50 protein-coding genes, 1 tRNA gene, 2 pseudogenes and 1 riboswitch (2 of these 54 only partly in view) are annotated in these 57,671 nt (G+C 69.1%); of the genes and pseudogenes, 27 read left to right on the forward strand and 26 right to left on the reverse strand.

Going from position 1 to position 57,671, the window contains the following annotated elements; all coding sequences use genetic code 11:
• On the reverse strand, positions 1–78 hold the beginning of the coding sequence (gene pnuC, locus ABD747_RS00960; RefSeq protein ID WP_344801188.1) for a nicotinamide riboside transporter PnuC. The gene continues 633 nt to the left of window position 1, outside the view; only the first 78 of its 711 coding nucleotides appear in the window; its start codon is at positions 76–78; its stop codon lies beyond the left edge, outside the window.
• A 111-nt stretch (positions 79–189) separates the two neighbouring features.
• A riboswitch (FMN riboswitch) is annotated at positions 190–317 on the reverse strand.
• A 189-nt stretch (positions 318–506) separates the two neighbouring features.
• Between pnuC and ABD747_RS00965 the strand changes: the two genes are divergently transcribed.
• A complete protein-coding gene (locus ABD747_RS00965; protein WP_344801189.1) occupies positions 507–2,222 on the forward strand; it encodes a hypothetical protein in 1,716 nt (571 codons plus the stop codon).
• A 119-nt stretch (positions 2,223–2,341) separates the two neighbouring features.
• Here the strand turns inward: ABD747_RS00965 and ABD747_RS00970 are convergent, their stop codons facing one another.
• Both ABD747_RS00970 and mshC read right to left on the reverse strand, forming a co-directional pair.
• Complete coding sequence (locus ABD747_RS00970) at positions 2,342–4,255, reverse strand: glycogen debranching N-terminal domain-containing protein (protein ID WP_344801190.1); 1,914 nt, start codon at positions 4,253–4,255, stop codon at positions 2,342–2,344.
• Positions 4,256–4,265: 10 nt separating this feature from the next.
• Complete coding sequence (gene mshC / locus ABD747_RS00975; protein ID WP_344801191.1) at positions 4,266–5,528, reverse strand: cysteine--1-D-myo-inosityl 2-amino-2-deoxy-alpha-D-glucopyranoside ligase; 1,263 nt, start codon at positions 5,526–5,528, stop codon at positions 4,266–4,268.
• 86 nt (positions 5,529–5,614) lie between these two features.
• Between mshC and ABD747_RS00980 the strand changes: the two genes are divergently transcribed.
• Entirely contained in the window at positions 5,615–6,337 is a 723-nt protein-coding gene (locus ABD747_RS00980) for an ABC transporter permease (RefSeq protein WP_344801248.1), read from the forward strand.
• Positions 6,338–6,820: 483 nt separating this feature from the next.
• Here the strand turns inward: ABD747_RS00980 and ABD747_RS00985 are convergent, their stop codons facing one another.
• From ABD747_RS00985 to ABD747_RS00995, 3 genes are read right to left on the reverse strand one after another with little or no spacing between them, the layout of a single operon-like run.
• Positions 6,821–7,630: an SCO1664 family protein gene (locus tag ABD747_RS00985; protein WP_344801192.1), complete on the reverse strand. Its 810-nt coding sequence runs from the start codon at positions 7,628–7,630 to the stop codon at positions 6,821–6,823.
• Positions 7,631–7,648: 18 nt separating this feature from the next.
• Complete coding sequence (locus ABD747_RS00990; protein WP_344801193.1) at positions 7,649–8,239, reverse strand: DUF3090 domain-containing protein; 591 nt, start codon at positions 8,237–8,239, stop codon at positions 7,649–7,651.
• Positions 8,240–8,281: 42 nt separating this feature from the next.
• Positions 8,282–9,022, reverse strand: a complete 741-nt coding sequence (locus ABD747_RS00995; protein WP_344801194.1) for a histidine phosphatase family protein — start codon at positions 9,020–9,022, stop codon at positions 8,282–8,284.
• A gap of 112 nt (positions 9,023–9,134) precedes the next feature.
• Between ABD747_RS00995 and ABD747_RS01000 the strand changes: the two genes are divergently transcribed.
• Positions 9,135–9,668 (forward strand): GNAT family N-acetyltransferase, encoded by a 534-nt coding sequence (locus tag ABD747_RS01000; protein ID WP_344801195.1) that lies wholly within the window; start codon positions 9,135–9,137, stop codon positions 9,666–9,668.
• 10 nt (positions 9,669–9,678) lie between these two features.
• On the opposite strand, the gene ABD747_RS01005 is transcribed toward ABD747_RS01000, so the two are convergent.
• Entirely contained in the window at positions 9,679–10,203 is a 525-nt protein-coding gene (locus ABD747_RS01005; RefSeq protein WP_344801196.1) for a flavin reductase family protein, read from the reverse strand.
• 121 nt (positions 10,204–10,324) lie between these two features.
• Between ABD747_RS01005 and ABD747_RS01010 the strand changes: the two genes are divergently transcribed.
• Complete coding sequence (locus ABD747_RS01010) at positions 10,325–11,158, forward strand: undecaprenyl-diphosphate phosphatase (RefSeq protein ID WP_344801197.1); 834 nt, start codon at positions 10,325–10,327, stop codon at positions 11,156–11,158.
• Positions 11,159–11,230: 72 nt separating this feature from the next.
• Here ABD747_RS01010 and ABD747_RS01015 read toward each other — a convergent pair whose 3' ends face one another.
• On the reverse strand, positions 11,231–12,262 hold the full coding sequence (locus tag ABD747_RS01015) for an LLM class F420-dependent oxidoreductase (RefSeq protein ID WP_344801198.1): 1,032 nt from the start codon (positions 12,260–12,262) through the stop codon (positions 11,231–11,233).
• Between the two features lie 58 nt (positions 12,263–12,320).
• On the opposite strand from ABD747_RS01015, the gene ABD747_RS01020 reads away from it, so the two are divergent.
• Positions 12,321–13,289: an aldo/keto reductase gene (locus ABD747_RS01020; protein ID WP_344801199.1), complete on the forward strand. Its 969-nt coding sequence runs from the start codon at positions 12,321–12,323 to the stop codon at positions 13,287–13,289.
• A gap of 194 nt (positions 13,290–13,483) precedes the next feature.
• Here ABD747_RS01020 and ABD747_RS01025 read toward each other — a convergent pair whose 3' ends face one another.
• Together ABD747_RS01025 and ABD747_RS01030 are read right to left on the reverse strand one after the other, a co-directional pair.
• Entirely contained in the window at positions 13,484–13,675 is a 192-nt protein-coding gene (locus ABD747_RS01025; protein WP_344801200.1) for a DUF5703 family protein, read from the reverse strand.
• Positions 13,676–13,700: 25 nt separating this feature from the next.
• Positions 13,701–15,026, reverse strand: coding sequence for a M20/M25/M40 family metallo-hydrolase (locus ABD747_RS01030; RefSeq protein ID WP_344801201.1), 1,326 nt, complete (start codon positions 15,024–15,026; stop codon positions 13,701–13,703).
• Between the two features lie 85 nt (positions 15,027–15,111).
• Between ABD747_RS01030 and ABD747_RS01035 the strand changes: the two genes are divergently transcribed.
• Complete coding sequence (locus ABD747_RS01035; protein WP_344801202.1) at positions 15,112–16,416, forward strand: MFS transporter; 1,305 nt, start codon at positions 15,112–15,114, stop codon at positions 16,414–16,416.
• Between the two features lie 88 nt (positions 16,417–16,504).
• Positions 16,505–16,590 (forward strand) — tRNA-Leu (locus tag ABD747_RS01040).
• Here ABD747_RS01040 and ABD747_RS01045 read toward each other — a convergent pair.
• The gene (locus ABD747_RS01045) at positions 16,572–18,395 is read right to left on the reverse strand and encodes a recombinase family protein (RefSeq protein ID WP_344801203.1); all 1,824 of its coding nucleotides are present in this window, start codon (positions 18,393–18,395) and stop codon (positions 16,572–16,574) included. The two genes, ABD747_RS01040 and ABD747_RS01045, sit on opposite strands and share 19 nt — an antisense overlap.
• 662 nt (positions 18,396–19,057) lie before the next feature.
• Between ABD747_RS01045 and ABD747_RS01050 the strand changes: the two genes are divergently transcribed.
• From ABD747_RS01050 to ABD747_RS01060, 3 genes are all read left to right on the forward strand, one after another.
• Entirely contained in the window at positions 19,058–19,384 is a 327-nt protein-coding gene (locus ABD747_RS01050) for a histone-like nucleoid-structuring protein Lsr2 (protein ID WP_344801204.1), read from the forward strand.
• A 133-nt stretch (positions 19,385–19,517) separates the two neighbouring features.
• Entirely contained in the window at positions 19,518–20,573 is a 1,056-nt protein-coding gene (locus ABD747_RS01055; protein ID WP_344801205.1) for a hypothetical protein, read from the forward strand.
• 228 nt (positions 20,574–20,801) lie between these two features.
• The gene (locus ABD747_RS01060) at positions 20,802–22,313 is read left to right on the forward strand and encodes a helix-turn-helix domain-containing protein (RefSeq protein WP_344801206.1); all 1,512 of its coding nucleotides are present in this window, start codon (positions 20,802–20,804) and stop codon (positions 22,311–22,313) included.
• A 39-nt stretch (positions 22,314–22,352) separates the two neighbouring features.
• Here the strand turns inward: ABD747_RS01060 and ABD747_RS01065 are convergent, their stop codons facing one another.
• Together ABD747_RS01065 and ABD747_RS01070 are read right to left on the reverse strand one after the other, a co-directional pair.
• Positions 22,353–23,696 carry an AAA family ATPase gene (locus ABD747_RS01065; RefSeq protein ID WP_344801207.1) on the reverse strand — a complete coding sequence of 448 codons (1,344 nt, stop codon included), beginning with the start codon at positions 23,694–23,696 and terminating at the stop codon, positions 22,353–22,355.
• Positions 23,697–23,749: 53 nt separating this feature from the next.
• Positions 23,750–25,144: a vWA domain-containing protein gene (locus ABD747_RS01070; RefSeq protein ID WP_344801208.1), complete on the reverse strand. Its 1,395-nt coding sequence runs from the start codon at positions 25,142–25,144 to the stop codon at positions 23,750–23,752.
• A gap of 123 nt (positions 25,145–25,267) precedes the next feature.
• On the opposite strand from ABD747_RS01070, the gene ABD747_RS01075 reads away from it, so the two are divergent.
• Positions 25,268–26,533, forward strand: coding sequence for a hypothetical protein (locus ABD747_RS01075; protein ID WP_344801209.1), 1,266 nt, complete (start codon positions 25,268–25,270; stop codon positions 26,531–26,533).
• A 492-nt stretch (positions 26,534–27,025) separates the two neighbouring features.
• Here the strand turns inward: ABD747_RS01075 and ABD747_RS01080 are convergent, their stop codons facing one another.
• Positions 27,026–27,541 carry a hypothetical protein gene (locus ABD747_RS01080; protein ID WP_344801210.1) on the reverse strand — a complete coding sequence of 172 codons (516 nt, stop codon included), beginning with the start codon at positions 27,539–27,541 and terminating at the stop codon, positions 27,026–27,028.
• 263 nt (positions 27,542–27,804) lie between these two features.
• On the opposite strand from ABD747_RS01080, the gene ABD747_RS01085 reads away from it, so the two are divergent.
• Positions 27,805–28,320, forward strand: coding sequence for a hypothetical protein (locus ABD747_RS01085; RefSeq protein ID WP_344801211.1), 516 nt, complete (start codon positions 27,805–27,807; stop codon positions 28,318–28,320).
• 15 nt (positions 28,321–28,335) lie between these two features.
• Positions 28,336–28,762: pseudogene (locus ABD747_RS01090) on the forward strand (IS630 family transposase); the annotation flags it as partial.
• Here the strand turns inward: ABD747_RS01090 and ABD747_RS01095 are convergent.
• Both ABD747_RS01095 and ABD747_RS01100 read right to left on the reverse strand, forming a co-directional pair.
• Positions 28,759–29,256 carry a DUF1269 domain-containing protein gene (locus ABD747_RS01095; RefSeq protein ID WP_344801212.1) on the reverse strand — a complete coding sequence of 166 codons (498 nt, stop codon included), beginning with the start codon at positions 29,254–29,256 and terminating at the stop codon, positions 28,759–28,761. The pseudogene ABD747_RS01090 and the gene ABD747_RS01095 overlap by 4 nt on opposite strands.
• Before the next feature lie 245 nt (positions 29,257–29,501).
• Entirely contained in the window at positions 29,502–29,879 is a 378-nt protein-coding gene (locus ABD747_RS01100) for an SHOCT domain-containing protein (RefSeq protein WP_344801213.1), read from the reverse strand.
• A 497-nt stretch (positions 29,880–30,376) separates the two neighbouring features.
• Between ABD747_RS01100 and ABD747_RS01105 the strand changes: the two genes are divergently transcribed.
• Complete coding sequence (locus ABD747_RS01105) at positions 30,377–30,997, forward strand: hypothetical protein (protein WP_344801214.1); 621 nt, start codon at positions 30,377–30,379, stop codon at positions 30,995–30,997.
• Between the two features lie 788 nt (positions 30,998–31,785).
• On the opposite strand, the gene ABD747_RS01110 is transcribed toward ABD747_RS01105, so the two are convergent.
• Entirely contained in the window at positions 31,786–32,451 is a 666-nt protein-coding gene (locus tag ABD747_RS01110) for a TetR/AcrR family transcriptional regulator (RefSeq protein ID WP_344801215.1), read from the reverse strand.
• A gap of 89 nt (positions 32,452–32,540) precedes the next feature.
• Between ABD747_RS01110 and ABD747_RS01115 the strand changes: the two are divergent.
• A pseudogene (locus tag ABD747_RS01115) lies at positions 32,541–33,306 on the forward strand (SDR family NAD(P)-dependent oxidoreductase).
• 40 nt (positions 33,307–33,346) lie between these two features.
• Complete coding sequence (locus ABD747_RS01120) at positions 33,347–34,384, forward strand: aldo/keto reductase (RefSeq protein WP_344801216.1); 1,038 nt, start codon at positions 33,347–33,349, stop codon at positions 34,382–34,384.
• 291 nt (positions 34,385–34,675) lie between these two features.
• Here the strand turns inward: ABD747_RS01120 and ABD747_RS01125 are convergent, their stop codons facing one another.
• A complete protein-coding gene (locus tag ABD747_RS01125) occupies positions 34,676–34,972 on the reverse strand; it encodes a Dabb family protein (protein WP_344801217.1) in 297 nt (98 codons plus the stop codon).
• Positions 34,973–35,155: 183 nt separating this feature from the next.
• On the opposite strand from ABD747_RS01125, the gene ABD747_RS01130 reads away from it, so the two are divergent.
• Positions 35,156–35,659 carry a DUF309 domain-containing protein gene (locus ABD747_RS01130; protein WP_344801218.1) on the forward strand — a complete coding sequence of 168 codons (504 nt, stop codon included), beginning with the start codon at positions 35,156–35,158 and terminating at the stop codon, positions 35,657–35,659.
• Between the two features lie 107 nt (positions 35,660–35,766).
• On the opposite strand, the gene ABD747_RS01135 is transcribed toward ABD747_RS01130, so the two are convergent.
• Positions 35,767–36,189, reverse strand: a complete 423-nt coding sequence (locus tag ABD747_RS01135; RefSeq protein WP_344801219.1) for a hypothetical protein — start codon at positions 36,187–36,189, stop codon at positions 35,767–35,769.
• A gap of 157 nt (positions 36,190–36,346) precedes the next feature.
• Here ABD747_RS01135 and ABD747_RS01140 point away from each other — a divergent pair, with 157 nt between their 5' ends.
• Together ABD747_RS01140 and ABD747_RS01145 are read left to right on the forward strand one after the other, a co-directional pair.
• Positions 36,347–36,895 carry a hypothetical protein gene (locus ABD747_RS01140; protein ID WP_344801220.1) on the forward strand — a complete coding sequence of 183 codons (549 nt, stop codon included), beginning with the start codon at positions 36,347–36,349 and terminating at the stop codon, positions 36,893–36,895.
• A gap of 1,682 nt (positions 36,896–38,577) precedes the next feature.
• Complete coding sequence (locus ABD747_RS01145) at positions 38,578–39,852, forward strand: S8 family peptidase (RefSeq protein WP_344801221.1); 1,275 nt, start codon at positions 38,578–38,580, stop codon at positions 39,850–39,852.
• 90 nt (positions 39,853–39,942) lie between these two features.
• Here ABD747_RS01145 and ABD747_RS01150 read toward each other — a convergent pair whose 3' ends face one another.
• From ABD747_RS01150 to ABD747_RS26640, 3 genes are all read right to left on the reverse strand, one after another.
• Positions 39,943–41,082 (reverse strand): WD40 repeat domain-containing protein, encoded by a 1,140-nt coding sequence (locus ABD747_RS01150; protein WP_344801222.1) that lies wholly within the window; start codon positions 41,080–41,082, stop codon positions 39,943–39,945.
• 188 nt (positions 41,083–41,270) lie between these two features.
• The gene (locus ABD747_RS01155; RefSeq protein ID WP_344801223.1) at positions 41,271–42,170 is read right to left on the reverse strand and encodes a toprim domain-containing protein; all 900 of its coding nucleotides are present in this window, start codon (positions 42,168–42,170) and stop codon (positions 41,271–41,273) included.
• Entirely contained in the window at positions 42,056–42,739 is a 684-nt protein-coding gene (locus tag ABD747_RS26640) for a hypothetical protein (RefSeq protein ID WP_425562461.1), read from the reverse strand. The genes ABD747_RS01155 and ABD747_RS26640 overlap by 115 nt, the downstream gene beginning before the upstream one ends.
• An 8-nt stretch (positions 42,740–42,747) precedes the next feature.
• On the opposite strand from ABD747_RS26640, the gene ABD747_RS01160 reads away from it, so the two are divergent.
• Positions 42,748–43,137, forward strand: a complete 390-nt coding sequence (locus ABD747_RS01160; protein WP_344801224.1) for a hypothetical protein — start codon at positions 42,748–42,750, stop codon at positions 43,135–43,137.
• 351 nt (positions 43,138–43,488) lie between these two features.
• On the opposite strand, the gene galE is transcribed toward ABD747_RS01160, so the two are convergent.
• The 4 genes from galE to ABD747_RS01180 all read right to left on the reverse strand — a co-directional run bounded on the left by galE (position 43,489) and on the right by ABD747_RS01180 (position 49,047).
• The gene (gene galE / locus ABD747_RS01165) at positions 43,489–44,475 is read right to left on the reverse strand and encodes a UDP-glucose 4-epimerase GalE (RefSeq protein WP_344801225.1); all 987 of its coding nucleotides are present in this window, start codon (positions 44,473–44,475) and stop codon (positions 43,489–43,491) included.
• An 80-nt stretch (positions 44,476–44,555) separates the two neighbouring features.
• Positions 44,556–45,722 (reverse strand): galactokinase, encoded by a 1,167-nt coding sequence (gene galK, locus ABD747_RS01170; RefSeq protein ID WP_344801226.1) that lies wholly within the window; start codon positions 45,720–45,722, stop codon positions 44,556–44,558.
• Positions 45,722–47,980, reverse strand: a complete 2,259-nt coding sequence (locus ABD747_RS01175) for an alpha-galactosidase (RefSeq protein ID WP_344801227.1) — start codon at positions 47,978–47,980, stop codon at positions 45,722–45,724. The genes galK and ABD747_RS01175 overlap by 1 nt, the downstream gene beginning before the upstream one ends.
• Positions 47,977–49,047, reverse strand: a complete 1,071-nt coding sequence (locus ABD747_RS01180; protein WP_344801228.1) for a LacI family DNA-binding transcriptional regulator — start codon at positions 49,045–49,047, stop codon at positions 47,977–47,979. Before ABD747_RS01180 ends, ABD747_RS01175 begins: the two co-directional genes overlap by 4 nt.
• 461 nt (positions 49,048–49,508) lie before the next feature.
• Here ABD747_RS01180 and ABD747_RS01185 point away from each other — a divergent pair, with 461 nt between their 5' ends.
• The 7 genes from ABD747_RS01185 to ABD747_RS01215 form a co-directional block, all read left to right on the forward strand.
• A complete protein-coding gene (locus ABD747_RS01185) occupies positions 49,509–50,465 on the forward strand; it encodes a carbohydrate ABC transporter permease (protein ID WP_344801229.1) in 957 nt (318 codons plus the stop codon).
• Positions 50,466–50,476: 11 nt separating this feature from the next.
• The gene (locus ABD747_RS01190) at positions 50,477–51,427 is read left to right on the forward strand and encodes a carbohydrate ABC transporter permease (protein ID WP_344801230.1); all 951 of its coding nucleotides are present in this window, start codon (positions 50,477–50,479) and stop codon (positions 51,425–51,427) included.
• A gap of 84 nt (positions 51,428–51,511) precedes the next feature.
• Entirely contained in the window at positions 51,512–52,903 is a 1,392-nt protein-coding gene (locus ABD747_RS01195) for an ABC transporter substrate-binding protein (protein ID WP_344801231.1), read from the forward strand.
• 359 nt (positions 52,904–53,262) lie between these two features.
• Positions 53,263–54,462: a Gfo/Idh/MocA family protein gene (locus tag ABD747_RS01200; protein ID WP_344801232.1), complete on the forward strand. Its 1,200-nt coding sequence runs from the start codon at positions 53,263–53,265 to the stop codon at positions 54,460–54,462.
• 370 nt (positions 54,463–54,832) lie between these two features.
• On the forward strand, positions 54,833–55,858 hold the full coding sequence (locus ABD747_RS01205) for a LacI family DNA-binding transcriptional regulator (RefSeq protein ID WP_344801233.1): 1,026 nt from the start codon (positions 54,833–54,835) through the stop codon (positions 55,856–55,858).
• 152 nt (positions 55,859–56,010) lie between these two features.
• Positions 56,011–56,853: a GNAT family N-acetyltransferase gene (locus ABD747_RS01210; protein WP_344801234.1), complete on the forward strand. Its 843-nt coding sequence runs from the start codon at positions 56,011–56,013 to the stop codon at positions 56,851–56,853.
• A gap of 101 nt (positions 56,854–56,954) precedes the next feature.
• Positions 56,955–57,671 carry the 5' portion of a hypothetical protein gene (locus tag ABD747_RS01215; protein ID WP_344801235.1) on the forward strand. 72 nt of this gene lie beyond the right edge of the window, so 717 of the gene's 789 nt are visible here — the first part of the coding sequence; the start codon lies at positions 56,955–56,957; its stop codon lies beyond the right edge, outside the window.

Consider the following 57,671-nt stretch of genomic DNA (forward strand, 5'->3'; position numbering starts at 1 on the left):
CACCTCGCGCCACAGGATGCCCGGGCCGATGTCGATCTTGGCGTTCAGCAACCCTTGGAGCATCTCCGAGAAACCCATGATGGTCTCCTCCACTCTTCCGGTCGCACGAATACCGGGGTGGAAGAGACTGCCCCGAGGACCCCGCCGAGCCCCGTCACAGCGGGCCTCGCGCCGTCTCGTCGCAGCACTCGCGTGATCCTCCCATCCGGACTTTCACCGTCGGTCCTGGAGTTCCACCAGGTCAACCTGCCGCTGGCTGCGGCAGGGTCGCGGACTGTCACCGCCGGTTCGGACTTGCACCGACCCCGGAACACGCGCGAGTTGTCAACTCGTCGGCGAACAGTATGCCACCGTCTCCTACCCCTCGTCGCCACGTCCAACCGGCGACCCTTGCGAGGCCGAAACCTGACTGCAACCCGAGCGATACCCATCCGAACCATCCGTTTTCCAGACTGACACCGGGTAGCAGCCCAGCCCCCACGCGCTGCGCCCAGAAAGGTGCGGTCATGAGCGACCAGCTGACCACCACCCAGGACCAGGGCGACTCGCCGGAGGACCACGAGCACCACGAGCACCACGTGCTCGTCGGCGCCGAGGCGACGAAGGAGACGCTGGAGGACTACACGCTCCGGTTCGCCCCACGGCACTACCGGCGCTGGTCGCCCGGCGTGGTCGCCATCTCCGCGCTCGGCGGTATCGCCTATCTCGCCGACTTCGCCATCGGCGCGAACATCGGGATCTCGTACGGCACCACGAACGCCCTGTGGGGCATCGCGGTGTTCGCCGTGGTGATCTTCCTGACCTCGTTCCCGCTGGCGTTCTACGCGGCTCGCTACAACCTCGACCTCGACCTGATCACCCGGGGCAGCGGCTTCGGCTACTACGGGTCGGTGGTCACCAACGTGATCTTCGCGACCTTCACCTTCATCTTCTTCGCCCTCGAGGGCTCGATCATGGCGCAGGGGCTGTATCTGGGCCTTGGCGTGCCGCTGTGGGCCGGCTATGCCGTCTCGACGATCATCATCTTCCCGCTGGTGATCTACGGCATGAAGGTGCTGTCCAAGCTGCAGCTGTGGACCACGCCGCTCTGGTTGATCTTGATGGTGCTCCCGTTCGGGTACCTCTTGATCAGCCACCCGGACTCCATCGACGCGTTCTTCTCCTACCAGGGCGAGAACGGAAACGGGGCGACCAGCCTCGGTTCGATCATGCTCGCGGCCGGCGTCTGTCTGTCCCTGATCGCGCAGATCGCCGAGCAGATCGACTACCTGCGGTTCATGCCGCCACGGACCGCCGACAACAAGCGCCGCTGGTGGACCGCGGTCGTGCTGGCCGGCCCGGGCTGGGTGATCTTCGGTGCGGCGAAGCAGGTGATCGGTCTGTTCCTCGCCGTGTACCTCATCGCCAACGTGGCCGGCGGCGCCGCGATCGCGAACCAGCCGGTGCACCAGTTCCTGGAGATCTATTCCGACATCCTGCCGGCACCGGTCGCCCTCGCGCTGGCCGTCATCCTGGTGGTGATCAGCCAGATCAAGATCAACGTCACCAACGCGTACTCTGGCTCGCTGGCCTGGACGAACTCGTTCACCCGGGTCACCAAGCGCTACCCCGGCCGGGTGGTCTTCCTCGGCGTGAACCTGCTGATCGCGTTGATCTTGATGGAAGCGAACATGTTCGACTTCCTCAACACGATCCTCGGCTTCTATGCCAACTGCGGCATGTCCTGGATCGTGGTCGTCGCCTCCGACATCGTGTTCAACAAGTACGTTCTCGGGCTGTCCCCGAAGAAGCCCGAGTTCCGCCGCGGCATGCTGTATGCGATCAACCCGGTCGGCTTCGGCTCGATGCTGATCTCGGCCGGCGTCTCGATCGCGGTGTTCTTCGGGGTCTTCGGACCCGCGATCCAGCCGTTCTCGCCGCTGGTCGCGATCGGCCTCGCCGTGGTGCTGCCGCCGGTCCTCGCCCTCGCCACCAAGGGGCGCTACTACCTGCGCCGGACCGACGACGGGATCGACATGCCGATGTACGACGAGGACGGCAACCCGTCCGACGAGATTCTGGTCTGCCACGTCTGTCGCCAGGAGTTCGAGCGTCCCGACATGGTCGCCTGCCAGACCCACGACTCCGTGGTCTGCTCGCTGTGCCTGAGCACCGACAAGCTGAAGGACCACGTGCTGCCGGCCCAGCCGAAGGCCGCCGAGCCCGTTCCGGCTGCGTCCTGATCGCTTCACACCCCCTGACTGCTGCTTCACCCCCCGGGTGGAGGGTGTGGAGCAGCAGCGCGGGGTGTGAAGCGCTCGTCCGGGTCCGGTCGGGTGCAGAGACGCCGAGCGGCCCGGAGTCAGCGAGTCGCCAGGAACTGGGCGACGACCACGGCCGCGGCGGCCGACCAGGCCTGCGGCCGGCAGGAGGGCGCGTACGGGACCGGACGACCCTCGCCGGACCAGAGCTCGGGCAGCCGGCCACCGAACAGGGCGGCCGCGTCGAGCAGGCCCTCGACCAGCCCGTCCGCGTACGTCCTCAGCCCCGCCCGCTGCAGCCCGGCGATCACGATGGCGGTGTCGTGCGGCCAGACCGACCCGCAGTGGTAGCTGAGCGGGTGGTAGCCGCCGTCGGTCGAGGCCATCGTCCGCAGTCCCAGCCCGGAGTCCAGGGCGTCGCCGGCGACCCGCCGGGCGACCAGCACCTCCTCGTCCGCGTCCAACAGCCCGGTGCCGAGCAGGTGCCCGATGTTGCTGGTCAGCGAGTCGACCCGGCGCTTCGACCCGTCCAGGGCGAGCGCCGGATAGCGGTCCTCGCCCTCGCCGCACCAGAACTGGTCCCGGAACCGCAGGGCGAGCGCGTCCGACCACTCCCGATAGCGCTCCGCGCCGGGCCGGCCGAACACCTCCAGCAGGTCGGCACCGGCGCGCGCCGCCTCGTACGCGTAGCCCTGCACCTCGCACAGCGCGACCGGCCCCTCGGCGATCGTCCCGTCGCTGAACCGGACCGAGTCGGTGGAGTCCTTCCAGCCCTGGTTGGCCAGGCCGTGCCCGCTGGTGTCGATGTATTCGCAGAAGCCATCGCCATCGGCATCGCCGTAGAGGAGGAGCCAGTCCAGCGCGGCGACCAGTGGGTCGAGCAGTTCGCGGACGACGTCGTCGGCGGCACCGGTGCGCCACAGGTCGTGCAGCAGGCAGATCCACAGCGGGGTGGCGTCGATCGTGCCGTAGTAGAGCGGCGGCAGGGATGTCTCGGCGAAGGTGAACTGGCCGCGGCGCAACTCGTGCATGATCTTGCCCGGCTGCTGCGCGCTGTCCGGGTCGACCCGCGTTCCGGCCAGCCGGGCCAGCGTGCGCAGCGTGCCGACGGCCGGCGCCCGGTCGATCGGCAGCACCATCCGCGCCGTCCAGAGGCTGTCCCGGCCGAACAGGGTGAGATACCACGGCGCACCGGCGGCGAAGAACGCGTCCTCGGGACGATCGGGAGTCGCCATTCGTAGGGAGTTCAGGTCGAGCAGCGACCGGCCCAGCCACGGCCGGAGCCGCCGGTCGCGCCCGGCGCCCGGGGCGAGCCTGTCCAGTGCCGCCGAGATGGGCAGGCCGGTGCCGCTCGGCGGGATCACGGCGCCGGAGCGGTCGGTGATCGCGATCGACCAGGTCAGAGCCGTCCGTGAGCGCGGTGCCAGGCTGAGCGGCCAGGTCAGCTCGGCGGTCAGGCCGTCGTCGGTGACCGCCATGGTCGCGCTATCCGCGGTCAGGCTCGCGACGACGTCGTCGTCGCCCCAGGTGAACGGGCTCGAGTGGGACGACGGAGTCGAGCGGGCGAATCGCCGGGCTTCGACGGTGCTCCCGGTCTTGAATTGCTCGACGGCGGCCAGGTCGTAGCCCAGCCTCAGGGTCAGCTCGAACGACACCTCGTGCGCGGTCAGCGAGGTGATCTCGATCCGCTCGCTCAGCCGCCCCGGCGTGACCTCACGGACCCGGTCGAACCGGACCAGCTCGTCGCCCGCGCGGGCGGTGCCGGCCGCCTGCCTCGACACCGCGACGAACCTGGTCGCAGCGCCCTCCGGCACGGTGGCGAGATGTTCCAGCGGCGAACCGGCCGCCCGGAGCGACGCCACGCTGAGCACCCGGACGTCGGCGTGCAGGACCCCCTGGGCGCCGACCGCACGGCCATCGGACCCGATCTCGCCGTCGGGGGCACTCCACACCTGGGTAGGGGCGGCCAGCACGCAGACGAGATCGTGCAGGAAGGGCTGACGTGGCTGCGGCATCGGAGCCCTCTCAGTCCAGGGCGACGCCGAGCAGAGCGTCCGTGGCCCGGGCCACCAGCGCCGGCGCGGTGCCGTCGTCCCCGTCGATCGCCAGCGAGGCGGCGGCCCAGGTGTCCACCGCAGCGAGTGCGGCCGGCGCGTCGAGGTCGTTCGCCAGGGCGGCCCGGACGTCGGCGATCACCGGACCCGCGTCCAGCGCCGCGTCGAGCGTCGTGGCCTGCCGCCACAGCGCCAGCCGGTTCGTTGCCGCGTCCAGATCGGCGTCGGTATAGGTCCAGTCCTCGCGGTAGTGATGGCCGAGCAGCAGCAGCCGAATGGCCATCGGGTCGACGCCGTCGGCCCGCAGCCGGGACACGAACACCAGGTTGCCCTTGGACTTCGACATCTTCTCGCCGTCCAGACCGACCATGCCGCTGTGGACGTACGCCCGGGCGAATTCCTGGCCGGTGGCGACCCGGCCGTGCGCCGCGGACATCTCGTGGTGCGGGAAGATCAGATCGCTCCCGCCACCCTGGACGTCGAAGGCGGTGCCGAGGGTGCGCAGCGCGATCGCCGTGCACTCGACGTGCCAGCCGGGGCGTCCGTTGCCGAACGGCGACGCCCAGGCCGGTTCGCCCGGCCGCTCCAGCCGCCACAGCAGGCTGTCCAGCGGCTGCTTCTTGCCGGGCCGGTCGGGGTCGCCCCCGCGTTCGGCGAACAGCGCGAGGGCCTCCGGCTCGGCCAGGTGGGACACCGAGCCGAACGCCGGATCGGCGGCCTGCGGGAAGTAGAGGTCCGGGTAGTCCGGGTCGTCCACCGCGTACGCCGCCGAGCCGGCCTGGAGCTCGGCGATCAGCTCGGTGATCATCGGGATGGACTCGACCGCGCCGAGATAGTCCTGCGGAGGCAGCACGTTGAGCGCCGTCATGTCCTCCCGGAACAGGTCGATCTGGCTGTGCGCCAACTCGGTCCAGTCCACCCCGGTGGCGGTGGCGCGCTCCAGCAGCGGGTCGTCGACGTCGGTGATGTTCTGCACGTAGTGCACGTCCAGCCCGGCGTCGCGCCAGACCCGGTTCAGCAGGTCGAACGCGACGTAGGTGTTCGCGTGCCCGATGTGGGTGGCGTCGTAGGGCGTGATGCCGCAGACGTACATCCGGGCGGTCCCCGACGCAGGTCCGGCCGGCACCAGTGCCTGCGCCGCGGTGTCGAAGATGCGGGCGGCCGGGATCTGCGGAGTCGGGCCGGGCGCCGCGTGCTCGAGTCGCGAGTACGGACGCGTCTGCCAGGCCTGCATGCGGCCCACCCTATCCGGCACCTCGCCGCCCCCCGCCGAGAATGAGACCCGTGCCCGAACAGCCCGGACCGGCCCTGGCCGTCGCCCTGATCGTGCTGCTGGCCATCGCGGTCACGGTGTCGTACGTCGGCCGGTTGCGGCTGGAGCGCCGGTTCGCCACGGCCGCGCTCCGCGCCGTCGTACAGCTCGCGCTGGTCTCGCTGGTGATCGCGGCCGTGCTCGTGCACATCGCCTGGTCGGCGGCATTCGCCCTGGTCATGATGGGAGTCGCGGTCGCAACCGCGGCGGGACGGATCGGTGCGCCCCGGGCCTGGCCGTGGGTCGCGGTCGCGATCGCCGCCGGCGTGCTGCCGGTGCTGACGGTCATCTTCGTCGCTGGTGCCGTGCCCTTCACCGGCGCCGGTCTGGTGCCGATGGCCGGGATCATCATCGGCGGGGCGATGACGGCGACCTCCCTGGCCGGACGTCGGGCGTTCGCGGCGCTGCGGGACGAGCACGGGACGTACGAGGCGGCGCTGTCCATCGGCCTGCCCCGCTCCGCGGCCGTCACCGAGGTGATCGAGCGCCACCTGCCCGAGGCGCTGGTGCCGGGCATGGACCAGACCCGCACGGTCGGGCTGGTCACCCTTCCCGGCGCCTTCGTCGGGGTGCTCCTCGGCGGCGGCAGCCCGGTGCAGGCCGGCGCTGCCCAGATCATCGTGCTGGTTGGCCTGCTCGCCACCCAGGCGATCACCGTCGTCGTGGTCGGCCGCCTGATCCGCTCCGCCCGGCTGCTCCCCGCCGACCTGAAGGACCGCCTGATCCCCTGATCCCGCATCCCCGTCCCCGGCTCCATTGACCCAGCCCGGTCCCGGATCCTCGGGGATCCACCCGCTCCCCCGCGTTCGCATAGGTTCTGCTTCCCCGCATGGGCTATATCCCATGCGAGGACGCGAAACCTATGCGAACTCCGGGGGTGGGCGGTCAGGCCTGGCACAACCCGTCGGCGAGCGTCGTTAGCGCGGCGCCCGGCTCTGTCTGGACGAACGAACGAGCGGCCGCCGCGGAAACGGCGTCAGCGGCACCCAACCCGCGCGGCCGCGAGTGAGAGAGGAAGACAGAGCCTTCAGGCGCCGCGCGTGCGCGAACCGACACAATCCGTCGGCGAGCGTCGTCAGCGGAGCGCCCGGCCTTCACTTCCGACCGAACGAGCAGCCCTGCCCAGACCGCGGCAGCGAAGCCGAAGCTTGGGGCTGCGAGAGAGGGAGAAAGTGAAGGTCTGTGGGTGCGCAGCGTGCGCGAGCCGACACAACTCAGAAGGGCGGCCAGGGGATGGAGGGCCACTCGCCGCGGGCTCGGGGCAGGGTGCCACGACGCAGCAGGACCTCGCACCGACGTACCAGCGCTTCGATCTCCTCCTCGGCGAGCAGTTCGGCCAGCGCCCGCGGCCCGTCGTCGCGGGCGCGGCCCACCAGCGCCCGCTCCCCGTCGGTCAGCTCGCTGCCGGCCCATCCCCACAGCAGCGTGCGCAGCTTCGGCTCGGTGTGGAAGCAGATGCCGTGGTCGACCCCGAACACCCGGCCGCCGCTGGACAGGATGTGGCCGCCCTTGCGGTCGGCGTTGTTGGCCAGGCAGTCGAAGACGGCTAGCCGGCGAAGGGCCGGGTCGTCGGCGTGGATCACCGACACTGACCGCTCGTCGGCGTCCAACCCGTCGACGCAGGCGAACCAGCCCTTGCGCGGCAGCGACCGGCTCGGCACCAGGTCGACCAGCGACTCGTTGTCCGCACCGGTGGTCTCGACCCAGACCTGCAGCGAACCGGTGCCGAACGGGCCGTCGGCCAGGACGGTGACCGGCACGACGTCGAAGCCGGCGGCACGCGACAACTCGAAGGCAGCCACCTCCCGCAGCCCGAGCGTGCCCCGCGGGAAGTCCCACAGCGGCCGCTCGCCCTGGATGGGCTTGTAGACGCAGTCGATCTCGCCGTCGGCGGTGGTCAGCCGGGTCAGGAACGTCGCGTTCGAGGCCTGCACCAGACGGCCGACGATCTCCAGCTCACCGTCACCGAGTACGGCGGTCAGCGCCGGGTGCTCCGGCGGCGGACTCGGATCGGGCTGGCTCACCGCTGCTCGGTCACGGGCTCAGAACAGCGGCCGGCGATAGCCGTTGGCCCGCGGGCAGATGTGCCCGTCCGGGTCCAGCGGCTGCAGGCAGAACGGGCAGGCCGGGCGGCCGGCCTGGACCAGGGCCTGGGCACGGGCGACGAACTCCCGTGCGTACGACGCGGTGATCTTGACCACGAACACCTCGTCGGCATCGATCTGGCTCTCCGCCTCCTCGGCGGTCGCGGGCGGGTCGACCTCCTCGGGTTCGTCCTCGCCCTCGACGTTGGAGAACAGCTCGATCACAATCCGGTCGATGGTCGGGTCCCAGGCAATGGTCATCGTGCCGACCCGGAACTCCTCGGTGATCGGCGCGTCAAGCGGCTGGGTGTCGGACGCCGAGCTGGAGGCCGGCGGCACCTCGCCCTGGCTGGCGCCGCGCCGCTGGACCTCGTCCAGCACCCGGTCCAGGTGCTCGGCGAGAACCGAGACCTGCTGCTTCTCCAGCCCGACGCTGGTGATCCGGTTGCCCTCCCGCGCCTGCAGGAAGAACGCCCGCTCGCCCGGCTGGCCGACCGTGCCGGCGACGAAGCGGTCCGGTGAGTCGTAGCGGTGAACGAGGATCGCCATGGCGCCAGACTAACCCGCGGTGGCGGCCGCTCCGACGGCCTTTCAGGACTGCTGGGCGGGGAGCTGGTCGGCTGCCCCCAGACCGCCGCCGACGGCGGCCTGGTCGTCGGTCGGCTTGCGGCGCCCGCGCGGCTTCTTGGGCGGCGGCGCCAGCAGCTTGCCGAGGTCGGCGTTGGTGGAGTTGGTGGTCACGACGTACGGCCGGGAGTCGGTGTAGCGCACGATCGAGACCGAGGCCGGGTCGACCAGGATCCGCTGGAACGCATCCAGGTGCATGCCGAGCGCGTCGGCCAGGATGGCCTTGATCACGTCCCCGTGCGAGACCGCGGCCCAGACGGCATGCGGGCCGTGCTCGGCGCTCAATCGGGCATCCCAGGCGCGGACGGCGGTGGTCGCGCGCGTGGCCATCTCGCTCATCGCCTCCCCGTTCGGGAAGCGCACGGCCGAGGGCTGGGTCTGCACCGTGCTCCAGAGCTTCTCCTTGCCCAGCTCGGCAAGTTTCCGCCCGGTCCAGTCGCCGTAGCCGCACTCGGTCAGGTTGCGCTCGGGGTGGACCTCGAGCGGCGTGCCGTGCGCCAGCACGACCGCGTTCGCGGTCTGCCGGCAGCGGCGCAACGGCGAACTGACCACCGCCACCAGCGGTACGTCGCTCAGCCGGAGCCCGAGATCGGCGACCTGCCGCCGCCCGACCTCGTCCAGCTCGACGCCCGGGGTTCGTCCGGCCAGCACGCCCGCGGTGTTCGCCCCGGTCCGTCCGTGCCGGATGAGCACGACGGTGGTCATCGGCCGGTCCCCCGGCGCGCCGCCCGGCTGTCGCACACCGTCATGGCGTCGAGGGTAGCGTCGCCACGAGAATCCGATGGCGGCACGGACCGTTCCGCCCGACACTGGACCGGTGGACACCACGGTCGAGATTCGCCCGGCGACCCTTGCCGACGCGGCGGGACTCGCGAGCGTCCGCACGCGGAGCTGGCGGGAGGCCTACGACGGGCTGCTCGATCCCGACTTCCTCGCCGGCTGGACGGATGACCCTGCCAACTGGGTCGCCTGGCTGACCCGGCCCGATCCGCGATCGGCGAGGCTGGTCGCAGTGGCCGACACGAGCGTGGTCGGTTTCGTCGCCGTCGGCCCAGAACTACCAGGTCCCGATTGGCATGGGTCTGGGCCGCAGCCCGGGCGCGGGCACCTGTATGCCCTCTATCTGCTGGCCGCCTGGTGGGACCGCGGCATCGGGCACCGGCTGCACGCCGCCGGGATGGGCGCGCTGGCCGACGCCGGGTTCACCGAGGCGGTCTTGTGGGTGCTGGAGACCAACGAGCGGGCGATCTCCTTCTATCGACGCGAGGGCTGGCGCTTCGACGGTGTCAGCCAGGTCGACCAGAGGGGATCGGTTTCACTGCCCGAGAAGCGGATGGCCCGGGTCGTCTGACCGTCCCGGCTCAGTCCAGCGGCAGCTCGCGATAGCGGCCGCGGAGGTGAGTGAGCACGTCGGTCGCCTCCGGATCGACGTGCACCTCGACGCAGCGACCGCGGACCGCCACAGACCAGCCGAGCCGTGACCCGGTGTCGGTCAGCTCGACCCCGAGCCAGCCGGCCGCGCCGGCCAGCACCGGCCCCCAGCGGGTCTCGTGCCACTGCGCCGAACGGAACGGGCCGCCGGGCGCAGGCGCCAGACCGGCGAACGCCTCGGCGAGTTGGCGGTGCTCCCAGCGCAGCAGGCTGATCGCGACGCGGCCGGTCCGGCCGGCCAGCTCGGCCAGGTCGGACTCCTCGTCGACCAGCCCCAGCAGCTCCGCCGGGTCGCCGTCGGCGACCAGCAGCGAGGACACCGTCCAGCCGGCCCGGGACGTACCCTCCTGCGCGGACCACACCGTCACCGGCTGCGGCATCCGGCCCCGGAACCGGCGGAGCGGATCGCGCCCCGACTCCGGCGGCAGGAACGGGTGCTCGCTGTGAATGCTCACGATCGAAGTCTGCCCTGCTGTGATCCGGCTGAGCACGACCTGCGCGCTGCCGCCACGCCGGGCCGTGCAAACGGTCTATGGTTGTCGGCGTTTGTGTCCGGAGCAGGTAGGGGAGTTATCGATGGGCTGGCTCGAGGCCTTGGTGCTGGGCATCGTGCAGGGACTGACCGAGTTCCTGCCGATCTCCTCCAGCGCCCATCAGTCGATCGTCGGCCAGTTCTTCGGCGGTGAGGATCCGGGGGCGGCGTTCACCGCGATCACCCAGCTGGGCACCGAGGCCGCCGTGATCATCTACTTCCGGCACGACATCGCGCTGATCATCAAGAACTGGGCGCTGGCGCTGGTCGGCAAGATCCCGCGGGACGACCCGGAGGCCCGGATGGGCTGGCTGGTGATCATCGGCTCGATCCCGATCATCGTGCTCGGGCTGTTGTTCCAGGATCAGATCGAGACCGGCCTGCGCAACCTGTGGATCACTGTGGCGATGCTGGCGGGAGTCGGCATCGTGATGGGCATCGCGGACCGCACGGCGCGCAACCAGCGGACCCTGGAGCGGCTCACCTGGCCGCACGGCCTGATCTACGGCCTGGCCCAGTCGCTGGCGCTGATCCCGGGAGTCTCCCGCTCCGGCGCCACCATCACCGCCGGCCTCTTCATGGGCTATCGGCGCGAGGCCGCGGCCAAGTACTCGTTCCTGCTTGCCATCCCGGCCGTGGTGGGTTCCGGGCTGTTCCAGCTGCTCGACATCGGTACCGACCCGGTGCCGCCCGCCTGGGGACCGATCGCGCTCGCCACGGTCGTCTCGTTCGTGATCGGCTACGCGGTGATCGCCTGGCTGTTGCGCTACATCAGCACCCACAACTTCATGCCGTTCGTGATCTATCGGCTCGCGCTGGCCGCCCTGGTGGCGGTGCTGCTGCTCACCGGTGTGTTGGAGCCGCTCCCGCAGGGCTGACGCGTTTCTGCCGCTCGATCCAGTTTTCGGGCCCGATCGTGGCGATTTGGCCGTTCGAGCGGCAGGTTCGCGTCAGAGCGCCTCTGCAACGGCGGTGAGCGCGGCGAGCTTGGCCTCCACCGTGTCCCCGTAGGGCGCGAGCGCGCAGGTGGTGACGCCCGAGTCCGCGAGCAGCCTCAGCCGCTCGGCGATCCGCTCGACCGGGCCGAGCAGCGAGGTCGAGTCGATGAACTCGAACGGCACGGCCGCCATCGCGTCTCGGTGACGTCGGGCCAGGAAGTGGTCCTGCACCTGGGCGGCGGCCTCCCCGTAACCCATCCGCACCGCCAGCGCGTGATAGAAGTTCTGTTCCCTGCTGCCCATCCCGCCCACATAGAGAGCGGCGTACGGCCGGATCGGGTCGGCACAGCGCACCGGGTCGTCGCCCACCACCACGGGCACCGTCGGCACCACGTCGAAGCCGTCCATCGTCTTCCCGGCTCGCTCCCGCCCGGTCCCGATCCGGCCGAGCAGCTCGCCCGCGAATTCGGGGGCGTAGAAGATCGCCAGCCACCCGTCGGCGATTTCGCCGGTGAGCTCCAGGTTCTTCGGGCCGACCGCGGCGAGATAGACCGGGATCTCGGCGCGCAGCGGCGCGATGGTCAGCTTGAGCGGCTTGCCGGGGCCGTCCGGAAGCGGCAGCCGGTAGTGACTGCCCTCGTACGCAACGGTCTTGCGGGCCAGCGCCATCCGGACGACGTCGACGTACTCCCGGGTCCGGCCGAGCGGTTTGTCGAACCGCACCCCGTGCCAGCCCTCCGACACCTGCGGCCCGGAAACTCCCAGCCCGAGCCGGAAGCGGCCGCCAGTGAGCAGGTCGAGGCTCGCCGCCGTCATCGCGGTCATCGCCGGCGTGCGCGCCGGGATCTGCATCACCGCGGACCCGACGTCGATCCGGCTGGTCTGGCCGGCCAGCCAGGCAATCACGGTCGGGCTGTCGGAGCCATACGCCTCCGCGGCCCAGACCACGTCGAAGCCGAGATCCTCCGCATGCCGGGTCAGCGCGAGCTGGCCGGCGGGATCATCGGAGCCGACCAGGTAACCGAGGTTGAGGCCGAGTCGCATGGACAGCACCGTAGTGGTCCCGCGTCGTGCTCCCGGGTGGCCCGTTACTGTCGCGTGCATGGAAATCCGGCGGGTCGGCGCGAGCGGGCTCCGGGTGTCGCGGCTCGGCCTGGGCACCATGACGTGGGGGCGGGACACCCCGGACGAGGAGGCGCGCGCGCTGCTCGAGATGTTCTGCGCCGCCGGTGGGACGCTGATCGACACGGCCGCTGCGTACGGCGCCGGTGACGCCGAGCGGCTGATCGGCAAGCTCGTCCGCGAGCTCACGAACCGCGAGGAGATGGCGATCGCGACCAAGGCCGGATTCGTGATCCGGGGCGGCAAGCGGATCGTCGACACCTCGCGCCGGGCCCTGCTTCGCGACCTGGAGGGATCGCTGGAGCGGCTCGGCACCGACTACGTCGACCTGTGGCAGGTTCACGCCTGGGGCGACGCGCCGCTGGAGGAGACCCTCACCGCCCTTGACTTCGCGGTCGAGCGCGGCATGGCCCGCTATGTCGGCGTGTCCAACTTCGTCGGCTGGCAGACCGCGCAGGCGGCGACCTGGCAGCAGGCCGTGCCCGGGCGCGCACCGATCGTCAGCGCACAGGTGGAGTATTCGCTGCTGGCCCGCCGGGCCGAGGTCGAGGTGCTGCCGGCCGCGGCCGCGTTCGGGCTCGGCGTGTTCCCCTGGTCGCCGCTGGCCCGCGGGGTGCTGACCGGGCAGTATCGCGGCGGGGTCCCGCGCGGGTCGCGGGCCGCGTCGGACCACTTCGCCTGGTTCGTCGAGCCGTATCTCGAGCAGCGTTCGCGCGGTGTGGTCGAGGCGGTGGCCCGGGCGGCCGACGGCCTGGACATGTCGCCGATGCAGATCGCGCTGCTCTGGGTCCGCGACGCCCCCGGAGTGACCGCTCCCCTGCTCGGTGCCCGTACCGCCGGCCAGCTCGCCCCGGCCCTGGCGACCGAGGAGCTCGCCCTGCCGCCGGAGATCGCGTCCGCCCTGGACGACGTCTCTGGCGGAGCCAACGCAGGTCGCACCGCGAGCTGAGTTCCTCCGACCGCGAGCCGGACCCTTCGGAACGCGAGCGTCGTCCCGCGAGCGTCTGAAGCCGGCGCCCGGTGAGTGAAGAACGATGAGTGAAGGCGCCCGCCGGCTGAGATACAGATGGGCAGGATCTGCGGCGCCTTCACGAAGAGCGATGAACCGAGCCGGTGAACGCGCCGGCGGCGCGAGCGGGACCCCTATAAGGACGGCGACACGCGGATGATCTTGCGGCGGATCCAGATGTCGCGGGTGCCGTCGCGATAGCGGCGAAGCCGGGTCAGCTCCCAGCCGCCGTACTCCGCGTGCTCGGTCAGCAGCTGGCGCACGGCGCTGCGGGATACGTGCCGCTCCACGCGGACGCGCTCGACGACGTACTCGACGTTCCTCATCCTGCGCCCAAGGTTAGTGGGCCGCTCAGGCCTGGGAGAGGAATCCGTCCAGCACCCGGGCGCCGAACTCCAGCGACTCGGTCGGCACCCGCTCGTCCACCCCGTGGAACAGGCCGACGAAGTCCAGGTCGGGCGGCAGCCGCAGCGGCGCGAAGCCGAAGCAGCGGATGCCCAGCTTGGTCCAGGCCTTGGCGTCGGTGCCGCCGCTCATCAGGTACGGAACCGCCCGCGCGCCCGGATCCTCCGCCGCCAGACATGCCTGCATCGCGTCCACCAGAGCGCCGCTGAACTCGGTCTCGACCGCGGCGTTCTCCGTCGCGATCTCGTAGCGCACCTTGTCACCCAGCAGCTCGGTGATCGTCTCCAGCAGCTCGTCGCGACCGCCGGGGACGAATCGTGCGTCGATCGCCGCGGTCGCCCGGCCCGGGATCACGTTGTGCTTGTAACCGGCCTGCAGCATGGTCGGGTTGGCGGTGTTCGACATGGTGGCACCGACCATCCGGGCGATGCTGCCGAGCCGGGCCAGGGTCTGCTCGGCCTCGGTCGGATCGAGCTCGATCTCGAACGCCTCCGACACCGCGGCCAGGAATGCCTGCTGGGCGGGGGTGATCCGGTGCGGCCAGTCGTGCGTCCCGATCCGGGCGACGGCCGCCGCCAGCTCGGTCACCGCGTTGTCGTCGTTGCGGAACGAGCCGTGCCCGGCCCGGCCGTCGGCGATCAGATCGAGCCAGGCCATCCCCTTCTCGGCGGTCTGGACCAGATACAGCCGCAGGTCGTCGCGGATGGTGAGCGAGAACCCGCCAACCTCGCCGACGGCCTCGGTGCAGCCGTCGAACAGCTCCGGATGGTTGTCCACCAGCCAGGTCGCGCCGAGCCCGCTGCCCGCCTCCTCGTCGGCGGTGAACGCCAGCCGGATCGGGCGCCGGGGTGCGATCCCGGCCCGGGCGCGGGCCCGGACGACGCTCAGCACCATCGCGTCGAAGTCCTTCATGTCGACCGCGCCGCGGCCCCAGACGCAGCCATCGGCGATCTCGCCTTCGAACGGCGGCTTGCTCCAGTCGTCGGCGTTGGCCGGCACCACGTCGAGGTGACCGTGGATCAGCAGCGGGCTCGCGTCGGGATCGACACCGTCCGGCGCCCAGTCGGCCACCAGCGACGTACGGCCGGGTTCGGACTCGAACAGCTCCGACTCGATCCCGACCTCGTCCAGCAGCCGGGCGACGTACTCGGCGGCCTTCCGCTCACCGGGTCCGGGCTGCGGCCCGAAGTTCGTGGTGTCGATCCGGATCAGGTCCCGGCAGAGCTCGACGACCTCGGCATCGGGTGCATGGCTGGTCTCAGGCTCGCTCACCGGGCCAGTCTTCCACTCCCGAGTTGTCGGAATCTCAGCGCGTTATAGCGTGCTGAGGTTCTGACAACTCGAGGAAGGACCCGGCATGCCCCGCTCCACCCGACGCTCCTGGCTGGTCTGGGGCGTCGGTGTGCTGGCGTACGCCGTCGCGGTCTTCCAGCGCACCTCGCTCAGCGTCGCGGCCGAGCCGGCGAAGGAGCGGTTCGCGATCGGCGCCGCGATGCTGTCGATCTTCGCGGTCGCCCAGCTGATCATGTACGCGGCGATGCAGATCCCGGTCGGGGTGCTGGTCGACCGGTTCGGCTCCCGGCTGGTGATCGCGGCCGGAGCGTTGGTGATGGCCGCCGGGCAGGCGCTGCTGGCGGTCACGTTCGATCCAGCGGGCGCGCTGGTCGCCCGGGTCTTGGTCGGCACCGGGGACGCGATGACGTTCATCTGCGTGCTGCGGTTGATCCCCGCCTGGTTCAGCGTCAGCCAGGTGCCGATCATCACCCAGCTGACCGGGTTGCTCGGTCAGGCCGGGCAGGTGGCCAGCACCATCCCGCTGGTGGCCGCGCTGGCCGGCCCCGGCTGGACGGCGACGTACCTCGGCGCGGCGTCGGTCGGCGTGCTGGTCGCGGTGCTGGTGCTGGCCGCCGTTCGCAACGTCCCGCCGGGTTCGACGGCACACGTCACCGTCGGCAGCTGGCGCCAGGCCGGCAACGACCTGATCGACTCGTTCAGGGCACCGGGCACCCGGCTCGGGCTGTGGGCGCACTTCACCACCCAGTTCTCCGGCATGGTGTTCGCGCTGCTCTGGGGCTATCCGTTCATGACGATCGGCCTCGGCTATCCGCCCGAGCTCGCCGGCGGCCTGCTCACCATGATGGTGCTGGCGGCGGTCGTGATCGGTCCGGTGCTCGGCCGGTTGACCGCCCAGTTCCCGCTGCGCCGGTCCAACCTCATCTTCGGCATCCTGATCGCCACCATCGGGATGTGGACGATCGTGCTGCTCTGGCCCGGCGCCGCGCCACTGCCGGTGTTCGTGGTGCTCATCCTGGTGCTGTCGGCATACGGGCCGGGGTCGGCGGTCGGCTTCGACTTCGCCCGCACCTTCAACCCCTCGACCAGGCTCGGCGCCGCCACCGGAATCGTCAACATGGGCGGCTTCGTCGCCTCCCTGACCACCATCTTCGTGATCGGCGTGGTCCTCGACCTGTTGGCCCGGGGCGGGGCGTACACGCTGACCGATTTCAAGATCGCCTTCTGCTTCCAGTACGTCGTCTGGGCCTTCGGCATCGTCAGCCTCCGCCGCACCCGCCGGCTGGCCCGGGCCCAGTTGGCTGCCGAGGGCACGTTGATCGACCCGCTCCCCCACGCCATCGCTCGGCGCTGGCGGCAGCGGCACTGAGTTCGGACCGGTCCGAGAAGTCGACTTGGCACCCGCGGCGGAGTTGCTATAGTTCTCTCCGCTGTCCAGCCGGTCTGGCAGCACCCACGTCCGGGTGGCGGAATAGGTAGACGCGCTAGCTTGAGGTGCTAGTGCCCCTTACAGGGCATGGGGGTTCAAGTCCCCCCTCGGACACGTCCCTTAACCCCCCTAATTTCTCCTGTCTCGCGCAAATCTGAGCTCAGCGACTCGGACAGGTCCAGCTCGGCGTGCAGAAGCCGGTCGGGATGATCCCAGGTCAGCCGAAGTCCTGTCTCCACAAAGAACTCCCGCAGCAGTTCGGGGCTGCGTTGCGGGGCCAGCAGGTGCCTGACCTGTCCACCGATGTCGTCGAAGAGCCGCTGGAGCCGTTCCTGCGACGGGGCCCGGGCCGGAGCGGTGATGAGGCTCAACTCGATCTGCGCGGCGGCCAGTTCCTCCTGGGCCTCGTTCATCGGCCCGACCAGGGCGGCCGGATTGGTGCCCAGCGCGATCGCCTGGCCGAAGCGGCGCAGCTTCGTCTCGGCGGCGGCGACGCGTTCGTGCAGCCGCTCGGTCTGCACGTCAACCAGCCGCGGCGCCGCTGCGGCTGCGAGCAGACCCGCCATCGCCTCGTCCCGCAGGTCGCCGTCGAACAGTTCGACCATCCAGGTGCGCACCTTGCCCAAGATCAACTCCTGGCCGACCGAGACCGATCTGGGATGACGCTCGGCCGCAGCGCTGCCGGGCGTCAGATCGCGGAGGCGGCAGCGGTAGCGCAGGCCCGAGGGTTCCGCGCTGCTCACATCGGAGCGGTTGACTTGCATCCGCCGCCCGCAGATCGAGCAGTAGACAAGTCCCTGAAGCGCGTGCGAGGTACCGCGGGTGCGGTTGCGACGCGACTTCGAGACCTGACTCACCGCGCCGCGGGCCGAGAGGACCTTGTTGGCCCGGGTGAACGTGACGACGTCCACGATCGCCTCATGGGTCTGTTCACGTGACCGGACCGGCTTGGCATCGGAACGGACCAGACGCGTTCGGTAGCCCCAGGTCGGATCTTCAGGGTCGATGAGCGTCTCGGTCTTCTTGAAGGTCCCCCAGACCTCGTAGCCGGTGTAGCGCGGGTTGGTGAGGATGGCACGCAGCGTCGGGACCTGCCACCCAGTCATGTCGCGGTGCGCGTTCCGGGCCGGATCGGCCGCCGACGGGCAGGGGACCTGCTCCTCGTTCAACGCTGCGACGATGGCCCGCAGGGACCGGCCGGCCAGCAGATCGGCGAAGATGCGCTCGACCACCGCCGCACGTTCCGGGTCCGGCACCAGCTTCTTCAGCTGGAAGCCTTCGGCGGCCTTGCGCGGGTTGGGATGCGGCGCATACCCGACGACCGTGTAGCCGTACGGCGGACGGCCGCCCTGGTAGCGGCCGTCGTTCTCCACCTGGACAGCCATCCCCAGCCGGACCCGCTCCTGCACACGCTGCCGTTCGCCCCGGCTCATGCCGCCGGTCAGCGTCATCAGCATGTAGTGGGTCGAGTTGCGCGGGTCGTAGCAGCCACCAAGCTCGGGCACCCACAGACTCACCCCGTGGTGCTCCAGCACCGGCGCCACCTCGGAGAACTGCGAGCCGAACCAGCATCGCTGGCCCTCACCGACGATGATGCCGTCGAATGGCCGGCTCGGTTGGTCCAGCGCGCGCATCAGGCGGCTCGCCTCACGCCGCCGCTTCCACGGCAGGACGCGCGACTGGCCGATATCGAAAAAGTCGGCCACGATCTCGCCGTCCGGCGCCGCTGTTCGCAGCAAATTCCGAGCGGCCAGCAACTGCCAGTCGTGCGACGTCTTCGGATCCTGCGCATCCTCGGTCGAGCAGCGACCGTAGAACGCCAACCGCAGCCGCTGCGAAGGTCCGGTTTCGTGATGATCGGCTGTACTCAGGTCGAAGTCTGCCCACGGGTCCACCGGCCCGGCGGACTCAGCGGTCATGACGCAATCCTGCCTCCAGTGCCTTCACCTTTCCCCGCCGCCTTCTCGGCGCGCGCCTCGGCGGCCGCCTCCTCCAGCAGTGCGAGCAGCGCCCGGTAGGCACGCGGGGTGAGCACAAGGGGCTGTGCGGGAGGAACGAATTCCACGTCGTCCGCTGAGCTTCTCGATCGGTTCGAGCCGTGCCGCGCGTCGCGAGTCATGGTTTGGTTGTGTGCGGCAGCCGACGCAACAGCGGCCACGCCCCGGAGGTCGGCCTGGCCGTGACGCGGTCGACCGGCCGATCGATCCGCGCACGTAGCCGGGCCGTCGGCTCCGCGGAGCCACAACACATCTCCCACACCCTCATTCTGGCCGCGGTTCCGCCTGCCGTCGAGGCTTCCCCCCCCCCGTTACCTTCCTGGCCCGGATACGTCGCGATCGCGCGGCTACCTCATCAGGTCGCGGCGGCCATTCCTCTCCCCGGAGAGACCCCACGCGCCGGCGACTCCGCCGCAGGGCTCACTGACCGGAATACGCGCGGGATGCTCCACCAGCGCCTAGACCCGGGGTCGCAATCGTCGTCCAGGAACCGCGTGACCAAACTCGCGTGGAATCGTTTCCCGAAGCCAGCACCAACAGCCTATGATCAAACTCTCCAAGTGCAGGACGACTGAGGAAAGATCATGGCCCAGCGCACACAACTCATTCTGATCGACGATCTCGACGGCAAGGAGATCGCCGCCGGCGGTCAGACGGTCGTGTTCACGTATCAGGGAACCGAGTACGCCATCGATCTCAACGACAAGAACGCCGGCAAGTTCGACCGAGTCCTTGCGCCCTACATCGCTGCGGCCCGGCAGACCGGCGGCCGGACGACGCGGCGCGCGCGCACCAGCGCCAAACCGACCGACAACGGCGCCATCCGCGAATGGGCGCGAGACAACGGCTATCAGGTCAGCGACCGCGGTCGCGTGAGCCGCGAGATCCGGGAGGCATACGCGGCGAGCTGACAAAATCCGCAGCCGGCTGTCACTGGTCGGCCGCCGCCGTCGAGCCGGGGATCGCTGGTCGCGGAACTCGGGGCGGGCAGACGAGACGGCACCGCCAGCTGATGCCCGCCTGAGCCCCGCACACCGGTGGGGCATGACGAGCTCCGACCAGCCACGCCAGCCGGCGGGCGCGCCCCGCTCCGCCGGTGGTCAGTGGAAGCCGACCTTCCGCCGCGAGGCCGACGTCGACCTGTCCGACGCCCGGGTCGGCGCCATCCGCGACGGCGAGCACGTGCCGGCGACCTACACCACCGAGCCGTCCTCGGGCGGGATCGGCGACTGGTGGGACACCCAGGCGTCGGTCGCGGAATGGGGTGGCGAAGGCGCCTCCTACCCGAAGCTGCCGGGCGACTGGACCCCGCACCGCACCCCCGGCCGGGCCGAGACCGGGCTGCGCCGCACCCACCGGATGACCTACACGGGCTGCGGCTTCCGGCTGCGGATGCCGTCGGCCACCTCGATCCGCTCGTTCGCCGCGCATACCCGCGGAGCGTTCGACATCCCGGTCGAGGCAGCCGACGCCGACGGTCACCGGATCACCGCCTGGGTCCGCGCCGTGCAGCACAGCCCGGGCGCCTGGTCGGTCTCGGGACTCGGCTTCGGCGGCGCCACCGACGCCCAGGTCTCGGAGGCGGTCGCGGCCGTGCTCGAGGCCCGGCGCCCCACCCTCGGTCTGCGGCAGGCCGGTGATCTGATCGAGAGGCACCGGCAGCGTCTCGCCGCCCACGGTCAGAGCCTGCGGGCGGTGCGGTCGAGCTGGATCGCGGCCGTCGCCTACTCCGACGTCGACCGGCTGTTGATCATGCAGACCCGCCCGCGCACCGACGCGGACGGCAACAGGCGGCCGGGACGTGTCTACGGGACGGTCGTGCCGCCGGGGGTCTTCGAGGAGCTGGCCGCCGGCGACGCGCCCGGGGCGGTGTACAACCGGCTGGTGAAGGGCCGGCCCGGCCAGCTGGTCCGGACCTGCCCGGCGTGCCATCGGACCTACGCGGTGGCCCGCACACACACCTGTCCCGCCGCCATCGAGCGCCTGGCCCGTCCCGTCGCCGAGGTCGATGAGACGTCCGGCCGCCGACAGGCCCTGCGCGGCATCCACCGGCGACGGGGCCGGCGCCGCGGCCCGCCCGGTACGGCGCACAGGCCATGACCCGCGGGCGTCCGAGCCGGAAGCTGATCGTGGCGGCGGGAGCCCGACAGCCGCTGCATGCGGCGCGTTACCGTGGGGCTGCCACGGCGAACGAACAAGCCGAGAGGATGTGCGGGCACCGGTGACCATAGGACAGCCGCAGCGCTCGCTGATCCACGGCGGGCGATCTGTCGTCGAGCCGGTGCCCGGGCGCCAGACTCGGCGACCGGCAACCGATCCGGACGTCCCATGAGCCCGAACACCGACCGCGACAGCCTGACCCCGGGACAAACGTCCTCGGATCCGGCCGTCGTCGATCCATCAGCGGACGTGGTGGCCATCTGGACGGGGGCGATGGCCGCTGCTCTGCAGACAGCGACCCGTCTGTCCCAAGAGGCGTTCGCCGCAAGGCTCGGCGTGGGTGTCCGGACGGTCGCGAAGTGGCACGCGAAACCTGAGGCCCGGCTGCGGCCCGCGACCAGCGAAATTCTCGACCGGGTGCTGATCGACGCCGACGAACCGACTCGCCGACGATTCGTCCTGTTGATCAGTTCACCGCCCACCCGGATCGATCGCCAACCGGACCGGATTCTCCCCGTCCACGCCTCGCCCGAGGCGGTCGTCGCAACCAGCCAGCAGCAATGGGAGGAGGTGCGCCGCTATCTGCGGGACCGTGGGATCGGGCTGGCCGCCCGCGCCGCCGACCTGTACCCGTGTGACCTCCGGGTCGGCGAACTGCCGGCACTCAGCCGGCCGTCGTGGATGCCGGACAAGCCGGTGCCGATCGAGTCCATCGACCTGAACTGGCGGGATCATGCGGCGGAACCCCGGTTCACCGGCCAGGAGGCCGAGGCGCGGCCCACCCTGCCGCTGCGCTCCCCCGGCAACGCTTTCGCCCGGTACAGCACGGCGATCCGCTACATCCGGCCGCCGGCCCTGTTCGAGAACCGGCACAGCTACCGCCTGCTGGACCTCGCCTGGCACGACGGCCGAGGGACGATGACCTTCGGTCTCTCCAGCTTCTTCGAGAAGCTCGACGTCGGCGAGCCGCTGAGCCACGAGGCGGCCCTCGCCGAGCTCGCCGGCGGGCTCGATTGGCCGTCGTTGCCGTTCCGTTCTCTGATCGGGGACCCGTTCGATCTGCAGCGCAGGCCGGTGAATCCGGGCATCAGCACACTGACCCTGCGACAGGACCGTGCCACCGGCCGGGCGAGCTTCTTCCTGCTTCAGCGGAACCCGGATCACGTCACCAACGGGCGGCACTACAGCCTCCTGCCGGCCGGCGAGTTCCAGCCGGCCAGCATCGCCGCCGACAGCATCGGCGAGGACTTGGATCTGTGGCGAAACATCGTCCGCGAGTACAGCGAGGAGCTGCTCGGCCAGCCCGAGCACGACGGAAGCAGCGGCGTCCCAGTCGACTACGCGACCTGGCCGTTCTACCGCGACATGACCGAGGCCAGGCGGGCGGGTCGGCTGCGTGTCTATGCTCTCGGCGTCGTGCTCGACGCCCTGAGCCTGAACTCCTCCATCGCCACCGCGGCCGTGTTCGAGGACGAAACCTTCGACCGGCTTTTCCGGGACATGGTCGCCGCGAATCCGGAGGGTGACGTGCTGGCCTCGCCCGACACCGACGACTTCGTCCAGGGGCACCCGTTCGTAGCAGAGACCGTCGAGTCGTTCACCACCGAGCGCCCGCTCGGACAGACAAGCGCAGCCTGCCTGGCACTCGCCTGGCAGCACCGGACGGCCTTGCTCGGTTAGTGTCATCCGCCAGTCGATGACTGACGGCCTCTGGTCGGTTCAGCCGAGTTCGGGTGCGGCCGCCAACCGCGCGCGGACGGCACGGCTGGCAGGCAGCGTGGCCTCGGTGGACGGGGTGGCGTCCAGCACCTCCGACCAGCGGCTGTCGCATACCCAGACCAGGTGGGTCATGTGCCGGGACAACATCACCGTCAGCCTGCCGAGGGAGGCGTTGTGGCCTTCGGCGGTGTCGGCGGCTATCAGCGGGTCGACCGCCACCACGACATGCCACTGGCCGCCCTGCAGCGCATCGGCGGTGCCGACCTTGAACATCCCGATCTTGAACGAGTCGAGGGTGGCGGCGAGCCGGGTGATCTGGGTCCGGTAGGCGGCGACCACGCAGATGTCGGACGCGGCCAGCGGGAAGTCGATCATGTCGCCGGCCGGTGTGCTGGCGTGCACGGTGCGTCCCACGTAGGAGCGGGCCGTGTCGGCGACGGCCCGCAGGTAGCCGGGATCGTTCCGATCGGCCACCGCCGGCACCTGGCGGCGCACGATCTCCGGCAGGCCGCCGTCGGCGGTGCGCAGCCCGGCGGGGTCGACGCCCGGCCGGTGCACGACGTGGCGCGGGGACCGGCCGCAGGCGACCGGGAAGTCGTACAGGGTGTTCAGCAGCTCGGTCGATGCCGGGCCCAGCCGGTAGGTGGTGCCCAGCTCGACCAGGATCGCGTCGGAGCGTTCCAGCAGCATCTCCGGTGCCCGGCGGGTCGGTGACGTGGGCTGCCGCGCCCACACCGAGTCGTCGACGGTGACCACGGGACCGATCTGGCCGGGGTCGCCGACGAGGACGACCTGCTTGGCGTCGCGCAGCGCGACTGCCATGTCGGAGAGGGTCGTCTGGTAGGCCTCGTCGACGATCACGACCTCAGTCGTCACCGGGTTGTGCAGCCCGGACGCGGACGCGACGGTGCGGACCGTCGCGTGGCGGGCGACCAGCTGGGTGAGCCTCGGCACCGACCAGTGGGTGGGGAACTCCTCCGGGCGGGAGACGCCGAACAGGCACACGTAACGGCTCTGCGGGCCGCAGTTGACCGACAACGCCTCCCCCACCCGTTCGGCCAGGTCGAACGCGGCATCGCGGGTCGGGGCCAGGATCGTGACCGACAGCTCGGTCCGGCTCAGCAGCAGGCAGACCAGCCGGGCGATCAGCGTCGACTTCCCGGATCCGGGCGCGGCCTTCACCACCGTCACCGGCCGACCGCTCCACACCTCGTACAGGCATCGGGCCAGTGGCGACCCCGGCGTCAGCGCGAGCGGGATCGGCGGCTCCTCCGGGACAGGGGCGGGCTTGGTGATGGCCTCCGGTTCGAGACCCAGGTCGGCGAGATTGGCGATGTCGATCATGACCTTGTCGTGTGCGGCGGCCCTTGAATCCCCGGCGCCGGTTGCCGACGGGGCTACGTCGCGGTCGGGTTGTCGATCACCACGGTCCGGACCCATCCGGGCGGCCTCGGCGGGTTCCTGCCGATCAGCACGGCGACGAGCGGGACCGGCGTCCGCTCAGCGGGCCAGGGCGTGTAACCGTCGGACATGACGAGCAGCACGTCGGGCCGGGGGCGCCGGTTCAGCGCGTGCGCGATGCCGACCCGCATGTCGGTGCCGCCCCGTCCGTGGATGCCGCCGAGCGCGCGGGCGGAGCGGTATTTCTGGCTGGACTGGACTGCCGCGTCGACCTCGGTCACGGTCAGCGCGTCGTCGCGGCAGCCGAGTCTGCGGGCGATCGCCTCGATCTCGGACCGGCAGGCCATCACCTCCGCCACGACCATGGAGCCGGACGTGTCGACGACGACCTCGATGATCGGCTTCGGCGCGACCCAGCCCGGCCGGATCAGCTTGCGGGCCGGCCCGCCGCCGAGCGGGCGGAGGGTGATGTTGTCGCGTCGGCGGGAGCGGCGCAGGTAGGACTGGTCGACCTGCCCAGCGGCGAACAGGTAGGCGGCGCGGACGTGGGCGGCGAGCAGCCGCTGCCAGGGGGTCCGGCTCGGCGCCAGCAACGCCTGCGCCGCCTCCACCATCGTCCCAGGCGCGGCGCCCCGCGACTTCACGATCTGCTCGGCGGTCTCCACCAGGATCGTCATCGCCTCGATCGGAGTGATCGGCGAACCGGATTCGTCGTCGTCGCCGAACTCGCACGGCGCGGGCAGATTCCCCGACCCCGATCCGCAGCCCTGGTACGGCCGCTGCCCGTCCTGGCCGGTACCGCCAGGCGCTGGGGACGACGGCTGTGGCCCGGTTCCGCCGGGCGATCCTCCGGCTGCGGGCTGGTCCGCGGCACCGCCCTGGGGCTGCCGCCCGCCGCGACCGCCGGCCCGGGCCTGCTGTTCGCGGATCTTCTTCATCAGCACGCCGTAGTAGAACTGCGGTGTCTGGTTGGTCGGGGCGCCGATCCTGGCCGGAGTGACGCCGATCTTGGCGAGCTCGGCGCAGCCCGCGGCCTCCAGGTCGTCGTTCCAGGCCGAGTCCGCGGCGGCGTTCCAGATCTCCGCATCCTGCGGGGTCCGGACGCCGAGCTCGTCCGCGATCCGGGCGTGCTCGCCGACCAGGTGGCCGCACTCGTGCAGCAGCGACTCCGCGCCGAGCTGTACCGACTCGTTCGCGATGCAGTGGTCGAAGTCGATGTAGAGCCGCCACCGCTTGTCCACCGCGAAGGTGCCCAGACCGGGCGCATCCCACACGTCCAGCCGGAGAAGGATCGTCGACAGGTACGGCATCATCTCCAGGGCGAGCGCACGCCAGGTCGCGAGCACCGACAGGTGCGGGGCGGTGGGCCGGCGGACAGATGCTCTGGTCAAGGTCGTCACGTATCACCCGTGTGCGGACTGACCGGATCGAACGACAGCGGCCGGTGCGACGCGCAGGTCCGGAACCGGTCGCGGGCCGACCCGGTTCGGGGTGCCGCCGCACACGGGACGGGCATGACGTCCGTCGTTCCAGACCTGACCGAGACCTCCACCCGTCCCGACTCAGCCCCCAGCCGGTATTCGACGCCGCGCCGCCAGCCATCCACCAGCGCTGCACCCATCCCCGCCGGCCGGGCGGGGGTCACCGGTGTTGCCGAGTACGACCGGGTGATGCGGCAGCGGGCCGCCGACGCGCGCGACGTGATCATCCGCTCCGGCTTCGCGGCGCCGTGCGACCGGCCCCGGCAGCTGGTGTTCACCGACTCCAGTGGACGGGTGAAGGTCGTCGACCTCGCCGGCGACATGGCTCCCCTGCAGGCCCGGTCGGCCGGGACGGTGATCGACCTGCTGGAGGCCCAGCTCCCCGTGCCGGGCCGACCGGATCTGACCCGTCCCCTGCCGGTGCTGTTCGCCGACGACGCCACCGTCCGGCAGGTGATCGCCGGTTTCCGCCGTGCCGCCGACCGCAGCGAGGCGGAACGCCGCCGCTACGTGTCGGCCGCCAACCGGCTCACCCTGGTCGCCTCGATGAGGTTCTCGGTGCTGCGTCCCGTCCTGACCAGCACGCTGGCCCACCGGTTCTGGCTCGCCGAGCGGCACAGCCCGCGCCGCTGGCAGGACTGGGCGACCGCCTGGTCGGGCACCGCCCGCGTCGCCCGCACCGCCGGCCAGGCCGAGCTGCTCACCGCCCTGGTCGGCCTCGCGTTCGACCACGGCGGCGATCGTGCCCTGCCGGACGAGCTGCGCACCACCCTGGCCGTCAAGGAGGCCATGGCCTGGGCCCGGGCCGCGTCGTCGCACGCCACCCACACCCACAGCGCCTACCGGGCCGTCACCGCCTTCGAGGCCGCCTGGGCGGAGGCGACCATGGCCGACCCCTGCCTGGCCGAACGAAACACACTGTCCGGCGACATCGCCGTCGGCCGGGTCGACCAGATCGCCACCAAGGTCCGGCTGGTGCTCGACAACACGCCCCGCTTCAACGAGTCGGCGCTGTGGGCCGTGATCGACGGGACCCGACACAAGGTGAACCGGGACGCCATGCTCGCCGGGGACGACAACACACTCTCGATCCTGCTGCAGGTGCCGCCGCGAGCCGCCGGCGCGTTCCGGGAGGCCCGGCAGAACCGGTCGACCGTCGCGCTCTACCCGCAGCGGTTCGCCATGCCCGCCGCCACGCCGGCCGCCGACAACACCTGGCTGAACGAACCGCGCGCAGAATGGACGCGCCGGGACGTGCCCGCCGACGTGCTGCTCGCCGGGACGCCGATCGGCGGCTGACGTGTACCCGCCTTTCGTGCCGCAACGGCCGACTGAGCACCCCGCCGACGCCTGCGCGGCGCCGGGCGCCGGGCGCAACTCGACAGGGTGCGCGCCCCGCGTAAGGACTGAAAGAGTGCCGTTCCGCAGGCACCTACACATCGGGCCAAGGCTGGCGTCCTCGCCCGCATGATCGGCCCCGCCGGCACGCTGCTGAACCGGCAGGGCCTGGGAGAACGCGGTGAGCCTAGGATTCCCGTTCTCGTCACACCACGGTGACATCAACCCGTTACCGAGGATGTGGACGCTGGGCGGGAGTACGTGGTCGGATCCGGCTGGAGAACATCACACCGACTTGTCGAAAGCATGCAGCCGGTTGCGCGGGTACTCCGCGTCAAAGCTGTCGTCCGTCTTGCCGCAGACCACGCAAGCTCAAGGCGCCTCGATCCGCTCGGCGTGCACCGCGCTCCGTGTCCTCGGGCACTGCGGTCGGGTCCTCGCTGCTCACCTTGGTCAGTGAAGGCCTGCCTTCAACGCAATTATCAACAGTCCAAGGAACGCACCGATCGCGGCGCTCCCGATACTTTGGGCGGTCCCGAGTCCACCACGTCGGGCTGCGACGAAGCTGTACACGGTCAGTAGGACCATGCAGGCGATGACGGCACACCAGGCGGCGGTTAGGACGGTGCCGCCCATCAGCTGGACGAGGACCAGGATCACGGCCGGTACGACGGCCGCAGCGAGGATGGGCCATGTCTCGGCAACAGACTCCGACAATGCGGCCATCGGATGCTTGTGGTGCTTGACCGCGTCGCCGAGGGTCCTTGCGTGCACATGGGCCAGCCAGTAGATGAAGGCGGTACCGAAAACGGTCACGAGGAGCCGGGTCTCTTCGAAATGCCCAGCCGACGCAGCTATGGCTGCAGCGGACACGACAGTTCCGGTGATCATACCTTCGCTGTTGATCATGCCTAGCGGGTCGCGCGCAATCTTGACCCGACGCTTAGGCTCACTCTGGTTGCTGGTCACCGCTGCACTCACCCGACCCAACGCTCTGGACGACCCCGTGAAGCATCCCACATCATGATTTCCTCCGGTACCTCACTACTTCCAGTTGTTGGAGGTCGTCCTGCAGACAGACCATGGTTCCGGTCAGCCAGGGCAAAGCCGAGCTAGGCGGCTGCTCACCGCGGCGCAGGACCTGGCCGGCCCGTCCACGTAGGCGACCGGTCGTCGGTGCCGTTGGCGAGCGTTGGTGTGCAGTTGAAGTGTGCGCGGATAGATTTGGCGGCATGACGGGCGACATCCGAGCTGGCGATCGCAGAGCCGATGACGGATTGGTACTCCCCCGCATCATGCCCGAACTGCTGTATGGGGCGCTCGTCTCGGCATCCGTCCTGGCCGTGTCGAGTGTGGACGGCCCGACCAGCAGGCACGTGGCCACGACCATCGTGCTCGTCGTGGCCATCTACTGGCTTGCTCACGTCTACAGGGATGCCAGCGGGGTCGGGGACGAGGATCGGGAGGGCTCGACGCCCGACCGGGTCCGGCGCGCACTCCGGACGAACAACCCAATTCTGATTGGCTCGCTAGGGCCGATCCTCATGTTCACGGTCGGGCTAATGCTAGGCCTGAGCGTCCCTGCCTCGGTCTGGTTCGCGTTGGTATACACGGCCGCACTACTGGCCGGCGCGTCAGCATACGCGGCTCATCAGGCCGGCATCCGGGGCCGGGCGTTGGCGATCCAGATGATCATCGGCGGCTCCTTCGGCCTGCCAATGATCGTCCTTCACTACCTCCTCCACTAACCGCCCAGCACGTAGTTGGAGATCGCGACCGGGAAGGTCACCGGGTTGTGCAAACAACGGCACCGCCACCAGGAGTTCCTGGCGTTCCTCAAGCATGTCGCCCGCGCCTTACCCCGAGGTGGAGTTGCACCTGGTGATGGACAACTACGCCACCCACAAACGCGTCGAGGTCCGCGACTGGCTCGCCGCGAACCCGCGGATCCACGTGCACTTCACCCCGACCTCCGGATCCTGGCTGAACCTGGTCGAGGTCTGGTTCGGGATCATCGAACGCCAAGCGATCCGCCGCGGCACCTTCCGCTCCGTCCGCGAACTGACCGGCAAGATCCGCGACTTCATCAACGGCTGGAACAACCGCCGACACCCCTTCATCTGGACCAAGACACCAAACCAGATCCTCACCAAAATCGAACGTAAGAAGACTTCACTAACACGCCACTAGTGGGTGGCGCTCTCCTGGAGGTCGTCGTCATCGTGGAGGTGGTTCCGGGAGATCTTGTCCGCTCGAGTGACGGTCTTCTCGACCTCGTCGACCCACTGCTCGTCGAAGACCACCACGATGCCTGACCCGCCGACCGGCACGGCCCACTCGACGTCGGACCTGATCTGGCGCTTGATCACCCGATCGATGACCGAACCGGTACCGGCACCGACGCCCGCCCCGACTGCAGCCGACACCAGCAGCGCCGGCGGAAAGATCAGACCGACCAGGGCGCCACCGACGCCCCCGACCACAGCGCCGATGCCGGGTTCATTCGTGGTGTCCTTGACATGGAGCTTGCCGTCGCTGTCACGCGTCACCAGGGCCAGTGCCCCCACCTTGATCACGTCGTCCGCTGCGAGCTTCTTGAGCGCGTTCCAGTCCTCTTCCGCCGTGCTGGGGTCGCTGTAGGCGGCCACATACAGATCCTCTGCGGCGCCGTTCTTGTCAGTCATCTGATTCCCTTTCATTGTCTCCCGCAGCTGGCGGGCAGTCAGATATGTCACACACTCCGAACACCAGGTGGGGTCGGACCATGTCGCTCGTTGTCCTGAGCGGCGACGTACGTGATGGCAGTCCGTCCGCTGAGTGGACAGGACGACCGAGGGCCCCACGCCAGTGCGTAGCTGCTCCGTAGCAGGTGTTGATCATGCGTCGGTCACATCCGGTCGTCGAACCAGCCACCGGACCAGGCCGTCGATCAGGCGAGCGCCTTGGCTTTCAGCTGGTCGAACTCGGCCGGTGTGATCGAACCGTTGTCGAGCAGGCTCTTGGCAGAGGCAATCTGATCCGCCGGGCTCGAAGGGCCGGCCACCGACTTGATGTACTCATCCGTCGCAGCCCGAGCCTCCCGGACCGCACCGGCCTGACGCTCGGCCATCCCGCGACCCCGCACGATCAGATAGATCAACATGACGAGGAACGGAACAAAGATCAACCCGATCGTCCACAATGCTTTCGCACCCCCGCCGAGTTCACGATCGCGGAACAGATCGCCGAAGATCTGGAACAACACCATCAGGTACATCACGAACAGGAAGCTCCAGATCAGGAGCCAAAAGAAGTCCGAAAAACTCATCGAGCGCCTTCCGCTGATACGACATTTCACCGCCCCGGCCACATCACCGACGGCCGGGGCGCAAACGCTAGCCGATGCCGCCCTGGCTCGGCGCCGATGCCGCACAAAATGGGACGCAAGCGAGCGGCCAGCAGAACGGACCCAGAACCGTGGGGTAATCGGCCGCCGCTGGTTGGTGGGATGTTCATCTGTTGTTGCCAGCCACGGGGTCGACACCCCCGGCTGATGAGGAGTTGGGTTGTTGCCGCGCCCCGGGGCTCCGGCCCCGGGGGCGTCCACATGCCGGCAGCCGCAGTGCGTTTGGACCGTGCAGAGTCGGCGGGCGGGTGGACGGAGGTCGATGTGCGAGGAGGGTCGCGCCGGCGTTCACGACGAGGTGGCGCCACCGCCCCGACGCGACCGGGTGACGAAATCCGTCAGTAAATGTTGCGAAACGTTCGAGGAGCGCTGTCGCCGTGACCATGTCTGGGTCGAGTTCTCTTGATTCTGGTGCAGGCATGACTGCCGAGCACCGCCGGCTGGCGGAGGCGACCGCGCGGGCCGAGGATGACCTGACCGGCGCCAACCCCTGGTACGAGTGGGGTCCCTACCTCTCCGAACGTGCGTGGGGGACGGTTCGGGAGGACTACAGCGACAGTGGCGATGCCTGGAGCTCATTCCCCCACGACCACGCGCGGTCCCGTGCCTACCGGTGGAACGAAGACGGGATGGCCGGCATCTCTGAAATCGGGCACGACCTGTGTTTGGCGGTGGCACTCTGGAACGGTGTCGACCCGATCCTCAAGGAGCGGATGTTCGGCCTGACCGGCCCGGAGGGCAACCACGGCGAGGACGTCAACGAGTACTGGTGGTACATCGATGGCCTGCCCTCGCATGCTTGGCTGCGCTGGCGCTACCACTACCCGCAGGCGGCGTTCCCGTACCAGCGGCTGGTGGAGGAGAACTCCCGACGCTCCCACGATGACCCCGAGTTCGAACTGATGGACACCGGCGTGTTCGACGACGACCGGTATTGGGTGGTCGAAACCTCCTATGCCAAGGCGTCGCCGACCGAAGTGCTCGCCCGGATCACGGTGGAGAACCATGGACCTGAGGAGGCAAGCCTGACCGAGCGGTGATGGTCGGGTCTTGGTCTGGCAGCAGCAGGAATCATCAGACCCGGCCGGACCCGCGGCTGTTTACCGCAAAGAGGTTGGCCAGGACGCCGTCCAGATCATCCGCTACCCCAGCGCGTCACGAGCAAGTGGCTTCGCCATCTCTAGAGACGGGTCCCGCCTCGCCTACACCCAAGCCGAAGGAACCTTCGTGCGTTGAACTGACCGAATCCCCTGCGTTTCGTGACCCGATCGAGCGGCGCCTGGTCCCGCGCCGACCGCGGCTCCGACCGCGCCTTGGCGATCAGGGACTGCGGAAAGAGGAGACGACCAGTGCGCAACCGACGGCCCCGATGGCGGCTCCGATGCCGGTCTCGGGGGTGATGTCCACGACGTGAATATTCCCGTCGGCGTCGCGGTTCACCAGGGCCAAACTTCGACCTTGATCACATCATCGGCGGCGAGCCGCCTCAGGGCATTCCAGTCTTCCGCCGATCGCGGGGTTTCCACCACCCTCTCGCCGAGGCGCCGGGTGCGCCCCTAACCGGGTAGTCGTGCCGCGGCCTCCGGTTTCATCACACGACACCCGGAACGGTTCCGTCGGCGCCGTGTTCGACGGTCGGCTACCCTCGATGAACCTGTCCCCTGGCCCGCTGCCCTCCCGCCGGCAGAAGCCGGCGGACGGATTGGACAGAACCGGCAGCAAGGCGGTGAACCACGGGCCGGCCGTTCCGCTGTCAGCACGTCAGCGACCCGATCAGACGGTCGGTCGCGAAGCTCGTCGACGGACTGGTCGGGGCCTCCGACGAGCGTTAGCCACGCCGAGTTGGCGTCGACTTGGTATGGCGGTTGATCCGTGCGGCCCTACCGCTCGCTCGCCAGGCAGCGATGGTGCGGGTGATGTAGGTCTGGACGCTGGCGGTGACGTCGGTCGAGGGGTCGAGAAGCCATTGCAACCCGATGCCGTCGAGTACGGCGGTGACAAGGCGCACCTCGAGGTCGATCTGGTCGGCGGTGAGCGGAGCTACGTCGCCGGCGTCGACCGCTCGCTGTAGATGTGCGGCGAGGGTGGCGAACTGGTTGGCGTATCGCCGCTGGATGAAGGCGTGGACGGGATGGGTCGGGCTGGAGGCCTCGGCGGCCATCGTGGTGAACAGCTCCTGCAGCCCGCGGTTCCCCGAAGCGGCGGTCGTGGCCTGCGGCAGCCGACGGAAGTAGTCCAAACCCGAGACGTCGCTGAGGCCGTTCTCGAACGCCCGCCGGTCCCACTCTTCTAGCACGGCTGTCAGCAAGCCCTCCTTGCTGCCGAAGTGCTGCAGCAGAGTGGCGTGGGAGACGCCGACCCGGTCAGCGATGGTGCGGATCGAGCCGCCCGCGTATCCGAGTTCGCCGAAGACCTCAATGGCGACGGCGACGATCTGTTCGCGCCGCCGGATCCCGGTGCGGTACGGGCCCCGCGGAGTTCCTGTGCTCGGCATGACCTCAGCCTCCCATTCATCGCTTTGACGAAAAACTACCACTCGGTTAGTGTTCTTTGGGAGAGCCCCAGCTGAAGGAGCAGACAGCGATGAACCCGACCTACGACTTCACCGGCCAGGTTGCCCTGGTCACCGGTGCCAGTTCCGGCATGGGACTGGCCACCGCTCGGGCCTTCGCCGAAGCTGGCGCCTCCGTGGTCTTGGCCGACAGCAACCGGGCCGCATTGACGTCGGCCGCCGACGCGCTGGCCGGCGCCGGCCATCAAATCCTGGCGGTGCGCTGCGATGTCGCCGCCGAAGACCAGGTGGCTGCGATGGTTGCCGCCACCGTGTACCGATTCGGCCGACTCGACATGGCGTTCAACAACGCCGGCATCCAGCTCTCTGTCTGCGACGCCGCGGACGAGCCGGCGGAGGCGTTCGACCGGGTGACCGCGATCAACCTGCGCGGTGTGTGGGCCTGCATGAAGCACGAACTGAAGGTGATGCGCAGCCAGGGCAGCGGTGCGATCGTGAACTGCTCCTCCCTGGGCGGGCTGGTCGGCAGCCCGGGCCGGGCCGCCTACCACGCCACCAAGCACGGCGTTCTCGGCCTGACCAGCAGCGCCGCTGGAGTACGCGCCGCGTGGAGTGCGGATCAACGCTGTCTGTCCCGGCACCATCGCCACCCCGATGGTCGCCGACATGCTCGCCACCGGTGAGCTTAACCTCGACCAGGCGCTGGCAGATCAGCCGATCAATCGGCTCGGCGAAGCCGAGGAGATCGCCGCCGCGGTGCTGTGGCTGTGCAGCCCCGGCGCCAGCTTCGTCATCGTCGTCGCCCTCCCCGTCGACGGTGGCTACACCGCCCATTGACCACGAAACCACCATCAACCCGCACGACAAAGGAACCTTCGTGAAGTACTCCGTTCTCGGCGCAACCGGTGTGCGGGTGTCCCGGATCTGTCTCGGCACCGCTACCTTCGGGGTCGCGCCGACCGCACAGGATGCCGACCAGGTCGTCGGCGCCGCCCTCGATGCCGGCATCAACTTCGTCGACACCGCCGACGTGTACGGCAACATGCCGGTCTTCGACCGGCCCGGCGCCCCCGCCGCCACCGACCGGGAACCCGCCGAGCAGATCCTCGGCCGCGCCCTCCGCGGCCGCCGCGACGAGATGGTGATCGCCACCAAGTCCAACGGCATCGTCGGGCACAACATCAACGACCGCGGACTGTCCCGCCGCCACATCATCCGTCAGGTCGAGACCAGCCTGCGGCGGCTGGACACCGACTACATCGACCTTTACTACGCCCACGACCCCGACCCCCACACACCGCTGGAGCAGACCCTCGCTGCTTACGACGACCTGATCCGGCAGGGCAAGATCCGCTACGTCGGCCTGTCGAACCATCCCGCCTGGCAGCTGATCCAGGCCCTGTGGATCGCCGACGACCGCCGCCTTCAGGCACCGGTCGCTGCCCAGGTGAAGTACAGCCTGCTGGACTGGGCCGCCGAGCGAGAACTCGGCCCGGCTAGTGACCGGTTCGGCGTTTCGATCGTGCCCTACGCGCCGCTGCACGGCGGCTTGCTGGCCGATCTGGGGGTGCTCGACCGCGCGGTCTCCGGCGACCAACGCTTCCAAGGCGCCGGCTTCACCCCGACCGAGATCGCCATCGCGCGTGAGGTCGACCGGCTCGCCCGCGAGTGGGGGCTGAAGCCGTACCAGGTGTCCTTGGCCTGGCTGCTGTCCCGGCCCGCGGTCGCCTCCGCCATCGTCGGCGCCGAAACCGTCGACGAGCTGCACGCCAACGCCACCGCCGCCGACGTGCACCTGGAGCCAGCACAGCTGGACGCACTCACCGCCTTGGCCGACCAACCGCCGGCATACCAACACCGCGCCGGCGACGGCCCTGAGCGGCCCTCCGCCACCGACGCGCCCACAACCGACTGAAGGCTGGAAGACACCCCGCCCGACGCGGCGGCGACCCTTTGCCGCCACGTGCGAGACGATCCCTCCGCACCCACAGCTAGTCGCCATCCTGTCCGCCATGCACGGCCGGGCCGCCCTGACTCGGGACCTTTGAGCCCGCTCCACAGACGGGAAGCGTGTCCGGGCTTCGTTGTCGTGACATGTTGGCACAGAATGTTGATCATCATGGTTCGAAGCCCGCATGCACGGCACATACCTCGCTTCTCGAGAGCCCCGCGAGCCTCTGCCGCCCCGACGGCTCTCGCTACCAAATCAGATGTCGAAGACCACGACGCGCTCGGCGGCCCTTCTGATCGCCTCGGCAACCGGGCGATGCACCGGATGATCCAGGTAGGCATCCCGGTCGTCTGCGGTGGCGAATGTAACGACGAACCCAAAGTCGAATCCCTCTACCAGCCCTTCGGTACTTGAGGAATGTCCTTCCACCACGGACCGCACGCCGCGGATCGTATCGACAAAACCGCGAATGGCTGGCCGGACACTGTCCTCAGCGACCCACTGGCTCCCACTCTTCCAGGACACGAGGACGACATGGCTGATTGCAGTCACCACCCGAGCGTACGGCGATCAGTGTTGACAACGAACTCACCGTCGGTCCAGCTCCGGATGGAGACCGGCGCGTCCACGATCTGCGGCGGGCTGATTGGGTCACCGCGTGCGTGGGTATCGACCATCTCACGTCCAGACCGTTCGGCGGCCTGAGACAGACGCATCGGTGAGAGGACCGCTGCCGTGACTGACATCAGCGACCGGGACCGCGACATCCACGGCAAGGCCCGCAATGCCCGCCCCCGGGACCAGCTGGGCCGTCCCCTGCCCCGTGGACAGATTGGGGTGCCACCCTGGCCAGAGAACTTGACACTCACCCCGGAAAAGTCCTTGTCCACCGCCCAGGCTCTTCTCGATCGCGGCCGCCCATTTCAGGCACACGAGGTCTTGGAGACCGCCTGGAAATCAGCTCCCGCTGCCGACCGCGGACTCTGGAAAGGACTAGCCCAACTGGCAGTCGGCGTTACACACGCCGCACGCGGGAACCTTCCTGGCGCCGACGCCTTGCTCCGGCGAGGGCGAGAAGCCCTTCGCTCCTATCAGGACAGCGCGCCGCACCACATCGACGCATCCGGCCTGAGCGAGTGGGCAACAAGGTCGCTGCAACGGGTCGCGGCCGCCGACGATCATCCGATCATCATCAGCGCACCTCGGCTATGTCGAACCAACACCCCGGACCAGCTGTGAGCAACCCGAGCGTGTGAAGACTCGACCAGAGGACCCCGACCCGACCAGACGGATGGCCGTCGCCTAACGTCCGCGGCGTGCAAGCGCGACCAGCCCGGCCCGCCTACTCACGCCTCTACATGGCCGGCCACTACCGCAGCGACCTCGTCACCGGCTGACACGAAGTTCACCGGCGCCAGCACGGCAGCTACGGCCCAGCCTGGCAGCCACTGCATCGCGAACAGAAATGCCGCGAAGCAGACCATGGACCACGTACCTACCGGAACTTCGCCCACGAGCGCCGCGACCGGCGCCGCAAGTGCGACTACCACCAAACCGAGCCACGGCAGTCGGTAACCGGCAGCAATCCCGATCAGGACCAGGAGCGGAGGGACGAAACCCAGCCACGACTGGCCCGACCTGATCAGACTCGCGGCCACTACTCCGGCTGCCAGCACGACGATGACCAGCACCGCGACCTCGCAGATGGCGGGCACCAGCCGCCACAGCGACGGCCATCGCCGCCGCCGCTCCTCCGGTCTGCGGCTCATCTGTCCGATCCTCGCACTCCCAGGTGACGCCGCCTGCTACTGCGTCTGTTGTAGATGCGCCGATCCGCCGGGACGACGCGTCCCCAACCCCACCGCAGAAAGATGGCCATATCAATCCCGCCGGCCCGTACCGGCACAATCGACAAGGAGCACCACCATGACGAGCCAGACCTCCACCGGGTACGAGTACATGACGGTCCGCGCACCGCAGCAGCTCGCACCCCTCTACCGAGACGCCTACCGCAACTTCGGCTGGAGCCTTGAGAAGGTCCAGCAGCGCCCGCCGATCCGGCCATTTCCCTTGCTCCCTGCCATCCGCTCCAACACCGCGACACTGTCGTTCCGGCGTGACCGCGCCCTCACCAACACGGCCATGGTTGGTGAGTTTCAGCGCACGGCCGACGCCTCCCTCGATGCGGTGGTACGGATGGAGCGGTCCAAGAAGACCATCCCCATCGGCGTCGCCACCGTGCTGGCCGCGGTTGGCACGGCGCTGTTGGCCACCTGTCTGCTGCTCGGCGCCACTGCCGCTTTGCCCATCATCATCGGCGTCTTCGGCCTGGTGTTCTGGGGCACCGCGGCCATCGCCTACTTCGCCCTCAAGTCCGCGCGAACCCGGCAGCTCGAACCAAGCATCCTCGCTGAACAGGCCCGCGTTTTCGACGCCGGACAGCAGGCGGCTCAGCTGATCAACTCGTCGCGCTGACCCCTGTAGGTCGGCTGTGGCTCCTCGCGCGAGCGGCGCCGCGGCTGCACCACCGGGCGTGACGGGGCTACCTCGCGACCAAGAGACCACCTCCTGTGTCGTGAACCACAGTCCACTCCCCCGGGCCGCGCCTGGCCGAGCCGACGACCCAAGCCACGATCAGGGCCGGCAGACGGGTTGGGCGGCAGGCCGGGCGATCATGAACCGATCAGCATCGTCGACGTCTGCGTCGCTGCCCTCGTGGCAGACCCTCGACGGGAACACTTGATCGACCACCTCGGTGGATAGTCGGTCATGGCCTTGGCGACGGGCTGTGTCGCCGCCAGGATGGCCGGTTCGAGTCCAGCGCTCAGGCCGGGCAGCCGCACCGAGACCGGCGTTACCGTCGGCGCTGCAAGGTCGTCACGACGAACGGCCAGGTCAACACCAGCAGCTTCGTGGTGATACCGGTGGCGACCGTTCCCGCAGGCGAGACAGCGGCTCTCTTGAACTCAGTCGTCACGAATCCGCTGCCGCTACCGAGCACTCGGTCGAGCACACGGTCAGGCAGGATTGGGACGAGCCGTGTCCGAAGGGCACGGCGGAACGGTCATCGACCATCCCGACGTCCCTCCGTGGTGGACTTCTTTGAGATGGCGATCGCGGGGGGGCAGCGTCACTCTCCTGACCCCGTGACCCCGGTCGGCCGCACCGGCGAGCTCATGGCACATGACTATGACACCCCGGACTAGCCGGATCAATAGTTATTCGCCGATTTCCCTAAACTTTCTGCCAGACTCCATCGCGTCCGGAATTGCGGTTGATAAAAGACATTCTACCGGATCTAGATGCGCTTTGTCACCGAAATTCGCCGGCTTCTTCACCGCGTCGTATTCCGCTGGTCCGAAGAGTTGGTTTCGCGATAGAATAGTCCTTAATACGGGCGACTGTGGTGGGAAGTCCGGTCATGCCGCGACTGCAGGCCGGCGCACCTTTGGCTGGAACACACCTCTCGCAATTCCCGCACCGTGCCGGCGCTCGCCACCACTACGAGCTCGACTTGCTGCATTGTCAGCCCGCGTTGCGGCTGGCCAATCGTCCATGACAACGCGCTGAACGTGGCGGAGCGCCAGGGCTTCTGGCGTTGCTGGGCCGTCTCTTCGACGACGCGGAGCACGTCACCAGACCGGCCGTTCAACGGCTCAGGGGTGACGTTGATGCTGGACGCGGTCCGGGCGTGCCTTCTACGATCCAGCACGAGTGGCGTGGCCGAGCCCGGCCGAGACAAACGAATTTAGCCCGTCGACCGAGGCGAAACGGGCCCGGTCGCCACAGTCGAACCTGCGGCTCTACCGGACGGGGCCGCCGTCAGCTCGCATCAACGTTAGTCCTGGAGCGGCTGCATCCGGTGGACGGTCGGCACGCCTCCCTCGATCACGACGTCTGCTCGGCTCCATGTCGATGCCGTGCTCGCGGACGCCCCAACTTCCCCTGCCGAGGCCAGCGTTCGTCCCGGACGGTCGACCCATCCGTGATGGTTCGGACGGTCGGCAACGACGAACTAGGCTGACGCGTTGCGTGACTTCGGGCACCGGTCAATGATGAGAAGTTGACGTGGCGTTGTGCGGGTTCTGTTTTCGAACCACCCGTGCCTCCCGGAGAGGGGCAATCGGATGAGGAAGCTTGGGCTCGTCATGGGTGTAGTGTTCGCGCTGCTCTGGGGGTCGATGACTTCGGCGTCTGCGGCGACGCCGGGCGCGCTCAGCCCGGCGGATGCCTCGGCCAGGTGTGCGGCCTTCTTCGGCGTAGCACCGGGGCCCGACCCTGAACCCTTGTCCGCTTGTCAGTGGGACATGCGTGCCATCGGGGCCGGGGCGGCGTCGTACGCCAACGCTACCGGAGCAGGTGTCCGCGTCGGGGTGATCGACGCCGGCGTCGACCCGACCCATCCCGATCTGGCCGGCGCCATCGACATTGCCCGGTCCTGCTCGTTCATCTTCTCGACCACACCGACGGCCGACCCACGCGAGATCGCTAACGGCGACTGCCGCAACAAGGCCGCGATACGGGATCTGAACGGGCACGGCACCCATGTGGCCACCACGATCGCCGGCCGGGTCAATGGTGTCGGCATCGCCGGCGTGGCGCCCAAGGCCCGGATCGTGGCGATCAAGGCCTGCACCATCGCAGGGTTCTGCTCCGCCGACTCGGTGGCCGCCGCATTGCGCTATGCCGGGGACCTGCGTCTCGACGTCGTCAACCTGAGCTTGTTCGCCGACCCGTACCTCTACTACTGCGGCAACGACGCGCAGCAGAAGGCGATCCTGAAGGATCTGCAGGACGCCTCGCGGTACGCGCAACAGCGTGGGGTTGTGATGGTGGCGTCGGCCGGAAACGAGGCTCAGGACCTGGGCCACCCGACGACCGATGAGGTCAGTCCGGACTGGCCGCCGGACACGGCGATCACGCGGGTGGTGCACAACAACTGCCGGGTCGCGCCGGCCGAACTGCCTGGTGTGGTCACGGTGTCGTCGGTTGGCGTGACCACCCTGGCGTTCTATTCCAACACCGGCGGTCCGACCGTGGATGTGGCCGCGCCGGGTGGCGACGCGGAACAGACGTCCGGGGAAACCTACGGACGTATTCTGGCCGGCTGGTCAAGCACGGACGACACCGGTTTCTGGGACTTCCTGGTATCCGACGGCCGCGGGGTTGAGGACGTCAACGGTGGCCGCTGGGTCTGGATCGGCGGAACGTCTATGGCCGCGCCCCACGTTGCCGGTGTGGCGGCGTTGATCCGTCAATTGCACCCCAACTGGAGCCCCGGCGCCGTGGCGGCACACGTTCGGAGCACCGCGACCCCGATGGCCTGCCCGGCCGACTGGCCAGCCGACGACGCCCGCCAATGCTCCGGCGGCCCGACCAGCACCACCTTCTTCGGCGCCGGCCTCGTCAACGCCCTCCGTGCCACCTCCTGATCACGAAACATGCTGTGGCGGCGGGCAGCAGCCCGCACCACCTCATCCCCTGCCCCTGCCCCTGCAAGCGGCGGCACACGCCGCCCAGACTTACCCGCGGAGGGTCACGTTCGTGAGCCCATTCAGGTAGGTCTGGGGAGTCGTGCCGCGCCGCGTGGCCGGGTCGTACACCCGCAGGGTGCCCTCGCTGACATAGATCAGCCGGTCGTCCGGCAGCCAGATCAACGAGCTGGTGTCGACATGGCTGGTCGCGGCCTCGGCCACCTTGGTCACGATGGTGCCGGTTCGAAGGTCGAGCACGATGAACTGCTGGACGTCGTCGACGGGCCAGGTCCGGACCGCGGCGTAACGGCCGTCGGCCGAAACGGTGCCGCTCGCGTTCTCGCCGGTGTGGCTCGGCCCGAGCCGACGTTGCTGGCGGGTGTCGCGGTTGTAGACGAAGGCGGCGCAGCCGCGGTTCGTGGTGCAGTTCTTGAACAGGAAGTGGTGCGGGCCGGTCGCGATCAGGGTGCCGCGGGCAATCAGCGTCTCGCCCTGCGGGGTCAGCTGGTAGGCGGCGTCTGCCCGTTGCACGGTCAGACCGCCGACGCCGTCGCCGATCAGATCGGTGTATCCCTCCAGCAGCGATCGCGGGAATCCGCTCGGCACCTCCCGCCCGGCGAAATCGGTCCGGACAAACCGGGGCAGACCCCACTCCTTGACCCCAACCCACAATTCGCCGTCAGTGGCAGGGAGGATCTGGGTGGCGTCGGCCAACAACCCAGGCAACGGCAGCGCCGGACTTTCGTCAGGAACCACATTCCCGGCGATGGTCGGGTCAGGATCGTAGTTGGTGACCACCACCTGATCCGGACCGGCGACCAACCCCACCGGACCGTTCACATTGGTACCGGTGATCGGGACCGCGGTGATCGTCTGCGGCCCAGTCTGCAACCGGTACAGGTTGAAGTCATCGATCGCGAACAGGTCAAGGTCCACATCGGTCAAGAACGGCTCCGGCGGATGCGACGGCAACGGCTGGGCGCTGCCCCGTGTCGGGGTGAACCGCCAATCGGTTCGTGTCGGTGACGGGGAGTGCGCCAACTGTTGCGGATCCTGGTCTCCCTGCAAATGCCGCACCGTGACCGAGCCGACGATCAGCAGCACCACCGCAACCGCAACGCCGGTCAGCGCCAACCGTCGGCGGCGTCGGAGCGGAGCCGACGGCGGCTCGTCCTGCAGCCACTCCACACCTCGAAATATGGCCGCGAACCGCGCCCTTGTCGAGATGCGCCAGACCGGCACGCGGACGCGACCAGCTACGACGTCGACTGCGTTAGCGGTTCGACGACACGGCGGCGGTCTGACCCATGACCCCTCGATGAGCCTGCCTGTAACAAGCAGCAACGAAACCGTTGGGTTAGCGTTCGCGTGCCGGCTCATCTGGCGTGACGTCGTGTGGTCGGGGGTGCCGTGATGGCGTACCCACTCCGGCTTGTGGTGCCCGACTCGGCGTCGGCAGCAGCGTCGATCGGATGGTGCTGGGCCTGCTGGTGGAGTTCGGCGATCGCTGCCGCCGCCGCGGCGAATCGAGGGTTGGTGGGCCGCCCCGTGGCCGGGGAGGTCGTGTCCGGTTCCGCGTCACCGGATGCCGGCGGGCGGTGCCGGGTCGGGTCGGCGTCGGCGGTGACGGTGTTGATCAATTCCAGGTAGCGGTCGGCGTCGTCGGGGGCGACGTCGGCGAGCATGGCCGCGGCGGCGGTGATCAGGTCGTCGTGTTGGTCGGGTGGTGCGGCGGCGATGATGCCCAACTGGCGGGCGATCCCGACCACGGCGTGCAGATGGCCGCCGGCGAGAATCGCGCGGTTCTGGCTGATCAGCTCGCCGAGCAGGTGCCCGGCGAGCGGTGGCGCCAGGTCGACCGCCGCGAGCGTCGCGGTGAGGCTGGTGGGCGCGGCGAGATGAGCGGCGGCGGGGTCGTTGAACGCCAGCTGGCCGTCGGTGAGGACGAGTTTGCGGACATCGATGCCGCGGGCGGTGAGGAGCCAGTAGTCCCGGCTCGCGGCTTCCAGCCCGACCGGGTCGTCGCCGGTGCCGTGCAGCACGATCCTTCGGCTGGCGACGTGGGCAAGCTGGTCGGCCTGGGCAGCTGTGAGGGCGGTACCCATCGGTGCAAGCCCGACGGCCCGGCCGTCGCTGGCGAGGGTGACGGCGAGAGCATCCATCACTCCTTCGACCCGGACCGGTACAGCTCCGTCGGCGAGCCGGTCGCGGTTCTCGGCGAGTCCGAACAGCAGCTCGCCCTTGGCGAAGATCGCGGTGGTGGGGTGTTGAGCCACTTCGGCACATCCGGGTCGCCGGGGGCCGCGCGGCCGGTGAACCCGACCACGTCGCCGTCGGTGTTGCGGATGCCGAACACGACCCTGTCACGCATGAGGTCGATGAGGGTGCCGCGGCGTGACCATTTCGCCAGGCCGGCGTCGACCAGCTCGGTGTCGGTGGCACCGCCGGCCTTGAGGTGGTCGGTGAGGTTTGCCCAGCCGGCCGGGGCGTAGCCGACGGTGACCCGATCATCGTTGGCGAGGTTGTCGCCGAGCCGTCCGGCGATGTATGCGGCGGCTGGGCTGTCGGTGTACTGCTCGGCCCACCAGGCGGCGGCCGCCGTGTTGAGTCGACCAGCCGCGCCGCCGGAGTCCCGGCCGGTTCGGTGTCGACGACCTGCTCCGCCTCGACCGACTCCGGCCCGGTGTCCGATGCCGGCTCCGTGTCGGGCAGGTCGGTGACCTCGACCGGCCCGGTGGTGACACCCGGGGTCTGGGGCTGCGGTGGCAGGTCGTCGAGGTCGTGGGGTCGGCTGGCGTCGAGATCGTCCGGGTCGACCGGCAACCGGTCGTCGTCGCGGTCTGATGGTGGGGCGTGCAGATCGCGGAGTCGGGCGATCAGCAAGACGGGGACGGCCTCGGCCGGCACTCCCCCGCCGGCGGGGTCGGCGAGATTGATCCGAGCCCGGGCCTGGTCAAGCAGCTCGACGACGGCGAGTCCGGTGTGGGCGACAGCGTCACCAACAGTGGCGACAAGTTCGGGCCAGGCGGGGCTGGTGATAACCCGGTGCCCGACCCGGTCGGGCAGCAGCCGGAGGAGATGGTCGGTCCAGCCGGGACGCAACCACATGTCGGCGTCAACGTCGGCGAAGGTCAGTCGCAGCTGTCCGGCCAGCCGGACCACAACGCGGCGGCGGGCCGTTCCTCCGGCAGCGGGCCCTGCCCCAACGCAGCAGCCATGACCTGGTCGAGGTTCTGGCCGTGACGGTCCGCGGCGGACAGGCGACGCGCCAGGGTCTGCCAGAACGGAGCCCGCAGGACCGCCGGCTCGCGGGTACGGAGCAGGGCCAGCACGGCCGGCGGTAGCGGCGCTCGCTCGACACGCCGACGTCGGCGTCGGCACGTCGATCTCGACCGGCCCGATCGGTCGAGCCGGCCATGCAGATCCCACCAGACTGCGGCGGTGCTGTAGGTTGCGGCGGCTGACAGGGGGTTCGCGGTACTGGTATTGAAGTGCGTCCTCACGAGCGATCGCCCCTTGCACCATGGCGAGCAGCATGGTGGCCGACGGGGACGGGTAGCAGCTGTGACCGGGCATCAAGCCTTGTTTCGAATCTCAGTCCTCGGCCCGGACCGTTTGTCGTGCCTCCCAGGCCGAGGCCACCATCTGCTCGACGTTGTGCCGCATTCGCCAGTCCAGGTCGCGGGCGGCGAGCTCGCCGGTGGCGACGATCTGGGCCGGGTCGCCCGGTCGGCGCGGGTGGATGTCCGGAGTGAAGTCGATGCCGGTGACGGCCGCGACCGCGTCCATGATCTGCCGGACCGACAGCCCGTCGCCGGAGCCGAGGTTGTAGACCGGCTCCAGCTCCCGGCCGGCCGTCAGCGCCTTCGCCGCCGCCACATGGGAGGTGGCGAGGTCGGAGACGTGCACGTAATCGCGGACGCAGGTTCCGTCCGGGGTCGGGTAGTCGTCGCCGTTGATGTAGGGGACCTTGCCATTCACCAGCTGCTCGAAGACCAGCGGGAACAGGTTGTGGGGGCTGGTGTCACGCAGGTCCGGATAGCCCGACCCGACCACGTTGAAGTAGCGCAGCGAGGTGTGCCGCAGCCCCGGTCCGTTCTGGCTCGTCGCCCGGGCCTGGTCGCGGAGCAGCCACTCGCCGATCAGCTTGGACTCGCCGTAGGGCGACTCCGGCCGGGTCGGGTTCTGCTCGGTGACGATCCCGGTGTCCGGGGTGCCGTAGGTGGCCGCACTGGAGGAGAAGACGATCTTGTCGACGTCGTGGTCGGCCATCTCCTCCAGCAGCGAGACCATCCCGGTGACGTTCTGGGTATAGGTGTGCAGCGGGCGCTGGACCGAGACCCCGGCGTACTTGAAACCGGCCAGGTGGACCACGCCGTCGATCTGATGGCCGCCGAAGATGCCGTGCAGCGCGGCCCGGTCGACCACGTTCGCCTCGACGAACGGCACCTCCGGCGAGACGAAGCCGCGGTGGCCGCTGGACAGGTCGTCGATCACCACGACGTCGATGCCCTCGGTCCCGAACGCCCGCACCACGTGCGCGCCGATGTAGCCGGCACCGCCGGTCACCAACCAAGCCATCGAATCCTCCTCAGGTGTGCTGAACTCGTCCGGACAGCGTTAGATCGCTGCAGAAACAGAAAGGTGGTATCGGATCTGGCTCAACTCAGCCGGCGGGCTCCGGCCGACGGCACGCCGACAAAGTGGGCCGGAGTGCGATACCCGACGGCGGTGAAGGCATCGGTCACCGCGGTAGCGACCGCACTGCTCGAGCCGGCAGGGACGAGGGCGATGATGCAGCCGCCGAAGCCGCCGCCGGTCATCCGGGCACCGACCGCACCGCAGCGCCGCGCCGTCTCGACGGCAAGATCAACCGTCGGGACGGTGATCTCGAAATCGTCCCGCATCGAGGCATGCGACGCGTCCAACAATCGACCCAATTCGGTGACCCTGCCGTCGCGGAGCAGCTCCGCGGCCTGCTCGACCCGGTTGTTCTCGGTGACGACGTGCCGCACTCGGCGCCGGGTGATCGGGTCGTCGATTCGTTCGAGGGCGGCGGGCAGGTCGGTGACGTCCCGTAAGGCCGGTACGCCGAGCTGGGCGGCGGCCGTCTCGCAGCTGGCCCGCCGGGTGGCGTACTCGCTGTCCACGAGAGCATGCGGGGTCTTGGTGTCGAGGACGAGAATCTCCAGGCCGGCCCGGTCCAGCTCGAGCGGGATCTGGCTGGTGTCGAGGCTGCGGCAGTCGAGCAGTAGGGCGTGTCCGGCGGTGGCGAGGGTGGAGGCGGCCTGGTCCATCAGCCCGGTGGGTGCGCCGACGAACTCGTTCTCCGCCTTGCGGGCGAGCACGGCCCGCGCCATCGGGTCGAGGTCGATGCCGTTCAGGTCGGCGATCGCCGCAAGTACGGCGCACTCCAGGGCTGCCGAGGAGGACAGCCCCGCGCCGCTGGGCACGTCCGAGTCGAGCACGAGGTCGGCCGGGGCCACCGGAAAGCCCGCATCCCTCAGCGCCCAGACCACGCCGGCGACATAGGCGTGCCAGCCGTCGATACCAGTGCGGAGATCGTCCTGGTCGAAGGTCCGGGTCTGGCGGGAGTTGAGGCTGGTCACCGTCCAGTTGTCCCGCTGCCGGGGTGCGGCGGCGACCGTGACCCGCTGCTCGAGGGCGAACGGCAGCACCAGGCCGTCGTTGTAGTCGGTGTGTTCCCCGATCAGGTTCACCCGGCCGGGTGCCGCCCACACCCCGGCCGGCGGCTGTCCGGTGATGTCTTTGAACGCGTCGGCGACCCGGCCTGCGGCCGTGTCGGTCGTGGTGGTGGCGGCCGTCATCAGTCGACCGCTTCGACGAGGTAGATCACGGCGTGGTCGGGGTTGAACGGTGCCCCCGCGAGGCCGACCGAGGCCAGCACCGAGCCGGGCAGCACGACGCCGGCCGTCTTCCCGGCGGCGACGTAGGTCGGCGGTTTGTGGGCGGCGAGGTCTGCGTACTCGTCGTGGTCCCAGACGGCGGTGACGCCCCACCAGTGGGGAGGCCGGAGTCCGCTCGGGGCGTGCTGCAGCAGGGCCGGTTCGACCCGGTACCGGCGATCCGGGTCGAGGCCGGGCATCGGCAGCCGGCCGAGCATGACCACGTCGGAGCGGGCGACGGAGGCGTAGGAGTAGATGGCGCGGGTCCGGTCGGGTGCGAGGACACCGTCGGCGATCAGCGTTTCGTCGGGGAAGTCGATCCGGACCAGGTCGCCGCCCAGCAACAGGGCACGGTTTTCCTTGTACAAGGCGATCCAGTCACCGAGCTCGGCGAGTTCGGCGTCGGTGGCCTTGGCCAGGTCCCATTCGATCCCGAGGTGTCCGAAGATCGCGGTCGCGGCGCGGAAGTTCAGGTCGTGCTCGCGGCCGGTGGTGTGGGAGCGGCCCGATGCGATGTGGGCGCCCATCAGTTCCGGCGGGATCAGCTGGGTGGTCCAGCGGTGCATCGTCTGGCGTTCGAGCGGGTCGATGCAGTCCGACACCCAGACCCGGTCGGTGCGTTCGAGCACGCCCAGGTCGACCCGGGCGCCGCCGGAGGAGCAGGACTCGATCTCCAGCCCGGGGTGGGCGGCCTTGATCTCGTCCACCAGCCGGTAGAACGCGAGCGTCTGCTGGTGCACCCCCGGCCGCCCGCTGGGCTGGGTGCCGGCGTCGATCAGATCCCGGTTGTGATCCCACTTGATGTAGCCGATGTCGTATTCGGCCAGGATGGCGAAGATCGCGTCCCGGATGTAGGCGTAGCACTCCGGGATGCCGAGGTTGATCACCTGTTGGTAGCGTGACTCGACCGGCAGCCGGTCGCCGGTGGCCATCACCCACTCGGGGTGCGCGCGGGCGGTGTCGGAGTCGATGTTGATCATCTCCGGCTCGAACCAGAGCCCGAACTGCATCCCGAGCTCGGTCACCTTGTCGACCAGCGGGTGGAGCCCGTGCGGCCAGACGTCGGGCGAGACCTGCCAGTCGCCGAGCCCGGCGTGGTCGTTGCGGCGCGCCCCGAACCAGCCGTCGTCCAGCACGTATCGTTCGACGCCGAGGGCGGCGGAGCGTTCGGCCAGGTCGACCAGCCGGTCCAGGTCGTGGTCGAAGTAGACCGCCTCCCACACGTTGATCGTCACCGGACGGTCGGTGGAGGGGTGGTTGTCCCGGGCGCGGAGGAAGCGGTGGAACCGTCGGGCGACCTCGTCCAGGCCGGTCCCGTAGGAGCCATAGATCCATGGTGTGGTGTAGGAGTCGCCCTCGGCGAGTTGGATCTCGCCGGGCAGCAGCAGCTCGCCGCCGCCGACCACCTGCTCGCCGGTGGACAGCCGCTCGGCGTAGTGGGTGTGGTTGCCGCTCCAGCCGGTGTGCACGCCCCAGATCTGGCCGTCGGCGAAGCCGAAGCCCGGGGTGCCGACATGTAGCACGGTTGCCGCGTCCGGCCCGGTCCGACCCTTCCGGCCCTCGCGCAGGTGAATGCCGACGGTCAAATCCCGCCGCTGCGGGGTCCGCTCTTTGCCCCACCGGCCGGCGAAGTCGAGGATCTCCCGGGCCGAGGCCGGGACCGGCAGCGCCAACACCAGATCGTCCAGCTGGTAGGTGTCGCCGAGGTTGGTGAGGATCGCGCGGGCCCGGACCAGACCACCGACGGTGAGCTCGACGGTGACCGTGATGGCGAGCTGGGCGGTGTCGTCGACGGCGTCCACCTCGACCAGGGCCGGACCGTCGGAGTGGACAACTGTGGGTGTCTCGGTACCGGCGGGAACGTCGGCTCCGTTGAGCCGGACGACCGTCGAGCGGAACTTCGGCGACCAACCGGGTCCGCGGCGCGATCCGCGGAGTCCGGGCCGGCCGACCCAGCCGGTCCAGTGCTCGGGCAGGATCGAGAGCCGGACCGGTTCGTCGACCACGTTGGCGGTGACGGGGTTGATCCCGGCGCCGATCAGGTCGAGCACCTCTGGGTCGGTGAGGGGGCCGAGGTCGGGTCCCCAGTGGGCGATCGATGGAAGTCCGGCGGCGGTGATGTCGAGGACGAGGCCGACTCCGTCGGCACGGAGGACGACACAGGCGTTGGCGTCGGTCACGGTCGCTTCCTACTCTTTCGGGGGTGACGGGTGGGGGGTGCTGGGTTTGAGCCGGCACGGTCCGGCTTGAGATCCGAGTCCGGAAGCGAACAGCCGCACGATCGGCGCGCCAACAGGCTTACCGGGAACAGCTGGTGGGCGGGGGCGGCTTGGTCGAAGATGGCCGCGACCGCAGCGGCGGCCATCTCCTGGATTGGCTGCCGAATCGTGGTCAACGGCGGCCAGCAGTACTCGGCCTGATTCGTGCCGTCGAAGGAGACGATGGCCAGGTCGTCCGGTATTGATAGACCCGCCTCGTGGGCTGCTCTCAGCAGACCCATCCCGAGCAGGTCTGAGCTGGCGAAGACGGCGGTGGGCCGCGGCCGGAGTGCGAGCAGGTGTTGACCGGCGACATAGCCGCCGTGCCTGGTGAACGTCGCGTAGGCAACCTCTCCGCGCTCCACGTCCAAAGCGCGCAGCGCGTCGCGCCAGCCGGTTTCGCGTTCGTCGGTGGCGTGCCGCGCCCCGCGCCCCATCAGCAGAGCCACGTTGTCGTGCCCGTGCACCTCGACCAGATGCTGGGCGGCCTGCAGTGCACCCGCGTGCTTGTCCGCACCCACCGTCCGATAGCCGGGAACGGGGCTGGCGGTGTCGACGAACACGGTCGGCGTCACGGCCGTCACGCCGGACAGCGTCGAGTCGACCGGAGGACCGCCCGCACCGGCCACGATCAAGCCGTCGAGCTGGCGATTGGCCAGATCGGTCAGCAACGTCGCCTCGACGCCCAGATCGGAGCCGGAGTTGGCGATTAGCAGCGCCAGTCCACGCTGCGTGGCCGCCTGTTCGATGGCCAACGCATACTCGGCGAAGAACGGGTTGCCGGTGTCGGGCACGAGCAGGCCGAGCAGGCCCGCGGTGCCGAGCTTGAGGGCGCGGGCGTTTGCGTTGGGCTGGTAACCCAGCACGGCGATAGCGTCGCGGACCCGGGCGGCCGTGGTGGCCGCGACCGGGCGTGGACCGTTGTTCACGACGTAGCTGACCACGGCCGTGCTCACCCCCGCGTAGCGCGCGACGTCAGAACGTGTCACCCCCCTCGCCGGACCCCCTGCACCACTCATGGCCATCGGGCTCCCCATCGGTCGAAGGTGCTCCGTCATCAATTGATTCGATGACGTACGAAGTTGAACGTTGGCTGAGCATCGTGCCGCCGCCGTTCAGGTAGTCACACGCTGACCAGGGCCAAGCTCCCTCGCGTCCCCGAGGTCGCGAGGAGCCGTCTCCACGGTCCAAGACGCATGCTCTACACGAGAAGATAGTCGACGTCGGCAGCTCTGTAAAGCTTTCAGACCAAATTCCGGCTAAGGGTTGCCATAGGCGTTCTACGCGCGTAGCGTCTTGCCTCGCCAGCTTGCCTCGACCCGTTAGCAGCCACCCGCCGACTGTCGAAAGGACCGACGATGACGTCTCGACCGCCACACGAGGACGACCACGCCAAGCCGCCACAGGCGGCCACCTCCCCGCACGAAGCCACGGGAAGGCGGGTACACCGATGACGTCCGAATCCGTCGAGATGCCGATGGGCACGATCACCGGCGCGGGTCAGCAGCAGATCAACATGAAGAAGAGCAAGCCCGGCAGCGGCCGCAGTGAGCTGGGCATGGCGCTGCTGTTCATCGCGCCGGCCACCATCGGCTTCCTGGTCTTCTACCTCTACCCCACGATCCGCGGCTTCTACTTCAGCCTGACCCGCTACAACCTGCTCGGCAGCCCGCACTTCATCGGCTTCGACAACTACGTCAAGATCGTCCACGACAAGCTGTTCTGGAACGCGATCGTGGTGACGATCGAGTACGTGTTCCTCAACATCGTGTTCCAGACCATCATCGCCATCGGGCTCGCGGTGCTGATGCAGCGGCTGATCAAGTCCACCATCATCCGGGGCACGATCCTGTTGCCGTTCATGATCTCCAACGTGATCGCGGCCATGGTCTGGTTCTGGCTGCTGGACTACCAGATCGGCCTGGTGAACGCGTTCATCGACTGGATCGGACTGGACAAGATCCCCTTCTTCGGCGGCGAGCACTGGGCGATCCCGACCATCGCTGCTGTCAACATCTGGCGGCACATGGGCTACACCGCGCTGCTCGTGTTCGCCGGACTGCAAACCATCCCGACCTACGTCTACGAAGCCGCCTCGATCGACGGCAGCACCGAATGGCGATCCTTCTGGCGGATCACGCTGCCGCTGCTCCGGCCGATCCTGGCACTGGTGCTGGTGATCACCGTGACCGGATCGTTCCAGGTGTTCGACACTGTCGCCGTCACCACCAAGGGCGGCCCGGTCAACGCCAGCCGGGTGATGCAGTACTACATCTACCAGAAGGGCTTCGCCGAAGGTCAGTTCGGCTACGCCTCGGCCCTCTCGGTGATCTTGTTCATCATCCTCATCACGGTCGCGTTGGTGCAGCTGAAACTGCTGAACGCCAACGAGTCGGACCTGGCCTAGGGAGCTCAGACATGTCAACGTCAACCACCTCCGCCACGACCGGCTCCAGCGCCGTCGCCACCCGCGGCGCCAACGAGCCGGCCAAGAAGAAGGTCAATGTCGGCCGCATCCTGGCCTGGGCACTGCTGATTCTCGCGATCATCGCCACCCTCTTCCCGTTCTACTGGATGCTGCGCACCGCGTTCTCGACCTCGAAGTCGCTGTTCGCCAACCCCACCTCGCTGCTGCCGGTGGATCCGACCCTCGGCGCGTTCAAACGGGTTCTCGGCCTGTCGACCGTCGCCGAGGCGCAAGCTGAGGGCGGTTCAGGCGCCTCGGTCAACTTCCTGCTCTATCTGCGGAACTCGATCCTCTACTCCGGCATCGTCACCATCGGACAGGTCTTCTTCTGTTCCCTGGCCGCCTACGCGTTCGCCCGGCTGAGCTGGCCCGGCCGGGACAAGGTGTTCGTGCTGTTCCTCGGTGCCCTGATGGTGCCGCCCATCTTCACCTCACTGCCCAACTTCATCCTGATCAAGAACCTCGGCCTGCTGAACACCATCCCCGGTCTGGTACTGCCGTCGCTGCTGATGACACCGTTCGCGATCTTCTTCCTGCGGCAGTTCTTCCTCGGCATCAACAAGGAGATCGAGGAGGCCGCCTCCATCGACGGGGCCAACGTGTGGACCTCCTTCTTCCGGATCATCCTGCCGATGAGCGTCGCACCAATCACCACCCTGGCCGTCCTCACCTTCATCGCCGCCTGGAACGACTACTTCTGGCCACTGCTGATCGGCAACACCGAGAGCAGCAAGGTCCTCACCGTCGCCCTCGGGGTGTTCCGCAGCCAGAGCCCGCAGGGCAGCCCGGACTGGGCCGGCCTGATGGCCGCCGCCCTGATCGCCGCCCTCCCGCTGCTGATCCTGTTCGCCATCTTCGGCAAGAAGGTCGTCAACTCCATCGGCTTCTCCGGCATGAAGTAGCCGGCCGCCACTCTCCACACCCAGATCACTACTCCCTCATCCAGCGTCCGCGAGGACGACCTCCAAGGAAGGAAGTCGCCAACCATGGCACGAATCCGCAAACGGCTCGGCATCGGCATCGTCGGTGCGGCCATCCTCAGCCTCGCCCTCACCGCCTGCGGCGGCGGCGGCTCCGACTCCGGCGGCGCCGACTCCCAGGGTGGTGCGATCGACACCTCCAACGCCTCCGGCGAGATCAGCTACTGGCTCTGGGACGCCAACCAGCTGCCGGCCTACCAGAAGTGCGCCGACGACTTCCACGCCAAGAACCCCAACATCACCGTCAAGATCACCCAGGCCGCCTGGGACGACTACTGGGCCAAGATCACCAACGGCTTCGTCGGCGGCACCGCACCGGACGTGTTCACCAACCACCTGTCCAAGTACCCCGAGTTCGTCAACCAGGAACAGCTGGTTCCGCTGGACGACACGCTGAAGAAGGACGGCATCGACACCAGCATCTACCAGCAAGGCCTGGCCGACCTGTGGGTCGGGCAGGACGGCAAGCGCTACGGCCTGCCGAAGGACTTCGACACCGTCTCGGTCTTCTACAACAAGAAGCTGATCGCCGACGCCGGGATCAAGGAGTCCGACCTGCAGAACATGACCTGGAACCCCGACGACGGCGGCACCTACGAGAAGACCATCGCCCACCTGACCGTCGACGCCAACGGCAAGCGCGGTGACGAGGCCGGCTTCGACAAGAGCAAGGTGAAGGTGTACGGCCTCGGTCTGGACGGCGGCTCCGGCTCCGGCAACGGGCAGACCCAGTGGAGCATGTACACCGGCACGCTGCCCTGGCAGTTCACCGACAAGAACCCGTGGGGCACCCACTACAACTACGACAACGCGGACTTCCAGAAGACCATGGGCTGGATGCACAGCCTGATCGAGAAGGGCTACATGCCCTCCCTGGAAGCGGTCACCGGCCAGAGCTCGGCCGACATCTACGGTGCGGGCAAGTACGCCATGGTCACTAACGGCTCCTGGATGATCGGCCAGATGTACGGCTACAAGGGGATCGAGACCGGCACCGCGCCGACCCCGGTCGGGCCGAGCGGCAAGCGCTCCAGCATGTACAACGGGCTGGCCGATTCGATCTGGGTGGGTTCGAAGAACAAGCCGGCCGCGGCCAAGTGGGTCGAATACCTGGCCTCGGCAGACTGCCAGGACGTCGTCGGCGAGAAGGGCGTCGTGTTCCCCGCGGTCAAGACCTCGACCGACAAAGCCGAGGCCGCGTTCAAGGCGAAGGGGATCGACGTCAGCTCGTTCCTCGTGCAGGTCAAGGACGGCACCACCTTCCTGTTCCCGATCACCGACCACGCGTCGCAGATCGACGGGATCATGCACCCGGCGATGGACGCGGTGTTCACCGGCAAGGCTCAGCCGTCGTCGCTGACCGACGCCAACAACCAGGTCAACGGCCTGTTCGGGTAACCCGGGCAGCGGGGTAGGACCCCCAACCCTGCTGACGGCGCGCGGGGCCCACCAGGCCCGGCGCGCCGTTCGCGCTCCCGCCCAGCATCGCCGCACGCCCACGTCCAACGAACTTACGAAGACCTCGCTCGGGCTCGGACCCCTGCCGCGCGAAGCGCACGAGGGCCAAGTCTTCGAGGCCGAAGTTTCTCCGCAGGCGCCGTTACACTTCACGCTGGCGGGTCTTCCGCTACGTCCTGCAGACCACGCTCGAGCAGCCGGCGGTCACGACCTCCGACGCCACCGTGGCCACCTGAGCGCCACACCAGCCAGCACATGCCACCCCCAGCACAAGTCGCCCGCAATCCGAGGAGCAGTCAATGTCGTTTTCCATCGCCATGATCGGTGCCGGCCAGTTCGCCGGCTCGTTCGCCCATCTCTTCGATCTTCATCCGGGGGTTTCGAAGGTCTATGCCACCGACGTCCTGCCGGAGCGTGCAACCGAGCTCGTCTCTCGTTACGGGCTGGCCGGCACGTTTGGGTCCTTCGACGACGTGCTGGCCAGCAGGGAGGTCGACGCAGTTGCGATCTTCACCCAGCGCTGGTCGCACGGACCGCTGGTGGTCCGGGCCCTGAAGTCGGGCAAGCACGTGTACTCCGCGGTGCCGATGGCGGTCAGTGCCGAGGAGATCGGCGCGATCATCGATGCCGTGCGCGAAACCGGCCTGACCTACATGATGGGTGAGACCAGTCACTACAACCCAGCAGTCGTGTACGCACGGGAGATGATCGCCAAGCAGGAGTTCGGGCGAATCTTCTACGCCGAAGGCGACTACCTGCACGACATGGACCTCGGCTTCTACGACGCCTACAAGTACTCCGGTGGGGACAACTGGAAGGCGACCGCGTCGTACCCGCCCATGCTCTACCCGACCCACTCGATCGGCGGCATCCTCGGCGCCTGGCCAACCCACGCCACCAGCGTTTCCGCAGTCGGTGTCGTCGACGACCGGGGCGACGGTGTGTTCGACCGTGACATCAGCATGTTCGGCAATGACTTCTCCAACATGACAGGCTTGTTCGAGGTCGCCGGCGGCGGGTCCTTCCGCGTCAACGAGTTCCGTCGGGTCGGCTTCCCGTCACACATCCGCGAGTCCCGGTTCCGCTGGTTCGGCACCGATGCCTCGTTCGAGGAGATGACGACCAGCGCCTACCGGCAGGACAAGATCGGTGTAACCGACGTGTCCCAAGACATCGAGCCTCGAAGGGCCAGCGAGGACGAACTGGCCGGACTGGAGAACGTCTCACCCACGCTGCGGGACGCGTTCCTCTCCGGCCTCGCTCCGGTCCACGACTCGAGCCGGCTGCCGTCGGAGTTCACCGGCGCACCGAACGGGCACGAGGGCAGCCACCACTTCCTCGCCGACGACTTCGTTGCCGCCGTCACCAACGGCGCACTGCCGCCGGTGAACGCCTGGCAGGCCGCCCGCTACACCCTGCCCGGCGTCTACGCCCTGGACTCCGCCCGTCGCGACGGCGAGCGGATCAAGATCGACGACTTTGGCAACCCCCCACACTGACCACCCTCGCACGGGTCGGCGCGACCCGAGACCCCCAGGACGAACCCCGGAAACAAGAGGTGCCCGTGTGTTCCGCGACAAAGCGCAGCCGGTGCCCGGCGACCTGTCCGGCCACACAGCAACGGGCCCGCGCCAGGCCCAACCGGGCCACGCTGGGGCCCTGCGGACATCGGGCAGGGGCCGGTCGCGGCGGGCAGGCCTACCATGTAAACCGAATATTGAGCGCCGCTATCGCGCCCGTTCCATGACACGAGTAGAGTGCGTGGCGTGCCTCGGGTAAGCGGATGCCCCACCGATCGGCGACCGCTGCGCGCTCAACTCGAAACGCAGCCCCGATGATAGCCCGGCGCCCCCCCGGGCCGGTGACCTGATGTCCGACCGCCCACCCCCGAAGGTCGTCACCCGTGCCGACGTCGCCCGGCTTGCCGGCGTCAGCACCGCCGTGGTCAGCTACGTCGTGAACGGCGGACCCCGTCCCGTCGCCCCGCACACGGCCACCCGGGTCCGCGACGCCATCGCCATCCTGGGATACCGACCCAACCTGACCGCACGCGCCCTCAAACTCGGCACCAGCGGCGTCCTCGGCCTCCTCGTCCCGGACAGCAGCAACCCCTTCTACGCCGAGCTCGGCCTGGAGATCGAACGAGCCACCAGCGCGAAAGGACTGGCACTGCTGCTCGCCAGCTCCAACTCAGACCGCAGCCTCGAATCTCGGCTGATCGGCGACCTCGCCGGCCGACAACTCGACGGGCTCGTGGTGGCCGGAACAGCCGGACCGCCCATCCCCGGCGTCGGCCGAGTGCCGCGGGTCTCGACCCCGATCGTCTACCTCGACACCCCCGTCCCGGTACCCGGCTACACCACCCTCAGCTCGAACGCCCAGCAGGGCGCCACCCTGCTCACCGAGCATCTGCGCCAAGTCCACGGGCACAAATCAGTGGCACTGCTGATGGGCACCCACAGCCAGCCCTGGCGGGACGGCCGCGAACTCGGTTGGCAACTGGCCGCCCGCAACGGCAACGCAGCCGACCCGCCGATCATCCGAGTCCCCTTCACCCGTGAAGGCGGCTACGAAGGCGGCCTCCAACTGCTCACCGTCGCCGCGAAGAAACGCGCCCGCGCAGTCCTTGCCAGTTCCGACCTCCAAGCCGTCGGGCTGCTCCGCGCCGCCCACGAGCTCGGCATCCGAGTGCCCGAGGACCTCGCGATCGTCGCTTACGACGGCACCGAAGAATCCGAGTACAGCTGGCCGCCCCTGACCTGCGCACGGCAACGCGTCCGTGACATCGCCGAAACCGCCGTCCAAGTCATCGTCGACCAGGCCGAACCGTCCCACCAAACCTTCGACATTGACCTGGTCATCCGCCGCTCGTGCGGCTGTACACCAACCTCATAGCTCCCAGCTCCCCCGGGGCCTGCAGAGTGACGTTGTGGCCGGCTGATGCCTCGTTCCAGCCCCGGCGACCGAGGCGTCAGCGTGAAGCTGTGACTCCACACCCGCCGGCACACGGGCAGTCGGCAGCGGCCGTGTGTCGCCGGAGAGGTCGGGTGTTCACTGATCGCATGGCCCCGGAACGAGTCGGTATCTCGAGCCTGCTCATGGCGGCCGACAGCTACCTCGACAGCGTGCCCCGGCCGGACGCGGACGTCGTCGAGACGGGCGCCTTCAGCTTGTTCGTCAGTCGGACCCCGTGGAGCTACTACGCCCGCCCCGCCATCTCGAAACGACACCCGATCACGGCCTCCGGCTTCGAAACTTTGACCGGCGTCTGCGACAAGGCGGAGGTGGAGCTGGCCATCGAATGGGTCCATGAGACACACCCGGAGCTGCAGCAGCTCGCGGCCAAGTTCGGGCTACCCGTTACACGCCACGCGCTGATGGTGCTGACAGCCACCGACCCTGTGCACCCTGCGACGCCCATCGCGAAGGTGCGCATCGTCGACGCAGAAGATCCAGCCCTGCTGCAGGCGCAAGCGGTAGCCGCGGTCTCCTTCACCACTGGCGGCACCGATGCCGGGCCGGCCGGGACAGCTGATCGCGAATCAGCCGCGCACGCGCTGTCTCCGGAGCTGACCGCACACCTTCGGAGCCGAGCCCAACGAGGGCTGACGATCACCGCCGTCGCCGAAACCGATCACGGTGTGATGGCCGCGGGCTGTTACCAACCGATCGGTGACACGGCCGAAATTCTCGCCGTGGCGACCCTCCCGGCGATGCGCCGGCGCGGCCTCGCCGCCGCGGTCACCGCCACACTCACAGAACACGCCAGAGAACGCGGCATCCGGCTGCTGCTCCTCAGCGCTCAAGACGACGACGTGGCACGGGTCTACCAGCGCGTGGGGTTCCACCGCATCGGCACCACCTGCGCCGCGGGCCCACCCGGCGCCTAAGCCTGTCAACAACAACGGCCGGGCAGGATGACCCGGTGCTGACAACGCGGGGGCCACCATGCCGGTCGCTACCTGGAGGCGATCCGGTCTAGCCTCGACGCATGCCCGAGACCGGACGGAGCGCCAGCGTGGTCTTGGTCCATGCGGGTGAGGTGCTCGGCCGGCTGCCACCGGTGGCGTTGGAGATGCCGTGGTGGCCGGAGGCCCACGATCTGTTTGCGGCCATCCGGGGACGAGATGGCGTCGAGATCACCGTACTGCGGCTGCTGGAGGCCCGGTCCGATCGGGCCTTCGGCGGGGAGGTCACCTACCTCGCCGAAACGGATCGACCACCCTCGGCACGGCTGTTCGACTGGGAGGGCGGCGACCCGCTGGCCGATCATCCGTTGCGGCAGGTCTGGGCGCGGCCCGGTGGTCCGGAACAGCTGCTCTCATGGGCCGCGGATCGACTCGCCACCAAGGGACTGAACCGGACCGGATCGGCCGAGCAGATGCGTTCGTGGAACCTGTCCGCGCTGTGGCGGATCCCGACCGACACCGGGCCGGTCTGGCTCAAAGCAGTGCCCGGCTTCTTCGCCCATGAGGGAGCGGTGATCGACTGGATCGGCGTCCCGGCCGCGCCCCGGCTTGTCGACTTTGCCCCGGGACGGACGCTGATCGCGAACATTGACGGCGACCCCAACCACGAGGTACGCGATCCGGCTGCCCTACGACCGATGGTCGCACTGCTCACCACCGTCCAGCAGCGCAGCATCGGCCGGCTCGACCAGCTGAGTGCCATCGGGGTCCCCATCGCCAGCTACCGATCATGGTGCCCC

The sequence above is a fragment of the Microlunatus ginsengisoli genome, assembly GCF_039537205.1.
GTDB classification, from domain to species: Bacteria; Actinomycetota; Actinomycetes; order Propionibacteriales; family Propionibacteriaceae; genus Microlunatus; species Microlunatus ginsengisoli.

Bases quoted from the DNA above. Each gene is read 5' to 3' on its own strand.
- ABD747_RS01135 (WP_344801219.1), bottom strand. From the start codon at position 36,189: ATGAGCCGCAGACCGGAGGAGCGGCGGCGGCGATGGCCGTCGCTGTGG.
- ABD747_RS01110 (WP_344801215.1), bottom strand. From the start codon at position 32,451: ATGCCGAGCACAGGAACTCCGCGGGGCCCGTACCGCACCGGGATCCGG.
- ABD747_RS01085 (WP_344801211.1), top strand. From the start codon at position 27,805: ATGACGGGCGACATCCGAGCTGGCGATCGCAGAGCCGATGACGGATTG.
- ABD747_RS01140 (WP_344801220.1), top strand. From the start codon at position 36,347: ATGACGAGCCAGACCTCCACCGGGTACGAGTACATGACGGTCCGCGCA.
- ABD747_RS00990 (WP_344801193.1), bottom strand. From the start codon at position 8,239: ATGGCGATCCTCGTTCACCGCTACGACTCACCGGACCGCTTCGTCGCC.
- ABD747_RS00970 (WP_344801190.1), bottom strand. From the start codon at position 4,255: ATGCCGCAGCCACGTCAGCCCTTCCTGCACGATCTCGTCTGCGTGCTG.
- ABD747_RS01045 (WP_344801203.1), bottom strand. From the start codon at position 18,395: ATGACCGCTGAGTCCGCCGGGCCGGTGGACCCGTGGGCAGACTTCGAC.
- ABD747_RS01065 (WP_344801207.1), bottom strand. From the start codon at position 23,696: ATGATCGACATCGCCAATCTCGCCGACCTGGGTCTCGAACCGGAGGCC.
- ABD747_RS00965 (WP_344801189.1), top strand. From the start codon at position 507: ATGAGCGACCAGCTGACCACCACCCAGGACCAGGGCGACTCGCCGGAG.
- ABD747_RS01055 (WP_344801205.1), top strand. From the start codon at position 19,518: ATGACGAGCTCCGACCAGCCACGCCAGCCGGCGGGCGCGCCCCGCTCC.
- ABD747_RS01010 (WP_344801197.1), top strand. From the start codon at position 10,325: ATGGGCTGGCTCGAGGCCTTGGTGCTGGGCATCGTGCAGGGACTGACC.
- ABD747_RS01035 (WP_344801202.1), top strand. From the start codon at position 15,112: ATGCCCCGCTCCACCCGACGCTCCTGGCTGGTCTGGGGCGTCGGTGTG.
- ABD747_RS01200 (WP_344801232.1), top strand. From the start codon at position 53,263: ATGTCGTTTTCCATCGCCATGATCGGTGCCGGCCAGTTCGCCGGCTCG.
- ABD747_RS01075 (WP_344801209.1), top strand. From the start codon at position 25,268: ATGACGTCCGTCGTTCCAGACCTGACCGAGACCTCCACCCGTCCCGAC.
- galK (WP_344801226.1), bottom strand. From the start codon at position 45,722: ATGACGGCCGCCACCACCACGACCGACACGGCCGCAGGCCGGGTCGCC.
- ABD747_RS01050 (WP_344801204.1), top strand. From the start codon at position 19,058: ATGGCCCAGCGCACACAACTCATTCTGATCGACGATCTCGACGGCAAG.
- ABD747_RS01025 (WP_344801200.1), bottom strand. From the start codon at position 13,675: ATGAGGAACGTCGAGTACGTCGTCGAGCGCGTCCGCGTGGAGCGGCAC.
- mshC (WP_344801191.1), bottom strand. From the start codon at position 5,528: ATGCAGGCCTGGCAGACGCGTCCGTACTCGCGACTCGAGCACGCGGCG.
- ABD747_RS01190 (WP_344801230.1), top strand. From the start codon at position 50,477: ATGTCAACGTCAACCACCTCCGCCACGACCGGCTCCAGCGCCGTCGCC.
- galE (WP_344801225.1), bottom strand. From the start codon at position 44,475: ATGGCTTGGTTGGTGACCGGCGGTGCCGGCTACATCGGCGCGCACGTG.
- ABD747_RS01185 (WP_344801229.1), top strand. From the start codon at position 49,509: ATGACGTCCGAATCCGTCGAGATGCCGATGGGCACGATCACCGGCGCG.
- ABD747_RS01195 (WP_344801231.1), top strand. From the start codon at position 51,512: ATGGCACGAATCCGCAAACGGCTCGGCATCGGCATCGTCGGTGCGGCC.
- ABD747_RS01100 (WP_344801213.1), bottom strand. From the start codon at position 29,879: ATGAGTTTTTCGGACTTCTTTTGGCTCCTGATCTGGAGCTTCCTGTTC.
- ABD747_RS01095 (WP_344801212.1), bottom strand. From the start codon at position 29,256: ATGACTGACAAGAACGGCGCCGCAGAGGATCTGTATGTGGCCGCCTAC.
- ABD747_RS01020 (WP_344801199.1), top strand. From the start codon at position 12,321: ATGGAAATCCGGCGGGTCGGCGCGAGCGGGCTCCGGGTGTCGCGGCTC.
- ABD747_RS01015 (WP_344801198.1), bottom strand. From the start codon at position 12,262: ATGCGACTCGGCCTCAACCTCGGTTACCTGGTCGGCTCCGATGATCCC.
- ABD747_RS01205 (WP_344801233.1), top strand. From the start codon at position 54,833: ATGTCCGACCGCCCACCCCCGAAGGTCGTCACCCGTGCCGACGTCGCC.
- ABD747_RS01060 (WP_344801206.1), top strand. From the start codon at position 20,802: ATGAGCCCGAACACCGACCGCGACAGCCTGACCCCGGGACAAACGTCC.
- ABD747_RS00995 (WP_344801194.1), bottom strand. From the start codon at position 9,022: ATGACCACCGTCGTGCTCATCCGGCACGGACGGACCGGGGCGAACACC.
- ABD747_RS01105 (WP_344801214.1), top strand. From the start codon at position 30,377: ATGACTGCCGAGCACCGCCGGCTGGCGGAGGCGACCGCGCGGGCCGAG.